This window comes from Pinibacter soli (assembly GCF_029961145.1).
Taxonomy (GTDB): Bacteria; Bacteroidota; Bacteroidia; order Chitinophagales; family Chitinophagaceae; genus Pinibacter; species Pinibacter soli.
Map to the genome: position 1 here is coordinate 749,730 of NZ_JASBRG010000001.1, position 57,671 is coordinate 807,400.

43 protein-coding genes and 2 tRNA genes (1 of these 45 only partly in view) are annotated in these 57,671 nt (G+C 41.7%); 13 read left to right on the top strand and 32 right to left on the bottom strand.

The window, feature by feature from the left end; translation table 11 throughout:
• Together msrB and QJ048_RS03020 are read left to right on the top strand one after the other, a co-directional pair.
• Positions 1–294 carry the 3' portion of a peptide-methionine (R)-S-oxide reductase MsrB gene (msrB, locus tag QJ048_RS03015; protein WP_345774526.1) on the top strand. 183 nt of this gene lie to the left of the window's left edge, so the window shows 294 of its 477 coding nt (coding positions 184–477); the start codon falls outside the window, past its left edge; the stop codon is at positions 292–294.
• 133 nt (positions 295–427) lie between these two features.
• Positions 428–1,750 (top strand): polysaccharide deacetylase family protein, encoded by a 1,323-nt coding sequence (locus tag QJ048_RS03020; RefSeq protein ID WP_282332851.1) that lies wholly within the window; start codon positions 428–430, stop codon positions 1,748–1,750.
• 98 nt (positions 1,751–1,848) lie between these two features.
• Here QJ048_RS03020 and purH read toward each other — a convergent pair whose 3' ends face one another.
• A complete protein-coding gene (purH, locus tag QJ048_RS03025; protein ID WP_282332852.1) occupies positions 1,849–3,360 on the bottom strand; it encodes a bifunctional phosphoribosylaminoimidazolecarboxamide formyltransferase/IMP cyclohydrolase in 1,512 nt (503 codons plus the stop codon).
• A gap of 264 nt (positions 3,361–3,624) precedes the next feature.
• Here purH and QJ048_RS03030 point away from each other — a divergent pair, with 264 nt between their 5' ends.
• Positions 3,625–4,209: an acetate uptake transporter gene (locus tag QJ048_RS03030; RefSeq protein ID WP_282332853.1), complete on the top strand. Its 585-nt coding sequence runs from the start codon at positions 3,625–3,627 to the stop codon at positions 4,207–4,209.
• Between the two features lie 296 nt (positions 4,210–4,505).
• On the opposite strand, the gene QJ048_RS03035 is transcribed toward QJ048_RS03030, so the two are convergent.
• The 14 genes from QJ048_RS03035 to QJ048_RS03100 all read right to left on the bottom strand — a co-directional run bounded on the left by QJ048_RS03035 (position 4,506) and on the right by QJ048_RS03100 (position 22,206).
• Positions 4,506–6,578 (bottom strand): ComEC/Rec2 family competence protein, encoded by a 2,073-nt coding sequence (locus QJ048_RS03035; protein WP_282332854.1) that lies wholly within the window; start codon positions 6,576–6,578, stop codon positions 4,506–4,508.
• 142 nt (positions 6,579–6,720) lie between these two features.
• Positions 6,721–7,047, bottom strand: a complete 327-nt coding sequence (locus QJ048_RS03040) for a hypothetical protein (protein ID WP_282332855.1) — start codon at positions 7,045–7,047, stop codon at positions 6,721–6,723.
• 7 nt (positions 7,048–7,054) lie between these two features.
• The gene (locus tag QJ048_RS03045) at positions 7,055–7,855 is read right to left on the bottom strand and encodes a TIGR02757 family protein (protein WP_282332856.1); all 801 of its coding nucleotides are present in this window, start codon (positions 7,853–7,855) and stop codon (positions 7,055–7,057) included.
• Between the two features lie 123 nt (positions 7,856–7,978).
• A complete protein-coding gene (locus QJ048_RS03050) occupies positions 7,979–9,214 on the bottom strand; it encodes a DEAD/DEAH box helicase (RefSeq protein WP_282332857.1) in 1,236 nt (411 codons plus the stop codon).
• A gap of 125 nt (positions 9,215–9,339) precedes the next feature.
• A complete protein-coding gene (locus tag QJ048_RS03055; protein WP_282332858.1) occupies positions 9,340–10,098 on the bottom strand; it encodes a murein L,D-transpeptidase catalytic domain family protein in 759 nt (252 codons plus the stop codon).
• A 104-nt stretch (positions 10,099–10,202) separates the two neighbouring features.
• Positions 10,203–11,231, bottom strand: coding sequence for an AI-2E family transporter (locus tag QJ048_RS03060; RefSeq protein WP_282332859.1), 1,029 nt, complete (start codon positions 11,229–11,231; stop codon positions 10,203–10,205).
• 60 nt (positions 11,232–11,291) lie between these two features.
• Positions 11,292–11,777: a nuclear transport factor 2 family protein gene (locus QJ048_RS03065; RefSeq protein WP_282332860.1), complete on the bottom strand. Its 486-nt coding sequence runs from the start codon at positions 11,775–11,777 to the stop codon at positions 11,292–11,294.
• Positions 11,778–11,800: 23 nt separating this feature from the next.
• Positions 11,801–12,484, bottom strand: a complete 684-nt coding sequence (locus tag QJ048_RS03070; RefSeq protein WP_282332861.1) for a uracil-DNA glycosylase family protein — start codon at positions 12,482–12,484, stop codon at positions 11,801–11,803.
• 399 nt (positions 12,485–12,883) lie between these two features.
• Positions 12,884–13,528: a response regulator transcription factor gene (locus QJ048_RS03075; protein WP_282332862.1), complete on the bottom strand. Its 645-nt coding sequence runs from the start codon at positions 13,526–13,528 to the stop codon at positions 12,884–12,886.
• A 7-nt stretch (positions 13,529–13,535) separates the two neighbouring features.
• Positions 13,536–15,386, bottom strand: coding sequence for a PAS domain-containing sensor histidine kinase (locus tag QJ048_RS03080; RefSeq protein ID WP_282332863.1), 1,851 nt, complete (start codon positions 15,384–15,386; stop codon positions 13,536–13,538).
• 142 nt (positions 15,387–15,528) lie between these two features.
• On the bottom strand, positions 15,529–16,896 hold the full coding sequence (locus tag QJ048_RS03085; protein WP_282332864.1) for a peptidylprolyl isomerase: 1,368 nt from the start codon (positions 16,894–16,896) through the stop codon (positions 15,529–15,531).
• 218 nt (positions 16,897–17,114) lie between these two features.
• Entirely contained in the window at positions 17,115–20,288 is a 3,174-nt protein-coding gene (gene infB / locus QJ048_RS03090; RefSeq protein WP_282332865.1) for a translation initiation factor IF-2, read from the bottom strand.
• A gap of 155 nt (positions 20,289–20,443) precedes the next feature.
• Positions 20,444–21,691, bottom strand: a complete 1,248-nt coding sequence (nusA, locus tag QJ048_RS03095; protein ID WP_282332866.1) for a transcription termination factor NusA — start codon at positions 21,689–21,691, stop codon at positions 20,444–20,446.
• A gap of 44 nt (positions 21,692–21,735) precedes the next feature.
• On the bottom strand, positions 21,736–22,206 hold the full coding sequence (locus QJ048_RS03100) for an LSm family protein (protein ID WP_217791387.1): 471 nt from the start codon (positions 22,204–22,206) through the stop codon (positions 21,736–21,738).
• Between the two features lie 247 nt (positions 22,207–22,453).
• Between QJ048_RS03100 and QJ048_RS03105 the strand changes: the two genes are divergently transcribed.
• Entirely contained in the window at positions 22,454–22,735 is a 282-nt protein-coding gene (locus QJ048_RS03105) for a DUF4834 family protein (protein ID WP_282332867.1), read from the top strand.
• Positions 22,736–22,886: 151 nt separating this feature from the next.
• Here the strand turns inward: QJ048_RS03105 and QJ048_RS03110 are convergent, their stop codons facing one another.
• The 10 genes from QJ048_RS03110 to QJ048_RS03155 form a co-directional block, all read right to left on the bottom strand.
• Complete coding sequence (locus tag QJ048_RS03110) at positions 22,887–23,507, bottom strand: HAD family hydrolase (protein ID WP_282332868.1); 621 nt, start codon at positions 23,505–23,507, stop codon at positions 22,887–22,889.
• A gap of 229 nt (positions 23,508–23,736) precedes the next feature.
• Positions 23,737–26,025 (bottom strand): beta-glucosidase BglX, encoded by a 2,289-nt coding sequence (gene bglX / locus QJ048_RS03115; RefSeq protein ID WP_282332869.1) that lies wholly within the window; start codon positions 26,023–26,025, stop codon positions 23,737–23,739.
• A 92-nt stretch (positions 26,026–26,117) separates the two neighbouring features.
• On the bottom strand, positions 26,118–26,777 hold the full coding sequence (locus tag QJ048_RS03120) for a GDSL-type esterase/lipase family protein (protein WP_282332870.1): 660 nt from the start codon (positions 26,775–26,777) through the stop codon (positions 26,118–26,120).
• 188 nt (positions 26,778–26,965) lie between these two features.
• Positions 26,966–28,339, bottom strand: coding sequence for a glucoamylase family protein (locus QJ048_RS03125; RefSeq protein ID WP_282332871.1), 1,374 nt, complete (start codon positions 28,337–28,339; stop codon positions 26,966–26,968).
• A 267-nt stretch (positions 28,340–28,606) separates the two neighbouring features.
• Positions 28,607–30,304: a glucoamylase family protein gene (locus QJ048_RS03130; RefSeq protein WP_282332872.1), complete on the bottom strand. Its 1,698-nt coding sequence runs from the start codon at positions 30,302–30,304 to the stop codon at positions 28,607–28,609.
• A 178-nt stretch (positions 30,305–30,482) separates the two neighbouring features.
• Positions 30,483–31,418, bottom strand: a complete 936-nt coding sequence (locus tag QJ048_RS03135; protein ID WP_282332873.1) for a LamG domain-containing protein — start codon at positions 31,416–31,418, stop codon at positions 30,483–30,485.
• Between the two features lie 36 nt (positions 31,419–31,454).
• A complete protein-coding gene (locus QJ048_RS03140) occupies positions 31,455–33,041 on the bottom strand; it encodes a RagB/SusD family nutrient uptake outer membrane protein (protein ID WP_282332874.1) in 1,587 nt (528 codons plus the stop codon).
• 23 nt (positions 33,042–33,064) lie between these two features.
• The gene (locus QJ048_RS03145) at positions 33,065–36,478 is read right to left on the bottom strand and encodes a TonB-dependent receptor (protein ID WP_282332875.1); all 3,414 of its coding nucleotides are present in this window, start codon (positions 36,476–36,478) and stop codon (positions 33,065–33,067) included.
• Positions 36,479–36,647: 169 nt separating this feature from the next.
• Complete coding sequence (locus QJ048_RS03150; protein ID WP_282332876.1) at positions 36,648–37,745, bottom strand: FecR family protein; 1,098 nt, start codon at positions 37,743–37,745, stop codon at positions 36,648–36,650.
• Positions 37,746–37,838: 93 nt separating this feature from the next.
• Positions 37,839–38,432, bottom strand: coding sequence for an RNA polymerase sigma-70 factor (locus QJ048_RS03155; RefSeq protein ID WP_282332877.1), 594 nt, complete (start codon positions 38,430–38,432; stop codon positions 37,839–37,841).
• Between the two features lie 278 nt (positions 38,433–38,710).
• Here QJ048_RS03155 and QJ048_RS03160 point away from each other — a divergent pair.
• From QJ048_RS03160 to QJ048_RS03190, 7 genes are all read left to right on the top strand, one after another.
• A tRNA-Ile gene (locus QJ048_RS03160) sits at positions 38,711–38,784 on the top strand.
• 125 nt (positions 38,785–38,909) lie between these two features.
• Entirely contained in the window at positions 38,910–39,662 is a 753-nt protein-coding gene (locus QJ048_RS03165; RefSeq protein ID WP_282332878.1) for an outer membrane beta-barrel protein, read from the top strand.
• A gap of 126 nt (positions 39,663–39,788) precedes the next feature.
• Positions 39,789–40,979, top strand: a complete 1,191-nt coding sequence (gene hflX, locus QJ048_RS03170; RefSeq protein WP_282332879.1) for a GTPase HflX — start codon at positions 39,789–39,791, stop codon at positions 40,977–40,979.
• Between the two features lie 209 nt (positions 40,980–41,188).
• The gene (locus QJ048_RS03175) at positions 41,189–41,539 is read left to right on the top strand and encodes a Rieske (2Fe-2S) protein (RefSeq protein WP_282332880.1); all 351 of its coding nucleotides are present in this window, start codon (positions 41,189–41,191) and stop codon (positions 41,537–41,539) included.
• Positions 41,540–41,617: 78 nt separating this feature from the next.
• Positions 41,618–41,691 (top strand) — tRNA-Asn (locus QJ048_RS03180).
• 169 nt (positions 41,692–41,860) lie between these two features.
• Positions 41,861–42,202 (top strand): HopJ type III effector protein, encoded by a 342-nt coding sequence (locus QJ048_RS03185; protein WP_282332881.1) that lies wholly within the window; start codon positions 41,861–41,863, stop codon positions 42,200–42,202.
• 155 nt (positions 42,203–42,357) lie between these two features.
• On the top strand, positions 42,358–43,368 hold the full coding sequence (locus QJ048_RS03190; protein ID WP_282332882.1) for a hypothetical protein: 1,011 nt from the start codon (positions 42,358–42,360) through the stop codon (positions 43,366–43,368).
• A gap of 174 nt (positions 43,369–43,542) precedes the next feature.
• Here the strand turns inward: QJ048_RS03190 and QJ048_RS03195 are convergent, their stop codons facing one another.
• From QJ048_RS03195 to QJ048_RS03215, 5 genes are all read right to left on the bottom strand, one after another.
• Positions 43,543–45,354: a hypothetical protein gene (locus tag QJ048_RS03195; protein WP_282332883.1), complete on the bottom strand. Its 1,812-nt coding sequence runs from the start codon at positions 45,352–45,354 to the stop codon at positions 43,543–43,545.
• Positions 45,355–45,703: 349 nt separating this feature from the next.
• Positions 45,704–46,726 (bottom strand): PorP/SprF family type IX secretion system membrane protein, encoded by a 1,023-nt coding sequence (locus QJ048_RS03200; protein WP_282332884.1) that lies wholly within the window; start codon positions 46,724–46,726, stop codon positions 45,704–45,706.
• A gap of 36 nt (positions 46,727–46,762) precedes the next feature.
• On the bottom strand, positions 46,763–46,900 hold the full coding sequence (locus tag QJ048_RS03205; RefSeq protein WP_282332885.1) for a hypothetical protein: 138 nt from the start codon (positions 46,898–46,900) through the stop codon (positions 46,763–46,765).
• Positions 46,901–46,975: 75 nt separating this feature from the next.
• Positions 46,976–49,771 (bottom strand): PKD domain-containing protein, encoded by a 2,796-nt coding sequence (locus QJ048_RS03210; RefSeq protein WP_282332886.1) that lies wholly within the window; start codon positions 49,769–49,771, stop codon positions 46,976–46,978.
• 268 nt (positions 49,772–50,039) lie between these two features.
• Positions 50,040–54,239, bottom strand: coding sequence for a PKD domain-containing protein (locus QJ048_RS03215; RefSeq protein WP_282332887.1), 4,200 nt, complete (start codon positions 54,237–54,239; stop codon positions 50,040–50,042).
• A gap of 576 nt (positions 54,240–54,815) precedes the next feature.
• Between QJ048_RS03215 and QJ048_RS03220 the strand changes: the two genes are divergently transcribed.
• Both QJ048_RS03220 and QJ048_RS03225 read left to right on the top strand, forming a co-directional pair.
• Positions 54,816–55,082, top strand: coding sequence for a hypothetical protein (locus tag QJ048_RS03220; RefSeq protein WP_282332888.1), 267 nt, complete (start codon positions 54,816–54,818; stop codon positions 55,080–55,082).
• Positions 55,083–55,295: 213 nt separating this feature from the next.
• The gene (locus QJ048_RS03225) at positions 55,296–56,648 is read left to right on the top strand and encodes a threonine/serine exporter family protein (RefSeq protein WP_282332889.1); all 1,353 of its coding nucleotides are present in this window, start codon (positions 55,296–55,298) and stop codon (positions 56,646–56,648) included.
• Positions 56,649–56,693: 45 nt separating this feature from the next.
• Here QJ048_RS03225 and QJ048_RS03230 read toward each other — a convergent pair whose 3' ends face one another.
• The gene (locus QJ048_RS03230; protein WP_282332890.1) at positions 56,694–57,101 is read right to left on the bottom strand and encodes an acyl-CoA thioesterase; all 408 of its coding nucleotides are present in this window, start codon (positions 57,099–57,101) and stop codon (positions 56,694–56,696) included.
• 14 nt (positions 57,102–57,115) lie between these two features.
• On the bottom strand, positions 57,116–57,538 hold the full coding sequence (locus QJ048_RS03235; protein WP_282332891.1) for a response regulator: 423 nt from the start codon (positions 57,536–57,538) through the stop codon (positions 57,116–57,118).
• Positions 57,539–57,671 lie beyond the last annotated feature (133 nt).

Here is a 57,671-nt window from a genome sequence, read left to right on the forward strand (position 1 = left end):
TGTGCCGTTTGCGGTAACCCGCTTTTTAAAAGTGATACGAAATTTGAAAGTGGTTGCGGCTGGCCAAGCTTCTATGAACCGATCAGCAAAACTTCCATTATTTATACACCGGACCATACGCATGGCATGGAAAGAACAGAAGTACAATGCGGCAGATGTAAATCACACCTTGGTCACGTGTTCGAAGATGGCCCTCCTCCAACAGGCTTACGCTATTGTATAAACGGAGTGGTGCTGGATTTTGAAAAAGCGAAAGATGCGGAGAAGAAGTACAATGAGAAGGGAGGCCAATAATTGAATAACTGAATAACTGAATGTCCGATTATCGTAGAGCAAAATCAAAAAAGAACATTCAGTTATTCAGTCATTCAGTTATTCTGTTATTAAAAAACTCGAAAATTTCCTTTCCGTTTGTTATTTTCGAAACATGTTGCTGTACACATCCAATACCACCCCGCGCCTTGAATATATTGTAAGCTTTATCAGTAGCGAGTTATTACGGCAACCGATACAAATTACAAACGACAGCAATTTTTTCGCTACGCAAAAAATTCCAAAAATCAATTATTCCGATAGTCGCATAAGCAGTGATGAGTATTACATTCGTCCGGTTAACTTGCTGTTTGAAAATGATATTTCTGCACAGGAAATTATTGTAGTACAAAACAATTATCATAAAGCTTTTTTCTGGCAGGCAGATAGTGATCATCCCTTTGATGTGCTGGCTGCTTCGTTCTACCTGCTAAGTCGATATGAAGAATATCTACCACACACGTTGGATGAGTACGGTAGATTTGCCCATACAAATTCACTTGCTTTTAAAGAAGGCTTTTTGAATCAACCCCTGGTTAATTATTGGTTGATCGATTTGAAAAAAGCTCTGCAGGAAAAATTTACAGACATTTCCTGGAAGCCGCAAAAGTTCAAATACATTCCCACTTACGATATTGATATCGCGTGGAAGTACAGAAACAAAGGGTTTATTCGAACAACCGGTGCGTTGCTTAAATCAATCCTTCGAGGCGATTGGAGCGAATTTCGCAACCGGGTGGCTGTGTTGCAGTACAAAAAAGACGACCCTTACGATTCATACGAATGGCTCGATGCACTGCATCTTTACTGCAAAGTAAGACCCTATTATTTTTTCCTTTTGGCAGACAGGCAGGTGGGTGTTGACAAAAACATAAATCCCTCAAAGAAAGCGCTGCAAAGCCTTATTCAATACCAATCAAAGAAAGGAACAGTTGGGATACATCCGTCATGGCAAAGCGGCGACAACAATAAATTATTAAAACAGGAAATCGGCTGGCTCGAATTCATTACAGATGATGCTGTGAAATATAGCCGTCAACATTACATACGATTTACGCTACCGAATACTTTCAGGAGATTGGTTGCTGCGGGAATTGAAAAAGATTTCTCCATGGGTTACGGCAGCATCAATGGATTCAGGGCATCTGTTGCTTCATCTTTTTATTGGTACGATCTAGAGAACGAACAGACAACAGATCTGCAACTGTTTCCCTTCTGTTACATGGAAGCGAATTGTTTGTATGAACAAAAACTTTCTCCAACTCAAGCCTTCGAGGAGTTAATGCAATATTACCGTGCAGTAAAAGACGCGAACGGTCTAATGATCACGATCTGGCACAACACTGCTTTCGGAACAGATCTTTTTTTCAGAGGATGGAAAGAAGTGCATGATGTCTTTATGCGGGATGTTGTGTATTGGGAAGTGATGATTGAATAAACTAAATGGACTGAATAACTGAGTGTTCCATAGTCGAAGTTCAAATCGAATATAAACCATTCAGTTATTCAGTCCATTCAGTTTATTCAATCACCTGCTTAGTGCCTAAAATGCCTCAATCCGGTCATCACCATCGCAAGGTTATGTTGCTTGCAATATTCAATAGAATCTTTATCGCGAATGGAACCGCCCGGTTGAATGAATGCTTCCATTCCTTCTTCGTGGCTCATTTGCACGCAATCATTGAATGGGAAAAATGCATCGCTTGCCAATACCGCGCCTTTCAAATCAAATTTAAATTGTTTCGCTTTTTCAATCGCATGACGCAAAGCATCAACACGGCTTGTTTGCCCGCAACCCTTACCGATCAATTGCTTGTTTTTAACCAAAGCGATTGCGTTGCTTTTAAGATGTTTACAAACAAGGTTAGCGAAAGTCAAATCACTCTTTTCAGCTTCAGAAGATGATCTGCCACCTACTTCTTCCCATTTCTCAAAATTACCTTCGTCCGTTTGCTGAACCAATACACCATTCAATAAAGATTTGTATTGCGTCTTTACATTCAAAGGCGCTTTGCTTTGCAAAAGGATTCTGTTCTTTTTAGATTTCAGTACTTCCAGTGCATCTTCATTGAATGCCGGAGCAATCAATACTTCAAAGAAAATTTCGTTGATCGCGTCTGCAGTTGCTTTGTCGATAGTGCCGTTGCAAACCAACACACCGCCAAAAGCGCTTTCAGGATCACCAGCCAAAGCCGCGTCCCATGCATCTTTCACAGAAGGTCTTTGCGCGATACCGCAAACATTTGTATGCTTAATGATCGCGAAAGTTGTATCAGTAAATTCTTTGATCAACTGAGCCGCAGCATCAACGTCTACCAGGTTGTTGTAAGAAAGTTCTTTACCGTTCAGCTGGTTGAAAAGCTCACCCAGCTTGCCGTAGAAAACACCTTGCTGATGCGGGTTCTCACCGTAACGCATAATTTTTGCTTCAGGAACTGATTCAAAAAAATAGTTGCCGTTTGCAGGAGTAAAATATTTAGAGATCGCTACATCATAGTGTGCGCATACTTCAAATGCTTTTGCAGCAAATGCTTTACGCTGATCGATTGTAGTTTCACCTTTTTGATCTGTCAAAATTTGGTTCAGCAAAGCGTAGTCTTGCTTAGAAGCAACTACCACCACATCACTAAAATTTTTCGCAGCGCCGCGGATCATGGATGGACCGCCGATATCAATTTTTTCAATGATTAATTTTTCTTCACTGGTAGAAGCTACTGTTTCCTCGAATGGATATAGGTCAACAATTACCAGATCCAATTCAGGAATTTCATATTGCTTCATTTCCTGTACATCCTGTTCGTTGCCTCTTCTTCCCAGGATTCCACCAAATACTTTCGGGTGAAGTGTTTTAACACGACCGCCCAAAATGGAAGGGTAAGAAGTAACGTCTTCAACCGGTACGCATTTGATGCCCAATTTTTCAATAAACTGTTGTGTTCCGCCTGTGCTGTAGATGGTAGCGCCAAGGTCGGAAAGTGTTTTAACAATTGGCTCCAGTCCGTCTTTATAAAAAACGGAGATCAATGCAGATTGAATTTTTTTGTTCATATTATTAGTACTAATTGACGGTTGTAAAGAATGTAACCGGATATGGGAATTTCCAATAAGAGGCGCAAATTTAGCAGATTTCACGCAAAGGCGCAAAGAGAAAACAAAGAGCGCATAGGGTTTCCTTCGTTTTTCCCCTTTGCGCCTTTGCGTGAAATTTCTCCACATTTATTAAAAATTATTTTACGATTGATCGTTTTATTTGAAAGAATAGTAAATTTAACCGATTGCATTTGTTCACTTTAACCCATATCTAAAAATTTTATGTCCACTGAAACGATTGTTGCCGTAAAAGACAATACGGCTAACCCTGCCCCCTTAGGTCTGCTCGGTTTTGGAATGACCACCGTTTTACTCAATATTCATAACGCCGGCTTTTTTGAATTGAACTCCATGATTATTGGCATGGGCATGTTCATGGGTGGATTTGCACAAATTGTTGCCGGAATCCAGGAATGGAAAAAGAACAACACTTTTGGTGCTACAGCGTTTACTTCATATGGCGTTTTCTGGCTCACACTGGTAACTCTTTGGCTGATCCCCAACACTTCTTTTGGAGCGGCATATAAATCAAGCGCCACTGGTGTGGGTTATTACCTGCTGATGTGGGGACTGTTTACATTGTTTATGTTTATCGGCACTTTAAGACTCAGCCGTGCATTACAGGTTGTTTTCGCGACATTAACTGTACTATTCTTTTTGCTCGCTATCAGCGATTTTACGGGAAATACAGCGATGAGAACCTTTGCGGGGTATGAAGGTATTTTCTGTGGCCTTAGTGCATTTTATACTGGGGTTGCCCAGGTTTTAAATGAAGTTTACGGCAGAACTGTTCTGCCTCTTGGTTAATAACTCTTTGTTCGACTAATTGCCTATTCGTTTCCCCATAGCAATATGGGGATTTTTTGTTTTTATGGCACACAGATGACACGGATTAGAAGGATTTTCACGGATTTTTTCTACTAACGTGTCACCCCGCTGAGGCTATATTGACCTTCGTCATGTTCTAATCAGCCCCAGCGGGGCGACACGTTAGTAGCATCATTAGGTATAGCGAACCGGATACGAGCCCCAGAGGGGCGACATGTTAAACATCGCGAAGCGAAATATTTAAACGCTTCACATAGCAGACATCAACTGTTGTCTCAGAGATTCACTATAAATGCACCGTTGTCTTTTACCGAGAAATATTTTTGATTAATCTGCTCGCACTCTTCTTTCCATTTTTCAATCTTCCAATCTGCATTTGAACCGTCGAATACAATCGTTTTGCAGTTAAACGCGTTTGTGATGTCGCTAATGTTTAGTTTAGGGTTATGAGAAACAATGATCACATCGGCATTTAATTTTTCTTCTGCTTTTTCATATCCCTTCGAATCATTCAAAATGACAATTCGCTTGCCTTCCCATACAATTACATTTTCTGTAGTTGTTGGTTCTGGTTTTATCCTTTGTAAAATGCGTGATGGTTTTAAGTGAAAGTTTTGTAGAAAAGCATCTTGCAACAATTCCTTATCTCCAATGAATTGATAGTTTCTCCCATTAATTATATCTATTGCCTGCTTTTGAGGGACGTTGTATACAATTAGTCTTTCTTGCTTTGAAGCTTCGTAAAATGAATACGTGCGCAGGCATACAAACAACAAAAGAGACAGCAAGCTAACATAGATATAACGTTTGTGATTTTTCAACAACCACAACGCGATTGACGCAATAAAAATGTACAACACTAAATTTTGCAAGATGCTAATCTGCAAGCTGCCCCACATGTTAAACGGGATGGCCTCAATACGTTCAACTATCGTATTCATCAACCACAAAAGCCAGGTCAGTATTTTGCCGAAAGCGATCGCGACAGGTGTTACAAAAGAAACAGCACACAAGACTATTTCTCCAATCAATATAATTGTAGAGATAGGCACGGCCAACAAATTCGTCATTAAGAAGAAAATAGGAAATTGATGAAAATAATAAATGCTTATTGGCGTGGTTAGGATTTGCGCGGCGATTGTTACTGCAGCTGCCTGCCATATTTTATCAAGCAATTTATTCTTGATGTCGATACAATTGTATACCGGCTTCATAAAAATAACAATACTTAAAAGTGCGGCATAGGATAATTGAAACCCCACATCCCACAACCAGAAGGGATTATAGCACAATAATAAAAATGCCGACGCGCTTAACGTGTTGTAGACTGATGATTGTTTTGAAATACTGTTTCCTATTACTATACAGGTAAACATTACTGCTGAGCGCAATACAGATGGTGATGCACCTGACATTATACTAAACGACCAAAGAAATAAAATGACAATAACCGGTTTCAATATTCTGTTGAACTTCCGTTTGTCATTCAAAGGTTTCAGCAAAAACAGCAGCAAAAAATAAATCACTCCCAAATGCAATCCAGAAATGGCTATGATGTGAACTACGCCAGTGTTGGAATACGATTGTACCAAAGTTTTGTCAAGATCTTCTTTATAGCCAATCAGCAATGCTTCGGCGAGTCCGAGTTCTTTTTTGCTGGTAATATATTTCTGCAGAATGCCAGTGATTGCATCGCTTGCATTGAAGAGCATTTTCTTTGCCGCATTAGTTTTCTTTTCTTTTAAAATCACATATTCATCCGGCTTCAGAAAAACCTGGTAATAAATGCGCTGAAAGGCGCAGTATTGTTCATAATTGAAACAAGCTGGGTTGCCGGAATTGCGAATGGGCTGCAAAGGCTTGTCAATAACAATCTGCGAGCCATATGTAAGCGCGGGTCTCACGCTGTCCTTTTGCAGATATACAATGATGTTACCGGTGGCAGATTTGCATGAGCTGTCATCGCCCATCATCTCCACACTAGCCTTTGCTTTGAAAGACTTTTCTTTTTCCGTCAACGGCTCCTCAAGTGTTACCAATAATTTTTGTGAAGCATAATTGTTCTTAACGCACCATGCATCGTTTGTTCCTGTGTTTTTATACAACAATATTCCACCTAAGCAAATCATTGTTGTATTTATTGCAACTCCGCTTATCCATGATTGTGTAAATTTTCGCTTGAGTGGTAGCGATAAAAAAACAACAAACACCAGGAATGCAATCGCAGCAATTACCAACCACGTGTTTAAAACAAATGCAAAATGATATTGCATTAGAAGTCCCGCAATAAAGGAAATAACCAACCGTAGAAATGGCGCTTGTTTCCAGAGATGAATTGTGTACTGCATAAGGCTTGACGATTTGTGCAGTATTTGGAGATAGGAAGTTTCAAAGATAACGCTTAATGCTAAACGCCAAATGCTTAAGGCTTAGCGCAGAATGCCGCATCTTGCGTTAGGCGTTAGGCATTAGGCGTTCAGTGTTGCCCCATCACCACCGCTCCTCTTCATCAATTTCATCATCGTTCTTTCTGAACTCTTGCCTCGTTTTTATTTTTTGCAATTCACGTTCTACGATCAATGTGGCTATGATTTTTCCGGCATCTTCTTCGTTATGCATTTTCAGCATGTACCGAAGTTTTGGTTCGCTTACATCTAACCGGTAAAGAATGCCGACTAACTTTTGAAAATCCTTTTGTATCAACTCATTTACCGGTACGGCAATCATGGCAATCATTTGATCGAACGAAACCGTTGACGGAATGGCTGCCGCAAATTCGTTCTGTAAATTATGAATGAGTTGTTTGTTGGTCTCCATTGATGCTTTAATATTTTTCAATTACGCCCAGGCCGAATAATGCAAAATCATATTTCACCGGATCATTCCTATCGAGCTTAGAGAGATACGCTGTCAATTCAACAGCGGCTTGCCAGTCTACTTGTTTTCTATCCAGCAAATTAAAACGTTTTGCAACACGGGCAACATGCACGTCCATCGGACAGATCAATTGCGAAGGTTTGATTTTTTTCCAAATACCAAAGTCAACTTTCTTGTTATCGTTTCGTACCATCCAGCGCAAATACATGTTTAGCCTTTTGCAAGCAGACTTTTTAAATGGTGCAGCAATATGTTTTCTTGTGCGCTCAGGAAATTCATCAAAGTCAAAAAAATAGTGATGAAACCCGTTGAGTGCATTTTCTATATTCTCATCGTCCGGCTGCATCCATTTTGAGAATGCTGTTTCCAATGATGTATTTTCTTTATAGTGATATTGTAAAAATTTGAGCGAGTGAAAAAGATCCGTTGCGTTGAATGTGCGGTGCACAAAATCGATGAAAGGAATCAGATCTGTTTCTTCAAATGAGGTCACAAACTGATGTGGTGCGTTATCCATCAGGTTGAACAACTTTGTGCAGGAATTGATGATTGTTTTTCTGTTGCCCCAGGCAAGTATGGAAGCGAAAAAACCTGCTATTTCTATGTCCTGTTTTTTAGAAAATTTATGCGGTATGCTGATGGGGTCATCCGGAATAAACGCGGGAGCGTTGTATTCTCCTACTTTTCTATTGAAGAAGTCAACCAGTTTTTTGTCGTCGGCTGATAATTGTTCTTTGCTGGATTTCAATTGGAGGTTTTTGAATCGGGCAATTTACATAAATGGGATCGAATACACTGATACAAAAAATGCCGCGAAGCGGCAATTATGTGTTAAAGGGCGAACGCAATTCGCCCCGACAATGTCAATACGTTAAACAAATTTTTTATTGCGATTCCCTGAAGGCTTCTGCTTGTAAAATTTTCTGTTACTGCCACCGCCACCGCTGTTTCTTATTGAAGGGTTATACACCGGAGCCTCCCCCAGTGCCTCCGGAACAGGTAATTTATCTACTGTTTTACCAATCAATTTTTCAATGCGTGCAAAACGGCCATGTTCCCTCTCACTGATCAGGGTGATCGCCACGCCCTCCGCTTCGGCCCTTGCCGTTCTTCCTATGCGGTGCACGTAGTCCTCGCCATCGTGCGGCACATCGTAGTTGATTACAAGGTCTATTGTATCAATATCAATACCTCTCGAAAGAATGTCTGTTGCTACCAAAACAGGAATTCGCCCACTATTGAATTTCAGCAATACGTCTTCACGGCTTGACTGCTCAAGATCGCTATGCATTTCGCCAATGGTAAGGCCACCTTGTCTTAATTCAGCCACCAATTTCTTTACACTTTGTTTGCTGCTGCAAAAAACAAGTGCACTTTTGAAGGTGGCGCTTTGTAAAACATTTTTCACCAATGGCAATTTCTGGTGCTCAAAAACAGAATATGCCTGCTGCTGTATTTTTTCCGGTGGTTTGGAAATGGAAATATTTACCTCTGAAGGGTTCTGTAAGATTTGCTTTGCCAGGGTTCTTATTTTCTCCGGCATTGTTGCAGAAAAAAGCAAGGTTTGTCTTTGGGCGGGGAGGAAAGAAGTTATTTTCCTGATGTCTTCCTGAAAGCCCATGTCAAGCATGCGGTCAGCCTCATCCAGAACAAGAAACTGTAACCCTTTTAGCGGCACATAACCCATGTTTAAGTGAGCGATCATCCGGCCGGGTGTACACACAACTATGTCTACTCCCATCCGCAGGGCCTGCTTTTCTATAATGAAGTTGTTTCCATCGTTACCGCCATAAATGGCAATGGAACTAATATTGGTAAAATAAGAAAGCCCCTCCAGGTGCTGCCCTATTTGTATGGCAAGTTCCCGCGTGGGAACAAGTACGAGAGCGCTTACCTGGCCGTCATTTCTATGTTGTAATAACTTGTTGATTACCGGCAAAAGAAACGCGGCCGTCTTACCGGTTCCCGTTTGGGCAGATGCAATAATGTCTTTACCTGATAAAATAAGAGGGATTACCTGTGCCTGAACAGGTGTAGCATTTTCGTAACCGGATGCCTGTATGCCTTCGAGCAGATCAGGATGAAGGTTTAATTCGTTAAAATTCAAAACAATTCTTTTTTTTAGTGTCGATTCCGTTCTTGTGCCAAACGCATTTATATAATGTACTATTCCAAATCACAATCCTTCTAACAAACAACTATTGCGAAGAATGGTTCAAATTTTAAACAGCATTAGCCTTTTAAAAGCTGAGACTTTGAAATGTAGGTTTTATTGGGGTAATAGATAAAAAGACAGCTTCCGTCTTTAATAGAATTAATAACTTCCGCAGATTCATTATCGGGTACAGCTGGACAGCCATAACTTCTTCCGGTAAACGGATTTTCTTCTATGAAAGAAGGCCCTACGTATTCTGAGCCATGAACAACGATGTTTCGCTTCAAAGCTCTGTCATTAAAACCTCTCTCTACGCCGTCGATTTTCAAAGATAAGCCATGTGAACCAGAGTAAGTCGATCTTGTTACATAAAAACCAAGACTGCTTTTATGGCTTTCGGGGCTATTAGAAAATGACTTTGCAAATTCGCCGCCGGTATTTCTGCCATGGGCAACATATGTATTGATAAGCAATTTCATGCCTACGAGGTCAATTATATACAGTCTTTTATTGCGGGACGACTGACTGAAATCGCAAATGGACAGTATGCCATCTTTTGCCAGCATGCCTTTTGCGCGAAGTTTTTGATAGCCTCTCCATGCAAATTTAAACGCCTGTTCACTCAAACCGGACGTTGCAAGTTGCAGAGAATCATATATTTGATCCGCCATCGCCATTGTGCTGCTTGAAATTGCAGCATAAGTAACAGGTGCAGCAGCTACGGCTGATTTTGTGTATTTACGGATTTTGCGTGTTTTAGCTGAAATCAACGCAGGAACAGTGAGCATCAATATTAGCCCGGCACACACTCTAAAGTTTCTTTTACTTTTACGCATATTGATCGGTTTTCCTCTTGGACTTTTATAACGCGCAAAATTCACGATTATTATATTAAGAAAGTGTTTATATAATCATAAAAACACATCAGCACTTTACATATCTAATTTTTAACCTCTTGAGAATCAACCAAATTGAATTCTATGCCATAAATTTTTATCAGTAAAAGGAACATGGAAATGAGCAGCGGACCGAAAATCAACCCAATAAACCCGAATAATGGCACTCCGATCAACACACCAAACACGGTTACTAGCGGGTGAACGTCACCTATTTTGCGCTGTAACCAGAAACGGAACACATTGTCGACCGTGCCAATAAAGCCGAAACCAAAGATCAACAGGGCTACTCCGCGCCAGGTTTCTCCGTTGGCAAAAAAGATTATTCCCAGCGGAACATAAGCCAATGCCGCCCCTAAAATCGGGATCATGGCTGTAAAACAGGTGATGCCGAACCACAAAAAAGGCTCTTTTACGCCTAAAATAAAATAACCGATTAACGCCACCGTACCCTGCAAAAGGGCTATCAACGGAATCCCAACCGCGTTGCTTATCACCATATTATGGATTTCTTTGCGCAGCAACTGAATATTGGCGGGTTTTAACGGAAAAAACTCATTAAACCATTTCTCCATCTTATCCCCGCTTACCAGCATAAAATAGAGAATGAAGTACATCATTATAATGGTGGTAAGCGTGCTGAAGGTGGCTCCCAATAATGCCGGTAACTCTTTCATTATCAGGTCGCTCAACTTTTGAATATTCTCATCATTGAGAATTTCATATCCGAGCCTTTTTTCGAGGTCGTTTATAAATGTTTTCAGGGATAGGGTTATTTCATCGGAGTGTTGTATTAAATAAATCACTTTCGACGAAAGCATGTTAACCATGAAGTAAATAGGTAACATGATAATGAGAAAAGACAACAACATCAATACAGCAGCTGCCAATCCTTTTTTCCAGCCTCTTTTACAAAGGCGAAACATCCATTTGCGTAGCAATACATAAAAAGTAAGTGCTCCCAGAAACGCCGGAATAAAACTTTGCAGTTCCCTGAAAAGTATCCAGCCCAAAACAACCAACACTCCAATAAAAAAAAACTGTTTTACTTTTTCAGGTGGTAATGTATTCATGCTGAACGAGTTTTAGGAAAGATAAGAAAGTTTGCGGCATCGCTTATACATGATCGATTTTTAATGCAAGCTTACCACACGCTTTATCAACCACTTGTTATTAACGTTTTGCCAAAAAATAATAAACTTAGATGGCTCCGACGTAGAGTTTTCGACGCCATTGTGGAACTTATGCAAACCCATTTCTACCGCGCCGTAGTTGTTGATTGCATACACTTTTATGCTTCCTTTTACCAGTTCACGGCTAACCCTGTTACCGCAAACGTACTTTTTGGTATCTGCCAGAATTTGTGCCTTATCTGTCATCAAGCCGCCTTTATCATGGTAAAACTCCATAGTGTCGCTATACATTGCCGCCTGCACATCGATATTGCAACTGTTGTAGGCATTGAAAAAAACACTGTCAAGATGCGCAATGGTATCAAACAGCGCTTGTGATTGCGGTTTGTATACGTAATTATAATGTGGCGATTTTTTTGGGGAGCTGCAGGAAATCGCAAAAATTATCATTGCAGCGATAGTCAAACAAGTTTTAAAGAAGCTCATAGAATTTCGTTTAGAATGAAAAACTAAGTTTCAAGCTCCGCGAGCGCATCCAGGTATTTCTGTACAAACTCCGTTTGGGTTTTTCGTTTGTACTGCATAATGAATCTTGGATGCGGCAGTTTTATTATTTCTTTGAAGAAATGATGTTCGTTATTTAGTTCATTGAAAAAAGCAAAGTTCTTTTCGCCAAGGCAAATACATTTGTTACGGTTTGTCTGCATCATTTTGATCTGCTTCTGCATATTATCAATTGCAAACGGTTTAATGGCTTCTTTCAGATCCACGTCATCATAATAGTTGAGGTTGACGCCATTTTTTACAAAGCCAAGTGGCGATACAGAAGCGAGATAAAATTTTTTATAAAATGCTGCGCACCCTCCATAAGCGTCTATTACTTCGTACACAAACTCGGCAGAAAGTTCGGTTTGCATTTTGAAAGAATTAGGAATCTGACAGTTTTCGGTCAGTTGTTTTGGCGCTGTAAAATTAATGCCTGTCACTCCGGCACCAAACCTGCCAGGGTTGATGCCTATGATAAAATGTCTTTTTTCGTTGTCATTAAAGTAGCGGGTAAAAAATATTTCGATTACCTTTTTTACCTCAGGTAATTGGTGAGGGAACAACACTTCTATGCTTTCGTGTAGCCCTAACGGTGATGATAGGTTGAAAAAGAAGTTTGTTATTTTGTTTACTCTACTAATTTGCAAGACTTTGGCTTGATTGTTGCGACCCGTGGTCGCGTGAAAAATCAGTATAAATATAGTAAACAAAAAACCGGTCATCGAAGACAACCGGCTATTTAGAGATATGCTGATTAAAATAAAAAACCCCCGTAGTCTTCATAGGCTTGGGGGGTGTTCCAACAGGATTACTGAAAAAGGATTTTTCGGATATGGACCTTGGATTTGGACTTTTAAAGGATAATGGATATGTTTTTCATAATCGTTGGATCTTTGGACTTTTATTATAATTAGGATTTCAAGATCGAAAGTGCTAGTTTATTCTAACTTTTGCAACTCATTCACAAACAAATTCACAGGTTTAATTGTATTATTCACACTCATATAAGTGTAAACCCTTACCATTTGTGCAATCGGTCGTAAACTTTAGTTCAGGTAATTCCCCGTATTGTTGATAAAATTCACCAACGCTGCAGTGTTTTTCAGACGCAGCTTTTTTAAAATATTGTGCCTGTGAACTTCAACTGTTTTTAAAGAAATGTCAAGTGTATCTGCAATTTCTTTCGAAGAATCTCCTTGTTTGATGAAGTTAATAATTTGAACCTCACGCTCGGTAAGTGAATGGATGTTTGGTTCTTCGTTTTTTTCATCAAGCATTTGATGAGAAATGATGTTCTTTATTTCATCGCAGATGTACTTATTGCCTTTATACACTTCTATAATCGCTTTGAACATTTCTTCTCTTGAAGAGTTTTTGGTTACATAACCGGTCGCGCCTACTTGCAGCATCTTCTTTGCATATGCCGGCTGTGAATGCATGGAAACCCCGATGATCTTTGAAGCCGGAGACAATTTTCTGATCTTTTCTGTTGCTTCAAATCCCGTGAATGGCATCATATTAATGTCCATCAAAACAATGTTCGGCCTTTTCAGCTTTGCCATTTCTACAGCACTTAGCGCATCGCCACATTCCGCCACCACTTCAAATCGAGTGTCGCTGTTCAGGATATAACTCCAGGTTTCTCTGATCAGTTTGTGGTCGTCCGCAATCAAAATAGTTAGTTTAGTCATAGGGATTTTAATTGTTTAGAGGTATAGTTACTATAAGAGTACATCCTTCACCGGGTGAAGAATCGATCTTTACCGTTCCGTTAAAAATTTCGGCGCGGCTGATAATGTTTGATAAGCCGACTCCTTTCTTAATATTTTCTTTGCTAAAACCTTTTCCATCGTCTGTAATCTGTAGCTGGAAATAATTTTCTTCCTTGGAGAAAACAACTGCAAGGTTTTTTGCTTCTGCATGACGCATCACATTGTTTACCTGTTCCTGTACAATGCGGAACAGCATCAACTGTTGGTTTTGCGGTATCTGTGCATCAAGGTCCTTTTCTGCGTTAAAAATTGCGTTGATCTTGCCAGACATTTTTATGTTTGAAACAAGGTCGTTGATGGATTCGGAAAGTCCCAAATCACCAATACTAGGCGGAACAAGTGATCGCGAAATATTTCTTATTTCATTGATCGCATGATGAATATGATCTGCGCTTCTTTTTATCAGCATCATTCGCTCCTGCCCATTCACCTTTGCCACTTCAAGAAAAAGTTTCGCAGTGGAAAGTATCTGGTTGATATTATCATGGAGCTCTTTTCCTATCTCGGCCCTTTCTTTTTCCTGTGCTCCTACTACTGCCTGCGCCACCAATTTTTGCTTGTCAAGCTCTTCTTTTATTATTTTTTTCTGTCTTCTTTTCTGATCCGTTATATCTTCCATGCTTCCTACCATCCGCATGGCCTTTTTATTTTCATCGAAAATGATGTATCCTTTATCAACTACAGAAACGAATTTTCCATCACTTCTCTTAAAACGGTACTCGCCTCTCCAAAGTTCCCTGGAGCCCGATTCTATAAATTCATCAATACTTTGGGTTACTCTATCTTTTTCCGAAGGATGGATATGTGATTCCCAAAAATCAAACCTGCTCTCAATATAACCTTGTGTATAACCAAACTGCGTGTAAAAGCCATCTCCCCAATACAAAACCTGGGTTTTAAAATCATAATCCCAGATCGCACTCTTGGTGGCTTTTGCAGCCAGTTTAAAACGCTGATTAGATCTTATGAGTTCCGCTTCTTTTTTGCGGACCTCTTTTTCGGCAATCTTTATAGCAGTTACATCGTTACTGATAACAATGATTGATTCTATGATCCCATTTTCGTCGTATTCAGGTGCGAGAACGGTGAGAAAATGAAATGTTTGATCAGGAGTGGGAATCGAAATGGTGATGGTTTCTGTAGTTCCTTGTTTAAAAACCTTATCGGCTGTTTCCAGGAAAAGAGGCAGATCTCTATTGTGTTTGTTTATGTCAATGACATTTTTTCCAATGAGATCTGTAACACTTTTCTTAAGGACCTTTTCAAATGTCTTATTAATGTAGGTGTAATCTAGATCGCGATTGATACGTTGAATGATGCTCGGCGCGTTATCCGCCAGCGTACGGAAGTCATGTTCTTTTTTTACCCCCGGCGTTAACGCTATGCAGGCGTCATTATTCTCACATGCAGCTTTAATGTCCTTGCAGTCAGTGATTGTCATCAACAAACAAGTCTGGTCATGATATGTTACATGCGAGACGACAAACGTAACGTCGATCAGAATGCCATTTTTTTTCCTATGTGTGCGTGTAACTTTTTCGCTTGAGTTGGCTGTAAAGATTTTGAACTCCTGGTAAAAGGAGGCAAAATTCAGATCAATATCGTAAAGTGATCGTTCCAGTAATTCTTCTTTGCTGAATTCGTAGCTGGAGATGGCTGCAGTGTTGGCCACAAGGATAGATAAATCGTCCATTGCCAATATAAGCATAGGCAATGGATTGCTGATAAACAGCTCATTAAGCATGTTAGCTCCTGATTTAGGCTCTGTTGTGGTCATGTTGGTTGCCAAATCTTTGGAATTTTTATTTTCACAAAAGATTTGGTTAATGGTTTGAAACCTATTATAACTACAAATATTAAAAAAAAGTGCCTTGAAATCTCAAGGCACTCAAATATTTATTTTTATTAAGTGTTTTTACTTATTTGTCTGCGGTTGCGTTCTGATACCACGGTTTCAACTCCGGGCAATTTTTGAATTCGTCATCCAGCATAATGTAGAAAGTAGGCAGTTTGCTATTGAACCATTTTTCCATGGCCTCGTCTTTCTTTTCTTCGATTGCCTTATCTGCCATTTTGTTGTAGTCATCTTTCAAATTGGCTCTATGTGGTTCTGTACGTGTTTTCAGGAAAATTAATCGTACAATTTTTTTACCTGTTTGATCTGTTGTAACGATCGGTTTAGAATACTCACCCGCTTTCAGGTTTTTAAGTTCAAGCACCACATCTTTATCTAACTGGTCGATGGTTAAGAAGGTGCTGTTATCCTGACCCAAATGCATACCTGCAGTGAATTTTGCGTTTTCGTCATCGGTATATCTTGATACCGCTTCACCGAAACCGATTTTACCGCCAACAAGTTGTGTACGAATTGAATCCAACAGTTTTACTGCATCGTTTAACTCATCATCGGTAATTTGAGGGATCTTCAGGATGTGACGAACAACAGCGTCATCTCCATTCCTGCTCACCATTTGAATGATATGATAACCAAACTTTGACTTGAAAACAGGAGAGATTTGGCCATCTTTCAAGCGGAAAGCCGCGTTCAGAAATGCCGGATCCCACTGTTTTTCATTACGGTTAATATTATACATACCGCCGGTGTTTTTACTTCCGGGATCATCAGTATACAAACTTGCCAGTGTTTCGAATTTCTTTTGACCAGCTTCTACTTGCTTCTTATAGTCGTTCAACTCTTCCATTGCATATTTCTCCAGATCGCGGTTTGCTTTTGGATATTTTACAATTTCACCTACTTCAACTTCTGTTTCGTAGAACGGTAGCTGGTCCTTCGGGATTTTATCGTAAAATGCTTTCACTTCAACCGGAGTAATCTTGATGGACTCTACGATCTTGTCGCGCATTTTCCTTGCTAATTCTTTCTCTTTAAAAGATTGGCGGAAATCATCTTTAATCTGATAAACAGTTCTACCGGCGATTTGCTCCAATGCTTCTTTTGAACCGTACTGCGCGATAAACTCGCGGATCTGGTTTTCAAGTTTTGCATCAATATCTTCATCAGAAACAACGATAGAGTCTTTTTCAGCCTGCAAAACCATTGCCTTTTGTGCAAGGATCTGCTGCATCAAAATACATTCTGCGTTGTCTGGCAATTGCTGCCCTCTTCTTTTAGCGTCGAGTATAGAGTTGGTAACATCGGATTGGAGAACGATCTTGTCACCAACGATCCCAACAATTTGGTCAGCAACAACTTTGTGGTTTTGTGCCTGCACGAAGCCTAAACCTCCAATGCATGCTAACCCTGTTATAAGAAAAGCTTTTTTCATTTGGTATTTGTTTTACTCATCGGTCTTTCGACGATATAGTAACTACTTCAAAAGTATCTATTGAAATATTTCGTAATGCTGTTATTCGCTCTTTTAACAAATGTTTATTGTAAAAAAGAAAAAGTCAAAACTCAAAAGTCAAATATGTTGCTTTCAAACAACCGAAGATTTCCTTCCTTTTTTGACTTTTAAATTTTGACTTTTGAATGTATAAGATCTTATAACGTACGTTTAACTTCTTCTACTTCTATTGCTACGATGGTATCGCCCACCTGGATATCAGCGAAGCCTTTAACTGTAAGACCGCACTCGGTATTGTTTGCAACCTCTTTCACGTCGTCTTTGTAACGTTTCAAGCTTCCAAGCTCTGCAAAACCACCTTCTTGTCTTGGATAGATCAATACACCATCGCGGAACAAGCGGATTTTGCTGTCGCGTTTGATTTTACCATCGGTAACCAAACAACCCGCAACTGTAGCTTTGTCAAACTTGTACACTTCACGTACTTCAACAGTGGCAACCTCTTTCTCCTGAATCTTCGGTTCAAGCATACCTTCCATCGCACTCTTAACTTCATCGATGATGTTATAGATGATAGAGTATGTTTTGATTTCCACACCTTCGTTTTCTGCCAGTCTGGATGCCTGAGTAGATGCACGAACGTTAAAGCCCACCACGATCGCATCGGAAGCTGTTGCCAGCAATACATCGCTTTCTGTGATCTGACCTACCGCTTTGTGTACCACTCTTACCGCAACTTCTTCTGTAGAAAGTTTTTGTAGTGAGTCACTCAACGCCTCTACTGAACCATCCACGTCACCTTTGATGATGAGGTTAAGTTCTTTAAAGTTACCAAGAGCCAAACGACGACCGATTTCATCCAGTGTAATATGTTTCTTGGTTCTGATGCCTTGTTCACGTAAGATTTGGGCTCTGCGTGTTGCTACTTCTTTTGCTTCGCTTTCATCATCAAACACTTTGAATTTTTCACCGGCTTGTGGCGCACCATTCAATCCTAAGATCAATACTGGTGTTGATGGTGGAGCAACGTCTTCGCGTTTGTTACGTTCGTTGAACATTGCTTTTACGCGACCATAGTTTTGGCCAGATACTACAAGATCACCTTGTCTTAAGGTACCGTTGTGTACCAGCACTGTGGCAACGTATCCACGGCCTTTATCCAAAGTTGCCTCGATGATCGTACCAGTAGCTTCCCTGTTTGGATTAGCCTTCAATTCAAGCAATTCTGCTTCAAGAAGAATTTTTTCCAACAGCTGGTCTACGTTCAGTCCTTTTTTGGCACTCAGTTCCTGGCTTTGGTATTTACCGCCCCATGATTCTACCAGCAAGTTCATACCCGCCAGTTGCTCATATATTTTTTGAGAGTTGGCTCCGTCTTTATCGATTTTGTTGATCGCAAAGATCATCGGTACACCTGCAGCTTGTGCGTGGCTGATGGCCTCTTTTGTCTGAGGCATCACCGCATCATCCGCAGCAATTACGATAACCGCGATATCGGTAGCTTTCGCACCACGGGCACGCATCGCTGTAAACGCTTCGTGACCTGGTGTATCAAGGAAAGTAATTTGTTTACCGTTTGGTAAATCTACCTGGTACGCACCAATGTGCTGTGTGATACCACCGGACTCACCCGCAACCACGTTTGCGCTACGGATGTAGTCAAGCAAAGAGGTTTTACCGTGGTCAACGTGACCCATGATGGTAACAATTGGAGAGCGGGGTTGCAGATCCTCCGGAGAGTCTACTACTTCTTCCTCTTCCATTTCAGCGGCATCGTCGATACCGATAAATTCAACGTCGTATCCGAATTCGCTTGCTACAAGCTCAATAACCTCTGCATCCAGACGCTGGTTGATGGACACCATCATACCAAGTCCCATACATTTTCCGATTACCTCTGCATAGCTCACATCCATCAAACTTGCCAATTCACTTACGCTGATAAATTCGGTAACCTGCAGTTTGTTATCCTGCATGTTTTCTGCACCGGACAGTTCAGCTTGTTCCTGGCGTTTTTCACGACGGTATTTTGCTTTCAGGCTCTTACCACGTCCACTTGAACCGGCAAGTTTTGCCTGAGTCTGACGGATTTTATCCTGAATTTCTTTCTGGTTGATTTCTTTATCTTCTCTTCTGATCGGAGGTCTGTTTTGGCCAGGACCACTTCTTTGTGGGTGCTGACCAGGACCGCCCGGACCTCTTCTGTCGTTTCCACGGAATCCACCGCCTTGACCACCCTGATGACCGCCTTGTCTGTTGCCTTGACCACCTTGTTGTTGGTTAGGTCCGCCAAACTGAGGTCTTGGTCTGTTAAACTGACCTTGACCTTGTCCACCCTGATGATGACCGCCACCATGCTGCTGACCCGGATGTCCACCTTGCTGTGGAGGTCTTTGCTGTGGCTGATCGCCTTTTTTGTCGATAGGAATACGTTTTCTTTTACGTTTCTCATCGCTGGGCTTAGGACGGGTATTGCTGTCTATTGGCAATTGAATTTTACCTAATACTTTAGGGCCTTCCAATTTTTCGGCTTTGATGTTTTCGATTACCGGTCCTTCTGATCCACCGTCATCTTCAACCACCGGTTTTTGTTCTGCAACCGGAGCTTTTTCCTGAACAGGTTCTTCAACCGGTGCAGGTTTTGCTTCTTCTTTTGCAGGTTTTACTTCAGGAGCTTTTTCTTCTACTTTCGGCTCTTCTTGTCGCGCTGTTACTTCCGGTTGTTTTACAACTTCCGGCTCAGCGACCTGTGGTTCAGCTTTAGCAACTACAGGTTCTGCTTCTTCGTCTTCTTTCTTTTTGACAACCTTTTTAGGCCTCGTAGAAGAGTCGATAGCAGACAGATCAATTTTTGCAAGAACCTTAGGTCCTTCAATTTCGGGAGCATTCACCTTCACTACATCAGGCTGCTCTTTTTTCTCCGGTTGCTGCTCGGCAACAACAGGTGCTGGTGCGGGCGCAGTCGGAGCCGGCTCGTGATGCTCTACAACTACAGGAGCAGGAGGAGCAACAACTGGTTCTATTATTTTTGGCTGCTCAACAGGCGGTTGTTCTGCAACGGGAGGTTGCGGAACTGCCGCTGGCACTACTTTCTTAACTTCTTTTTTGAATGCTATTTCTTCTTCTTCTTTCTTCCTCTTTGCATCAGTATTTCCTTTGGGAAGGTCAATCTGATCACTCTTAATTTTGGCAACCTTATCGCCCTGAAACTCTTGCTGGAGCGAACGATACATGTCTTCCGATAATTTGGAAGTGGGTTTTAAATCATCACGGTCAAATCCTTTTCCAGCCAAAAATTCCACAAGGGTTTCTTTACCGATGTTAAACTCTTTAGCCGCCGCCATCAATCTTGGTGTTAATGTTTCTGCCATTCGTATTTTTTATTGTCCATTGCCGCACTTTCTGGCTGACAATTTGTAAAGTTCGTTTTTTTGTTGTAGAATATTGATTAAATATTTCCCCGGAACTAATGCAGAAGGAATCTAAGAATGCAAAGAAACAGAAGTTTTAATAAATCTTCATATGATTATTCTTTTTCAAATTCAGATTCCAAAACTTTCTTCACTTCTTCAATAGTTTCTTTTTCCAGGTCGGTTCTTCTTTCAAGTTCCTCTACTGTAAGATCCAAAACGCTACGTGCGGTATCACAGCCTATGCGTTTCAGCTCATCAATGATCCATGTTTCAATTTCATCGGAGAACTCGCTCAGATCGATATCAAACTCTTCTACCTCACCCTCGTTATCTCTGTACACGTCAATTGACAAACCTGTCAACTCCTGTGCCAGCTTGATGTTCACACCTTTACGACCGATTGCCAGAGAAACCTGGTCTGGTTTTAAATAAACATTCGCCTGATTCTTGTCCTGGTCAATTTCCATGTTAGTTATCTTGGCCGGCGTTAATGAACGCTGTACCAGCAACTGCAGGTTACTTGTCCAGTTGATTACGTCTATGTTTTCATTCTTTAATTCTCTTACGATACCGTGGATACGGCTACCCTTCATACCAACGCAGGCTCCTACAGGGTCAATTCTGTCATCATAGCTTTCTACAGCTACTTTTGCACGCTCGCCTGGTTCGCGTACGATTTTCTTAATAACAATCAGGCCATCAAAAATTTCGGGAACTTCTATTTCCAGCAATTTAGCCAAAAATGATGGGCTAGTGCGGGAAAGTATGATTACCGGAGTGTTATTTTTAAGGTCTACTCTTTTTACTACTGCGCGGATGTTTTCGCCCTTTTTGAAATAATCCTGCGGTATTTGTTCGCTCTTTGGAAGGATCAGCTCACTGCCATCTTCATCCAAAAGCAAGATTTCTTTTTTCCAAACCTGGTAAACTTCTGCGCTGATAATTTCGCCTACTCTGTCGTTGTATTTTTTTACCAGTGCGTTTTTCTTAAGATCACCGATACGGCTTGCAAGTGTTTGTTTAGCGGCCAGGATAGCACGACGACCGAAGTCCAATATTTCCACTTCTTCGTAAAGCTCTTCTCCCACTTCATAGTCAGGAGATATTTTCAAGGCATAACTATGTGAAACTTCTTCGTTAGGATCATTCACATCATCATCTTCCATGATCATCCTGCGGCGTACAATTTCAAGGTCACCTTTGTCAGCGTTTACAATTACGTCAAAGTTCTCATCGCTGCCATATTTTTTACGAAGCAGGGTCTTGAATACGTCTTCAACAACTTTCATCATCGTAGGACGGTCAATGCTCTCTGCATCTTTAAAATCCTGGAACGCTTCAATTAAATTTATACTTGCCATAGCTTTGAAAATTTAAGTTTCCTAATGGTCAGTCCATTAGCGATTTAAAAAACTACTTGAATTTTTGTTGTTTTAATGTTGTTAAATGCAAGAGCATGAATTACCTGCTCTTTTTTCTTGTTTTTTCCTTTGGTTTCTTCCAAAAGCAGATCGTTCTCATTCACTGCCAGCAACTTACCTTCCAGTTTTGTTCCGTCGTTAAAAGTAACTTCCACCTGTCTGCCAATGTTCTTTTGATACTGGCGACGCAATTTCAATGGTTCATCAAGGCCGGGTGAAGATACTTCCAGGGAAAAATCGCCTTCGGGAAAAAGCGCTGCCTCTTCAATGAGTTTGTACAATTTACGATTGAAGAACACACATCTTTCTATTGAAATGCCCGCATCCGCATCCAGAAATACCTTTATATTATTGGTTGGTTTGATGCGAACTTCCACTAAAAAAACGCTTGGATCCTCTTGTAACAGTCCTTCCATCATCTGCGTGATGGGATTTAATTTTTCTTCGTTTGCCATACTGTAAAGAAGAAGGGAACGGTGTCCGTTCCCTTCATTTGATTCTTTTTCCGAATGCAAATGTAAGTAGGGAGAGTGTTAATTCCAAATAATATATAAATGCTGAAGGCCAAACGCTTAATGCATAACGCAAACTGCCCTGAACATTAAGCGTTAGGCGTTTAGCATTGGGCGTTTTAGCCTTTTGACATTACTTTTACATAATCGTTAACAGGCGAAATTTGAGAGAACCTTACCTTTACACATTATGATTATCGAATTTATATTTTGGGCAATCGGCCTATACATACTATACAAACTGGTTTTTGATTTCATCATTCCTGTAGCACGTACTACTCAGACTGTACGCAAACAATTCAGAACGATGCAGGAACAAATGAACGGCCAGGGAGGCGGTTTTAATGAGTATTACAATCAGACGAGCTCAAGTCAGGCTTCAGAAAACCATTCTGGATTTTCCGTAAGCGAGCGCCATACAAAACCAAGTGGCAATAAGGAGGACTATATTGATTTTGAGGAGGTGAAGTAAAGTTTTGAGTGGTGAGTATTGAGTATGAGTGTTTGCTGATATGCAGTTGGTCATTCGCTCACTAACAACTTTTTGCTTCGATTCTTATTAAAAACTTCGGTTCATAATTTTTGAGTACTAAGTTTAGGAACCCATACTCAGAACTCACAACTCATAACCCTTTTTTCTTTACCAGCTCAATTACATTTTCGGGCGCCTGCAAATGCCAACCATCAATACCTGCTTGTTTTGCCGCTTCTACATTTGGCAATGTATCGTCTATAAAAACACTTTCTTCTGCCACGATTCCTGCATCAATGAGAATGTATTCAAATGCTGATACGTTGGGCTTTCTCTGGCCAATTATGTGAGAGTAATAGGCTTTTTCAAAAAGTGAATCAAATTGATGAGCAAACTCTTTTACAAATGTTTCCTGGAAGGAATCGTAGTGAATAGCATTTGTATTGCTGAATAAAAATAATCTGTATTTCTTCTTTAACTCCTGCAGCAGTTCAATTCTTTCTTTTGGAAAATCGAGTAACATGGCATTCCATGCTCCGGCAATTGCTTCGTTGGTTACGCGCAATCCTGTTGTGGCCCTGAATTCATCGTAGAAAACTTCACTTGGCACATCTCCTGTTTCTAGCGTTTTGAATAAAGGATTAGCATGTGTTTGAGTAAAATAATCGTTGAAGTTGGCTACTCCCAAGTCCTGGAATGCCTTTGCTGTTTTGCCAAAATCAAGATTCAATAACACTCCGCCAAGATCGAAGATGATGTTTTTGATTGCCATGCCATGTTGTTTGCGGGCAAAGATATGGCACACAGATGACACGGATTAGGGGGATTTACACGGATTTTTTGTTTGCACGCAGATGACGCTGATTTAGCAGATGTACACTGATCATTGTGTATAAAAAAAAGAATAACTGAATGATAGAAACTGACTGGTTTGCCAAAACATAAACCCTCAGTCATTCAGTTATTCAATTATTAAATCAGCGTCATCTGCGTGCTCACGCCTACTGCACCAGCTTAAAGCTTGCGTCTTTCACGTCGCGGCTGTTTGTGCCTATGAATACTTTGAAGTCGCCGGGCTCTGCAACGCGTTTTAAATCGGAGTTATAGAATTTAAGATCTTCAACACTGATGGTGAAATCTACTTTTTTAGATTCACCGGCTTTCAATGTTACTTGCTGATAGCCTTTCAATTCTTTAACCGGTCTTGTTATTGTTCCTACCAGATCGCGGATGTACAACTGCACGGTTTCTGTTCCATCAAATTTTCCACTATTGGTTACCGTTACAGAGGCTGTTATTTTCTGGTCTTGCTTCATGGCAGGCGAACTGAGAGTTACGTTGCTGTAAGTAAACGAAGTATAGCTCAACCCGTATCCAAAAGGATACAACGGATCGTTTGACACATCAAGATAATTCGATCTGAATTTTCCTGTACCCACTCCACTATACGGACGACCGGTGTTTTTGTGATTATAGTAGATTGGAATTTGTCCAACGTTTCTAGGGAAGCTCATTGTTAATTTACCGGAAGGATTATAGTTGCCAAACAATACATCTGCAATGGCATTGCCGGCCTCTGTTCCGGAGAACCATGCGTCAAGAATTGCATCAGCATTTTGATCTTCCCAGGTTAATGTCATTGGCCTTCCGTTCAAAAGAACAATCACAATTGGCTTACCTGTTTTCTTTAATTCTTCCAATAATCTTTTCTGACTTTTTTGTAATCCGATGTCAGACATACTGGATGCCTCTCCGGTCATATCCGCGGCCTCGCCGAGCACCGTTACGACTACATCTGCTTTATTTGCCGTTGCTATTGCTTCGTCGATCATCTGCTGGAGTGAACGAGCGTCGATTTCTATTTCTTTTCCAAATGCATTTACTTTTTTTGCAAACATGGTGTCGTCTGAAATATTACAACCTCTTGCATACAGAATATTGGCGTCGTTTCCTGCGACATTTTTCAAGCCTTGCAAAACAGGAATGCTTTTTTCAGGATCGCCGGATACGCTCCAGGTGCCGAGCATGTTTCGTTTGTTATCTGCCAGCGGCCCGATTAACGCAATGGTTTTACCTTTTTGCAATGGCAAAACATTATTGTTGTTTTTTAACAATACCATTGATTTTGTTGCAAACTCACGAGCCGCAGCACGGTTCGCGTCTGTAAGGATCGCAGAATTGAATCTTTGCTCATTGCAATAACGGTAGGGATCATCGAAGAGACCAAGTTTGTATTTTGCCTCCAGCACTCTCTTACACGCCTCGTTGATCTGTGCTATTGTTACTTTTCCTTCTTTCAAAGATTTTTGAAGAGTGGTTAGAAAACCTTCTCCCACCATATCCATATCGATTCCCGCTTTCAGCGCCTCCGCAGATACGCGTTGCAGGTCGCCTAAACCATGATCGATCATTTCATTGATAGCAGTGTAATCTGTAACTACAAAACCTTTGAAGCCCCACTGTTTGCGCAGCAAATCCGTCATCAGCCATTTGTTTGCCGTAGCGGGCACGCCATCAACTTCGTTGAAGGACGACATCACGCTGCTAACGCCGGCATCTACAGCAGCTTTGTAAGGAGGTAAATAATATTCATACATTTTGATGCGGCTCATGTCGGTTGTATTGTAATCACGACCTGCTTCCGCGGCACCGTATAATGCAAAGTGCTTTACACAAGCCATCACTTTTGTTGGATCTGAATAGCCGTTGCCCTGATAGCCTTTTACCATTGCTGTGGCAACTTTGCAACCGAGATAAGTATCTTCACCAGAACCCTCGGATACGCGCCCCCAACGCGGATCACGGGCGATGTCCACCATTGGGGAATAGACCCAGCTTAAGCCATCGGCTGTTGCTTCGGATGCAGCAATGCTTGCACTTTTTTCAATCATGTCCATGTTCCATGAACATGACAAACCGAGAGGTATGGGAAAAATGGTCCTGTGACCATGAATAACATCAAGGCCAAATATTAATGGAATATGAAGCCTCGAATTGTTGACGGCTATTTCCTGTGCTTTTCTGATCTTATCGGGACCAGTGATTCCAAACAATGATCCCACTTGTCCGTTGCGGATCTTATTGTCAACATCTTTACTGACAACAGAGCCGGTTACCGTTCCGCCGGGTGTTACAAGATTTAGCTGGCCAATCTTTTCTTCCACGGTCATCTTTTGCATGAGACTGTTTACGAATGCGTTCATCTTTGCATCCTGCGTATTTGTTTTTGTCTGGCCCTGTGAAACGTGCATTGCAATCGAACAGGCACCAATCATCAAAAGTTTCTTCATCTTGTCTGTTATTTATTTGTACAGACGGATAATTATCCGTCTCCGATAATAGGCGTATTAACATCATTGCAAAGACGGATTATCATCCGTCTCTACTTTTTCAAAACCGGTTGTATTTCTTTCTGCCAAATGGCATAACCTTTTGCATTCATGTGCAACTGATCTTCTATAAAAATGTTGCTCATAATACTGCCATCAGCGTTGAGCATTTTATGGTAAACATCAACGAACGCAGTATTTTTTTGTTTGCTCAAAAACGATTTTATCTCCTCATTTACTTCCTGCATTTTGGGCATTAGCTTTTTCCTGCTGGGGCTCGGTTTGATAGAAACATACACAATTGAAGTATTTGGCAATTTTGCACGAAGTATCTGAAATAAGCTTTTGAACCTGTTTGCTACTGTTGCAGCAGTGATGGTATCAGAAGAGGCAAGATCATTGTCGCCGCAATACACGACCACTTGTTTTGGATGATATGGAAAAACGATATCGTTTACATATCCGGTTACTTCGGGCAATGTGCTACCGCCAAAACCGCGATTGATAATTTTGTAATCAGGAAAATAATTTTGAACGTCGTGCCATTTTGTAAAGGAAGAACTGCCGATAAACAAAATGGCCTGTTGTGGCGGAGGATTAATACTGTCTTGTTTCTTAAATACCTGTATGTCGTTCCAGAAAGCTTTTTGTTGTGCAAACAAACCTATAGTGCAAAACAATAATGTTGTAATGAGAACTGCGATTTTTTTCATCGTGCTGTCTTTTGGTAGTTCGCTAAGTTATCGAAATTGATATTTGGGTGTGCTGGATTTGCGCGTTGACGTTGAATTGACGTAGGGAAATTGGCACACAGATGACACGGATTAAACTGATTTACACGGATTTTTTGAGAGCGAATGCCATTCACCACACATCATTTTCAACTTTCAACTTTCAATTTTCAATTCGTTTTCGGACTTTCAATGCCCAGCTTCTTCAACCCTCTTTGTATTTCGGGGCAGCTCATGAACAGGTTCCACAGCAATCCGGACCTGTAGTTTTCTATCATCACAATTATAGGGCCCTGATCAATGGCGAGGTGCGATGTTGCGTACCAACTTTCACTTTCGTTAAAGGCATCTACAAAACCGTATTCGCTCCATATTTTATCGCCGAGGTCGTAGTAAAAATGTTTTAGTGCCTGCATGGAATATTCCGGTGTGTAGGGAAATGCGGAAAGAGCCGCAGTTGGCGCAATGGTGCCGTGATCATTGGTTGGCGAACTTGCATCGTAACCATTGTATGTGTCGCTGGCAGTTAACCCCCAGCAGTTTGCTCCGTAACCTTTGAAACTATTTGGGTTGCGCACACAATGTTCATGATTGATCAATGTGTGATTTCTATTTTGCTCCCAATAGTCTGCGTATTTATCTTTCAATCCGCGTGGATCAAGACCAACAAATGAATAGTGTGAGAAGAACAACGGGCCACCGTAATCAAAACCAAGCGGCAATTTTATGCCGTAAAATTCTTTACCATTTTTAAAGAAATCGCTTTGCGCCCATCCGCGATGGTACACGGCAGATGATACAGGATAGCGGTCTGCTGATGCAGCCAATACATACACAACCATGCATTCATTAAATCCCCGCAAAGGGAAATTCATTACCCATCCATTGTTTGGACTCCAGTGCCAATACAGCACTTCCTGTCCCTCGCGGGTGAACCAGCTCCATTCTATTTCGCCCCACATCCAGTTGATGCGGTCGCGAATCTCGCGTTCCATTTGATTGTCTTTATCGAAATATTGTCTTGCGCATAAAAGCCCCTCAAAAAGAAACGAGGTTTCTACCAGATCTGCACCGTCATCCTTTCTCCCGAAACGTATGGTTTTACCTGTTGCGCCATCCAGCCAGTGTGGGAACGCTCCATGATAAGCATCTGCTTTCCATAAAAATTTTACGATCTTGTTCATGCGTTCTGCAGCTTGCTCCCGAGTGATCCATCCGCGACTTGCACCAACAATAATTGACATAATACCAAAACCGCTTCCACCGGTTGTCACCACTTCATCGCCATAATCGAATGAGCGATTGCTCCGCTCTCTCGCAAGACCGCTTACCGGATGTCCAAAATCCCAGAAGTAACGAAAGGTCTGCTTCTGCACAAGATCAAGCAATGCAGAGTCTGATAAATTCTTCGGTCGTTTTGTCGGATCAAAAACTCCGGATGTATTTTCCTTTTGTTTCTTCTGGGCAAAAGTGGCGGTGCAACTAAATGCGATCAGCAAAAGACTTAGGCAAACCGCATGTCTCATAATATTTCTTTGTGTCATAATACAGATATGATGTGAGCACTCTAATTCCTATTTCCTAATTCCTAATTCAATGCCGTTTAGTTAAGGTGTTTGAAAAAACAAAAGCCTCTCTCTTGTCATCCCGAGGAACGAGGGATCTGAGCCTAACACCAATGAACACTATGCGTAAACAATCACGCAGATCCCTCCTTCGTCGGGATGACAAGCAGTCTTTCTTTTCTAGGCATAGCAACCAAGTAATTGAAAAGTTGCTTAACTAAACGACATTGAATTTCTATTTTCTAATTATAAACGGGGGCTTTGAAAGCCCAATGATATCATTCCTGTTTTTATTTCCGGGCAACTCATGAACAGGTTCCACAACAATCCGGTTCTATAGTTTTCAATCATCACAACCTGCGGTCCCTGGTCTATTGCCAGAAAAGAATCTGCAAACCATGCATCTTCTAAATTGAACGCATCCACAAAGCCGTAGTCCTTCCACAACTTGTCACCGAGTGTATAATAGAAAAATTTGATTGCTGCCATGGATTGATTTGGCGCATAAGGTAATGAAGAAACGGCTGCTGTTGGCGAAATCGTTCCGTTATCATTGGTTGGGCTATGTGCAAGATAGCCTTGCCTTCCGTCGTCGCTTGCCGTTAATCCCCAACACTGACTGCTGTAACCAAAATAGTTGGCAGCATTGGAGATGCAATATTGATTATTGATCAGCGTGTGATTGATAGTTTGTGTTTGATAGTTAGCATAAGCATCGGTGAGGCCGTTTGGATTGATTCCTAAAAAAGAATAGTGTGCAAAAAACAAGGGGCCGCCCCAATCAGGGCCTAACGGCAATTGATACCCCAAAAATGTTTTGCCATTTCTCATATTACCGTTTTGCGCCCAGCCATTGTCGTATACAACTTTAGGAACAGTGTGGGTGGGCGAAGAGGCTGCCAGAACATAGGTCATCAAAGCCTCGTTCCAACCGGAAACTCTCAAACCAATGTCCCAATTATAATTTGGGCTCCAATGCCAGTATAGTACATTTTCCGGACCACTGCCCACATCTTTTCTGAACCAGCTCCAGTCTACCGCCTTCCACAAACTATCGATGTCTTTTCTAAGCTGCGTTTCTGTGGTGGAAGATTGATTATAGTATTGTCGTGCAGTCAGCAAGCCTTGCATTAAGAAAGATGTTTCTACTAAATCGGCGCCATTATCCTTGTCGCTGAACGGTTGCACTTTGCCGGTAGCTCCGTTGAGCCAGTGTGGAAATGCCCCGTGGAAACTGTCTGCTGTTTTAAGAAACGAAACAATTTTTTGGGTTTGGGAAACGGCGTCCGTTCTAGAAACAAAACTTCTATTGGCTGCAGCAATGGTTGCCATTACGCCAAATCCCGTTCCTCCTGTTGTCACCACATCGCCGGATGTATTTCTCTCTCGTGCCATTCCACTTACCGGATGAGCAAAATCCCAGAAGTATTTAAAGGTTTGTTTTTGTACAACATCGAGTAGTGCGCTATCTGAAATGCGGGGAAACTTATCTGTGCTGTCAATAGCAGTAAGAATATTCACGTTGGCTTCTGCATCAAGCTTTGTACCTTTTTGCGAAGTAAGATTAGTGTTCACAGTAAGTTTGTACAAAGAAATATTTTGCAAAGCATTTTTCACCTTCACTTCTACAATATTGCTATCGGTTGGCGTTGGGTTATTGAATGTTAACGGAACTGTTGCACCGTTTTTATCACGAATAAAAATGTTGGTAGCGGTAGTTGTCATGTCTACCGGCGCACTGAAAACAAGCATTATAGGCGGTGTTGTTTTCACATTTTTACATTTAAATCCATTGGAGGCGTGCTGGCCGTCAACGGTTATGTTATTAAGATGAAAAACCTCCGGCACTGGTGGTTCGGGAGGCGGCGTTGAATCATTGTTTTTTGAGCAACAGAGTAAGACGTACAACATTATCAATAAGCCGGTATAAGCTTTAGCTGACATAATGTGAATAAGGTTTGTTCAGTAAGGTAAGATGAACCTCTTTTTAGATTACTGTTAATAAAAGCCTTCGACATATTGGCGTTTCTGATTTAGCAGAAACAACCAATATGTCTTGACTCTTTTTTCTCATGTGTGTAAAATACGAGGGCAAGCTTTGCTGTTACACAAAGCAAGATCTTTATAAACCTAATTTTTCAAGTTTGAATAGTGCGGTTACTTCTTTTGCCGTAAGCGCTCTGTTAAAAATCCTAAATTCATCTATGGCACCTAAGAAACTATTTGCCCATGATTGGGCTCCTGCGCCATCAGTCAGTGATGGATAGGTTTGAAAATGCCATGTTCCTACCACCATTTTCGTTGCATTCTTAAATTTGAGTGGCCCATATGCTGCATTAGGATTGATTGCCGGATCGTCGCCATGTAATGTGGGCGTTGTTGATGGCTGGTTGCCTGCAGAGTTTATAACTTGCAACTGGTTATTGGCATAAATCCTCAAGGCAGAAGTCGCTCCGTCATAAGTTACAGCAATGTGCACCCATTTACCTATCCCATTTGCAATTTTAGTATCGGTAAACTGACCTTTCCAGGCCGCCGCATTGTCGTTGTTCATGTGTACTTTAAAAAACAGGGTGGTGTTGTCTGCTCCGTAGTTTTCCTGGTATATGTCAAGGTTGCCCCAGAAATCATCCGTTCTGTTGATAGCGAAAATTCCGCGTGCCTGATTGTTTGTAGGTCCTGCTTTTAACCACATTGAAATGGTGTAAGATTTCAGTCCCAGAATTGCAGATCCAGGACTCCCGTATACTGCATAAGCGCCATCTTTACCTTGATAGGCTTGCCCAAATCCGGACCTTCCTGTGGCATATCCTATAGCAGTGTCTTTTGTAGATGTAATATTTGCGATGCTGTCTTTCAGCACACCTTCGAAGCTCCATTTTGCTATGATAGCATCTTTGGCAACATCGTTGGATACATTATAGTCTCCAATTGGCGGTGGTGGAGATGGTTTGAAATCATCGCCGTAATCAACTTTTGTACAAGCTGCGAGAAGTATTAATGCAAACAACATAGTTGCTATCGCAGTTGATGAAAATATTTTGAATATGCTTTTCATGGTAATTCTTTTTTTAAAATGCACGAATAAAAACTGTTAGTTGTATCCCTGGTTCTGTTTCAATTTTCCACCGCTCAGGTCAATCTGATTTTGAGGAATGGGGAACACTTCATTTTTATTGGCCGTAAATCCTAACGGACCAAACACCTGCACGCCGCGTCCCTGGCGCACCACATCGAAGAATCTGTCGCATTCCATTGCAAGTTCTACACGGCGTTCTTTCCAAATGTTATTGATGGTTGCAGGAACAGATGCAAGCCCTGCTCTGTGCCTGATGGAATCCAGTGCCACTTGTGCATCTGCAGTTTTGCCTGTTTGCACTGCGGCCTCTGCATATATCAACAAGACATCTGCAAAACGCATCAGCCTAATGTTTTTAGGTTTATCATCTTTGTCGGTTGGGCCGTTACATGCGACCGTTTCAGCTACTGGACTGTGATATGCTTTGTAATTGTATCTGTCGTTTTGAACAGAATCCTTTGTTGGAATTCTGAACCCGTCAAAAAGTACTGTTCCTGCATTTGTCCCCCCGGTTGGTTGTACGAAAATGATGGTTGCGGTTTTGCGTGTATCATTTGCCTCATACGCATTTGCCAGATCGGCGGAAGGAGTATTTAAACCGAATCCAAGATCTCCGGTATAGGTGAAAGTAGGAAACTTATTTTCCCAACCACCGCTACCTCCGGCCCTCGGCCCCTGTCCGTTGCTGTATAGTTTGCTAATGGCATCGCAGGCATTGTTCTTCGCGGCCTGCACCTCAAACATAGATTCGCTGTTATTATTTCCGCCTACTCCATGATCTGGTTTTTCTCTCCAAACCGCTGCATAGTAAGGATATGGCACAAGTGAAAACTTACCGGAGTTCATGATATCCTTTGTAAGATCATATGCTTTTTGATAGTCTTTTTTATAGAGATAAACTTTGGCAAGATAGGCTTCCGCTGTGCCTTTGTTTACGCGACCCTCTGTTGCGCCTGGGCCTCCGCGAAGAGGAAGATGGTCAACGGCAAATTGAAGATCGGCAATGATTGCTGCGTAAACGCTGTCTACAGATTTCTTCACAACAAACTCATCGTTGTTTTGGTCGGCAATTGTTGGAGCCCTTAATATTAAAGGAACGCCGCCAAACAATCTTACAAGGTTAAAGTAGAAATAACCACGCAGAAATCTTGTTTCACCAATCAATCTGTTTTTTATTGTTTCATCAAAAGTAGCAGTGTTCAACACGGACAGCGCCTGATTAGTACGGGCGATTGCAGTATAGTGCCCGTTCCACAAATTATTGAGATAGGCAACGTTTGCATCTACTGTAAAGTTGTCCATCTTGCCTGCAGTTTCCTGCTGGTCAGATGGAGAGCTTCCTTTGTCAGCGTCATCCGATGCAATGTCTACGGTAAGATTCATTTCGAGGCCCACAGTTGTACTTCCGAAACCGCCAAAGTATAACGCATTGTATGCGCCCAACACAAGGTTGGATGCTGCGTTTGGATCTTTACTAACTTCTTCTTTTGTTTGCTGACCCTGCGCAGGCACGTCCAGGAAGTTTTTGTTGCAGCCGGCGATGATGCAGGCAACACTTGCAACGGCTATTATAAAAAGGAGAAAAATATTTTTAGTCTTCATGACAATAAGTTTTAAGTGATCAGTTAAAAACCAAGATTGAGGCCAAATACCCAGGTACGTATTGTTGGATATGTGTTTACATCCACACCTGCATTTGTGATACCGAGATTCGATTGATTTGTTGCGCTCAACGGATCGCCTTTTAATGAACTTGCCTGGGCTGTTACAGAAGAAAACTCAGGTGTAAATCCTTTATACTTTGTGAATGTTGCCAGGTTTTGTGCGGCAACATATACGCGAAGTTTTGTGATTTTTGCTTGTTCCAATGACTTTGCAGGCAAAGTGTATCCTATTGTAAGGTTATTGATTCTAAAGAAGCTGCCATTCTCAACAAAGTAAGTAGAGGCAGGCATTTGAGTGATTGATGCACGTGGTTCAGCGTTTGTTTTATTGGTAACGGTCCATCTGTTTGTTACAACATCTGATTCCATATTTTCCAACTGGTTCGCATTATCTCTTAATGCTTTTTTAGCATTGTAGATCTTTCCTCCGGAAGTTCCGTAAGTTCCTATGCTTAGATCAAAGCTTTTATATGTTACTCCACCATTGATACCATAAATTATCTTAGGTTGATAGGAACCTACCAGCACTCTGTCAGCTGCAGAAATGGTACCGTCGCCGTTAGTGTCCTGGTATTTAAAATCACCGGGCACTGCATTGGGTTGAATTACTTTACCATCCTTGTTTTTGTATCCGTCAATTTCTGCCTGGCTCTGGAACACACCCATTACCTGCAACACATTGTAACTGGCAATTGGCTGGCCGCTTGGTGACAGTGTCACAAATCCCTGGCCGGCTATATCTCCATCTGACAATGCCTGACCACCTGAAAGACCGGCCACTTCGTTGTGGTTAAATGCAACGTTGGCGTTTATGTTATAGCTCCATTCTTTACCGGCTTTGTCGGCCCAGTTCAAGCCAAGTTCTATACCCTTATTTAGTATCGAAGCGGCGTTGGTAAGAATCTTGTTGTCTTGATCACCCAGCGCGCCGTTTGGAACTATGTTGATCAACGCGTCGTTAACTTTTTTGTGGTATAGATCGATAGTACCTGTTAAGCGTTTATCAAGTACGGAGAAGTCTACGCCCAAATCAATTTCTTCTGTTTCTTCCCATTTTAAATTTGGGTCGACGACGTTGGTGAATGCTATGCCATTACCAAGGTACCCATACTGAAGATTAGATGTAGCGAGGTCAAGGAAGGCAGCAGATGGAATATTATCATTACCTACTTTACCCCAGCTCGCTCTCAACTTTAAGTAATCAAATGTTTTTTGATCCTTCATGAAGTCTTCTGAAGAAATATTCCAACCCACACCTACTGAAGGAAAATATCCCCATCTGTTGTAGGAAGGGAAACGGGAACTACCATCTGCACGCAATGTAGCCGTAATGAGATATTTGTCTTTGTAATCGTAATTCAATCTTCCGATATATGAGTTGCGTGACCATTTATCTCCCGAACCATTGTTCTTTTGTGTGCTGTCCAAACCTGTATTAAGATACCACTGACTTTGTTGTGCAGGCACGCCCTGTCTGTAACCATACAAGCGATTGAAGTTGAATTTTTCAGCTGTTGTACCTACCATCAGTCTAAAGTTGTGATCACCAAACTTTTTGGCTGCGGTTAGGGTATTGTCCCATATCCATCTGTTGGCATCGTTCTTTGTCATGGCGAGTGTGCTCACTGCCTGTTCCTGATTACCTCCTGTTTGGATGAAGATGGTACTGTCGGCATTGTATTGATATTTGTATTGTGTATTCTTATAGAAGTCAAGATCCACTCCAAGGTTTGAATTAAATGTCAACCACTTTGTGATCTTGTATTCCAGTGTAGCAGCACCCTGGAAGCGGCTGTCATTTCCCCGGTTATAATTTTTGTCTATATCAAGCACAGGGTTACCCACGTTTTGGAAAGCAGATGTATTACCGTACTTTCCATTTACCATTGGCGGGATAAGCGGTGTAGCTCTGTAAGCGTTACCAGAAGCAGAGCTAAGATCAACGTCGTCCAGCACACCATTGCTGAAAGAAATAAGTGTTGTTAATCTTAATTTATTGCTGATCTTGTATTCATTATTTGAACGCAGTGTAAATCTCTTGAAGTTGTTATTTTTTACAATGCCGTTGTCAATTAAATAACCTGCACTTAAGAAATAGTTAATCTTATCGCTACCTCCGGAGATGGATAAGTTATTATTTTGTTGCAGTGCCTGGCGCAAGATAGCATCGTACCAGTCTGTGTTGTAGCCATTTTTCAATAATGTGGTATCAACAAGATCATCTGTACTTCCATAATATCTGCTGGCTTCATTAATGTAACCTGTGTACTGTTTTGAACCAGCCATGTTTACCAGGTGTGCGGCTTCTTTTACACCTACAGTACCATCGTAGCTGATCTGCATTTTTCCTGAGCGGCCTTTTTTAGTTGTAATGATGATCACACCGTTTGCGGCACGCACACCATATATAGCGGTTGAAGATGCGTCTTTCAAAACATCCATCGTAACGATGTCTGCGTTGTTGATATTAGTAATATCATCTGTAATAACACCATCAACAACATACAACGGATTGGCTCCCGCCAACATAGAACCCGTACCTCTTATACGCACTGCGGGATTTGAATTTGGCGCACCAGAACTAATGATCTGCACGCCGGCTGCTTTACCTTGCAATGCCTGTGTTGCGGTTAACACCGGCTGACTTGCAAGATCAGCTCCTTTGATGCTGGCAACAGCACCGGTGAGGTCTCTTCTTCTTGCTGTACCATATCCAACTACTACCACCTGGTCAAGTTCGCGGTTAGATGGTTGCAGGACCACATTCAAAACTACTTTGCCCGCTACAGGTACTTCCAATGTTTCAAAACCAACAGAGCTGAACACGAGTACATCTGTTTCCAATACATTGTTAAGTGAAAAATTTCCGTTTACATCCGTGGCCGTTCCGGTTGCTTTGCCTTTTACCTGGACAGAAACGCCGAGCAAAGGCGAACCTCCCTGTGAAGAGGTTACCGTTCCCGTTACTCTTATGTTAGGCGCTGGAACATCTGCAGCCACTTCTGCGCCGGAGCCTTCTTTAAGTACGATAAGATTGTTGTCGAGTATTTTGTAATCAATATGTGTATTGGCAAATATTTTGTGCAACACTGATTTGACGTCTTCGTTTGCGGCTACAATACTTACAGCCGGCGTATTTGCAACGACAGTTTCATTGTAGAGAAATCTGAAACTGCTCTTTTTTTCAATTGTGCTAAGCACTTTTTTTAAGGAAACTGACTGCAGGTCGAGCGATACTTTTTCCTGCGAAAAGCCTCCTGCGGAAACGTGCAGGCAGGCAAATATCATTATTGCAATCGTTAATTTCATAACACGGGTAATCTTGGAATAGGCGCATTTTTCCCAAAAAACGTTTGGGTGTTGTTTTTTTTTCATTACTTTCCATTTGAAAGGTTAAGTCAATAGCAATCCGCATCAACGAGGTTTGCTTTTTCGTCGCTGAAAATGTCTGAGCCTTTTGGCGGGGAATGCTGCAACATTTCCCGTTTTTTATGCTTAGTGTTCTAAGAAGAATTTTGGAGGGTTTTCATATAGCATGTTTAATTTATGGCGTTATAACAATCGAGCTGTTATCATTTATGGTATAATGAAATACAGTAGTGATCTTCATGGCATCCAAAGCCTGGGTAATAGTTTCATGCGTAAACGTACCGGAGAAACGCATTTTTTTTAAGGGTTCATTCTTAAGCTCTATCGAAATCCCATACCACCTTTGCATTTGCCTTACTATCTCCTCAAAATCTGTGTCGCTGAATACCAGTTTGTTGTCAACCCATGAAGTTTCCACAATGGTACTGTCATCATCCAAACGTGTGACATTTTCTACGGCTACAAGGGGAGTTGCTTTATTAGAGTTATTGTGTTTGTGGAGAGTGTCCTGATTATTTACAATTAATTTTTCATTAGGTTGTAAAATAATTTTTTCAGACGGTCTGTTGCGAATTGAAATTTCAACCTTCCCTTTTATGAGGCTGGTTTCTGTTGTTTGTTCTCCCGGATAGGATTTCACATTAAAAGATGTGCCAAGCACCCTGATATCTATTCTTTCTGTATGAATAATAAAGGGTTTGTCGGCACTTTTCACTACATCAAAGAAAGCTTCGCCGGAAAGATCTACCTCTCTTAGCTCAACATCATACTCTTTATTATAAGTGAGTTTGCTACCGGCATTTAACCACACAGTGGTACCTTCCGGTAAAACCAGCTTTGACTTTGATCCTATTTTGGTAGACACCTCGCTAAGGTTAGACGCTGCTAATGAACCAAGATTTTTATCTGAATTGTGTTTGCGTGGCTTGAATATCAACCCAACAGCAATGATCACTGTAGCTGCGACAGAAATTGGAAGCCATAGTTTTCTTGTGAAAATGCGTTTCGGAGATTCAGCTTCTTCAGGCTCTTCTCCCGTAAAGTTGTCCAATTCAATACCCGCTGCATTCATTTTCTGCAAATGATATTCAAATGCCAGGTCACTGTTGTAAGCCTCTTTCGGTTGCAGGTTCCATAAGTCCTGCATGTTTTGCATGGCATATTGCCACTCGGGATTGTTGCGCATGAGCAACTCCAATTCATTCAACTCATCCGATGTTGCTTCATCGGATAACTTCTTCGCTATAAGTTCCCAAAATCTTTCTTGTGACATGAATGGTGGTGCCTTTTGTACTAGGACAGAAGGTTCGATGTTTTACCCCTAAAAGATCTCAAAGTTTTTTTGCTTAACGCGAAACACCCACGCTTACTTTCCCAAGTAAGATGATACTGAAGCATTAATATCAAAATGAATACTTTGTGCCACTCTGCGAAGTGCGATGGACATTTGCGCCTCAACTGTCTTTAAGGAGATACCCAGCAGCTCAGCCACTTCTTTGTAACGAAGTCCATCTTCTTTTACCAGTTTAAAAATCTGGCGGCATTTGGGTGGTAAGTGAAGGATGGCCATTTGCACCCGGCGCATCATTTCTGCAGTGATCATTAATTGTTCCGGATCAAAATAAATGCTTTTCATTTCCACCAAAATTTCATCGGAAAAGAAAACGTTTTCTTTTGATTTTTGAGAGAGATAATTGAGTGACTGATTTTTGACGCTTATATATAAGTATAGAACGATGTTGTCAATATTTAACAATGAGGTTCTTTTGTTCCAAATCTTAATAAAAACATCTGAAGTGATTTCTTCGGCAATTTCGTGTGACTTAATAACTGAGTAGGCAAACTGACGGAGACGGCTTTGAAACATGCAGAAAAACTGCTTGTATGCCTGCTGATCGTTATGAACGGCAATTCTTTCTACCAACTCTCGTATGTGCAGCCTGTCGTTGTTCATAAGCATTACAAAACTATGAAGTTTATATGTAATTAATAATTAACAATTAATAATTAATAGAGAACCCCTCTAAACCTTTGATCTATCTGCAATACTAGCGTGTTTGACTTTAGGTTGGCTAAAATAAAGATGTGCTCTCCAATGGCTGCAACCCTATTAATTTTTAATTATTAATTACCAACTGCGTGGTAGCCTTCCCGTGGAGATTTCTAAAAAAGCAAACTATTTCTTGGATGGGTTTGTTTTTTTTATATTTTTGCCGCTCATTTAGAGCGCCGCTCTGAGGGCCTATAGCTCAGTCGGTTAGAGCACCTGACTCATAATCAGGTGGTCCCTGGTTCGAGCCCAGGTGGGCCCACAAAGGTTTCAGAATTAAAAAACTGGAACCTTTTTTAGTTATAGACCGTTTTTTAAACTTTTTAACAATCAGCGTTTACGCTTTCATTCGCAAAAAAAAATACATTTGCCTACTTTAATACTAATATGAAAAAATTTGTACTGGCAGCTTTGGCTTTTACCCTTGTAAACATTGCAACTGCGCAAACCGGAACACCATCGACGACGACGAGCAAGACTCCTACAAAAAAAGACTGGAGCAAAGTGAACCTTGGCAATCGTGCTAATGATCACTTTATGATACAATTCGGTTATGACGGATGGGCCGCCGCTCCGGATAGTATCAACACAAAAGGTTTTAGCCGCCATTTCAATATGTACTTCATGTATGACATGCCTTTTAAAACAGATCCTCGCTTTAGCATTGGCGCAGGGTTGGGTGTAGGAAGCAGCAATATCTTTTTTAACAAACAGGAAGTTGCCATTACAGCGCTTACTTCTCAATTGCCTTTCCCTGATAAATCTCAGACGGACCATTTCAAAAAATTCAAACTTTCTACCAACTATATTGAGGTGCCTTTGGAACTGCGTTTTGTAAGCAATCCGGAGAACACAAACAAAAGCTTCAAAGCAGCTGCGGGTATCAAAGTTGGCTTCCTTGTAAATGCACACACGAAGGGTAAGACCCTGCAAAACTCTGACGGACAAACGATTAATAACTATACTGAGAAAGAAGCTTCCAAAAGATATTTCAATACTACCAAAATCGCTGCGACTGCAAGACTTGGCTATGGTTTCCTTGGTATTCACTTCGACTACCAGATCACCAGCACGGTTAAAGATGGTATGGGACCTGCGATCAACCCTTACTCAATTGGTTTAGTAGTAAGCGGTTTGTAGGCTTCGGCAAGCTCATCCGAACAGACTAAGCGATATTGGATTTAAAACATAATTTGAAAAGCGAACGGTGCAAATACGCCGTTCGCTTTTTATTTTTCTATTTTTGCCCATTAATTTTTTATAAGAGTGATTGATAAGAAAAACATTGTTCAGCAGGAAGAAAGAGCTGTTCTGGTTGGATTGGTTTACAAAGAACAAACAGAATTCCAGGTGCAGGAATACCTGGACGAACTGGCTTTTCTGGCTGAAACGGCCGGAGCCATTGCAGTTAAGCGATTTACACAAAAGCTGGCACATCCCGATAGCCGCACTTTTGTAGGCAAGGGAAAACTGGAAGAAATAAAGGACTATATCACGAGCAGAGGCGTTACGCTTGCCATTTTCGACGATGAGCTTACCGGTTCGCAGATCACAAATATTGAAAAAGAACTGAAGGTTAAGACGATTGACCGCTCAGATCTTATTCTCGACATTTTTGCGCGCCGTGCGAAAACAGCACAGGCGAAAACGCAGGTGGAACTGGCGCAATATCAATATTTGTTGCCTCGCCTTAAAGGTATGTGGAGTCACCTTGAGCGGCAAGGTGGTGGTATTGGTACACGTGGTCCCGGTGAAACGGAAATTGAAACGGACCGTCGTATCGTTAAAGACAAAATCACCTTGCTGAAAAAGCGTCTGTCAGAAATTGACAAACAGTCTTTCACGCAAAGAAAAGAGCGTGGGGAATTTATACGCGTGGCACTGGTGGGTTATACCAACGTAGGTAAATCTACCATTATGAATCTTTTAAGCAAGAGTGAAGTTTTCGCAGAAAACAAATTGTTTGCAACACTTGACACAACGACGCGGAAAGTAGTTTTTGAAACAACTCCTTTTTTGTTGAGTGATACGGTAGGGTTCATTCGCAAGTTGCCACACCACCTCGTTGAGAGTTTTAAAAGTACGTTGGATGAGGTACGCGAAGCAGATATTTTAATGCATGTGGTAGACATTTCGCATCCACAATATGAAGATCAATTGGCTGTTGTAAATAAAACATTGCAGGAACTGAAAGCTTACGACAAACCGGTGATTACCGTTTTCAACAAAATGGACCAGTACGAAAAAAACACGTTTGACGAATGGCTGGAAGATGATGTTAAGGAGCAACTTTTAGTGGAACTAAAAGAGCGCTGGGAAAATGATACACAAGGCAATTGTGTATTTGTGTCTGCTATTGAAAGAAAAAATATTGATGGCTTGCGCAACACGATCCTTACAAAAGTGAAGGAGCTGTATCGAATAAGATACCCGTATAAGACGGAATATTTGTATTGATCTCTAAACCACAGAGTGAAGGAGTTTTTTTCACAGAGGAAAGGAGGAGCTGTATTGTGGCCCTATCATTCATTTGATGCGGCAACACCGTCAAAGTTTCTTTTTTTATTCTTTCAATAGAGAAAAAATCATTTCCAACGGGAAGTCCTCCTTTCCTCTGTGAAAAAAACCTCTGCTATCTCCGTGGTTAAATCTCTAGCAAAAAAAACATGGCAAATTACAAGTGGCACAAAATAGCTGACACTGTTGAAGAAATACATTTTGGTGAAAATAATATTGCTGTTACTGAAGCCGATGGCAAAACAATTTGCGTTGCAAAATATAAAGATGAATTATTTGCCTTTGCATACAAGTGTCCGCATGCTAGCGGCATAATGGCGGATGGTTTTATAGATGCTTTGGGAAATGTTGTTTGTCCATTGCATCGCTACAAGTTTTGCATAACAAACGGACGTAATGTGAGCGGCGAGGGTTATTATTTAAAGCATTGGCCAGTACGCATTGAAGATGAAAAAGTGTACGTGGGCTTTGAAGAAAAGAGCTTTTTGAAGTGGCTGTAAAAAACTTTTAAAAAAATCTTGTCGAATTATTTGTTGGAAAGCAGAAATCCCTATTTTTGCAACCCCAACACGGGAAATTCCTCCTTAGCTCAGTTGGTTAGAGCATCTGACTGTTAATCAGAGGGTCGTTGGTTCAAGTCCAACAGGGGGAGCAGAAAAGCCTACAGAATGTATATTTTGTAGGCTTTTTTCATGGGCAAGATTTTAAAAGTCAAAATTAAAAAGTCAAAAAATTGAGCGCATGAACAACCTTTTGACTTTTAAATTTTGACTTTTTGTTTACTCGATTTACAAATTAATCTAACCACATAACATCATAGCATGCAAGAGCAATTAACCACCCTGATTAAAAACTTAAAAGACAATAAAGTTTCATTCAAAGAAGTGCTTGAGTTTATAGAAACTAATTATCAGCACACACCGACTGCTTTCAAAAATGGAGATGTGCAAAATGAAGCAACGCAAAATCAAGGCAGTGCCAAAGTGTTTGCATTTGCTCAACTACATGAGCTTAGCAAAGAAGATACGCTTTACCTATTTGCAGAACACTATCAATCTGTTTTAAATAATTTGAACGGCACTGATCATCAAAACATAAGGCAGTTTATGCTGAATGGTTGGGATGGAGTGAAGCTTGATGGAGTTTGTTTGGTAGCCAAGTAATGCGGAAGGGTACTACAAATGAGCTAGCCACCTATCTTTCTTTTCAGCGGAATTCATTATTTTACCAACTCATTTGTGTCAAATGAACAATGGCAAAAGGTCATCATGTATCCAGTCTAAACCATTATCATCTTATTCCTAAAAAACACAAAAGTATGTCTTATCACTTAGGTCCGAAAACCACATTGCGAACCTTATTCTTCGCTTTGGCGCTGTTTTTATTCGGTTGTCAAAAGGAAGTGAGCGAGGAACATCTTGACCAGGGCGGCACTGGCAATTCCACCGCTGTGTTCAGTCTTGTTCCTACCAGCAATAACTGCTCCGACGCTGTTGTATCGGGCACATTTGTAGCCGGCACCGCTTTGACGGCCACATCAATGATCACCGTTACAGTAAATGTTACAACCATAGGCGGCTGGCAATTTTCTACCAACACCGTTAATGGTTACTCTTTCAGAGGAACAGGAACCTTTACCCAAACCGGCAATCAAAGCATTCAGTTACTTGCAACAGGCACTCCGGCGGCGGCAGGCAACAATAACTTTAATCTCAACACTGGTTCTTCTATATGCACGGTTGCCGTTACCGTTAACGCAGCGGGTTCTGGCGGCGGTGGCAATGTAGGCAACGCAACGCTTTATTATAAAGCAACAATAGATGGTGTTGCTTATTCAGAAAAGGTTACAGATACTAACAGCTTCATTGCAGGGTCAGGTTTGTCCGGCTCTGATGATGTGATATTTGGTGGCGGAATCGCATTTGATGACGGTAACGGCGTTCCTAAACCGCCCACTGCAACTTCTCTTGATGTTGATATTGGGGTGCTTCATAATTATTATAATTGTACAGACGCTTACTTCAGGGCATTCTTCACTATTGGAGATCATGCATATGCGAAGCCTAATCCGATGACTGATGCAGACAAAGAAGGTGTGGTCGTGGTTTGGGGCGATGCATCTGGCGGTTACTGGAGCAGCCAGGCAGGCACGGGTAGTCAAACAGGAAGCACTTTCAAAATCATTAGTGTGGAAGATGCGAGAGATATTACCGGCACACTGTATCTGAAAATAAAAATGCAGTTTAGCTGCAAGATCTACAACGTAAACACCGGAGCGGCTAAGACTTTAACCAACGGAGAAATGGTGGCCTACTTCGGAAAGATATAATAGGTTCAAATGTTTTCTCCAACAAAAAGGAGCTGCATCAACTAATGCAGCTCCTTTTTTAATAGGTGAAAACTCACCATTTTCCGAATATATAATTGTTTGTCTCTTCTCCGATTTTTCTATTCTGAAAACAACAACTCAGTTATAACAATAAATAAGATTGTATACAAGATTTTATACAACAGCAGCTTCAGGTGCTACGATATCAATCGCTGCTAGTGCATGCTTATAATTTTCAAGTTGAGTCAATACGCTTTTTTTGATCCCTGAAAAATAGGTAGAGCCCGAAAACAGATTTTCATAATAGGCAATTCCTGCTTCGACGTTGACTTTATAGGCCTTCCATTTTTTGATCTGTAATTCAGTAACGCTCTTTAATGACGATGCCATTTCTTTTTGCAAATTATCAATGTACATTTTGAGCTCTTTCAAAAACATGTGCGGTCTATCTGTATCAGGCAAAACATTCTCATTGCCGTAAATATGTTTTGTCATGGAACTCAAAGAAACTTCTTTATCGAAATAGGCAAGATTGGGACCGGGACAAATAACTACGCCTTGTTGCTGACCTTTTACCGGAACATCATTTTCCATATATGCTGAATTAGCAAGGCCCACGCAAAGACAGGATTTATCTGTAATGGCAGTTTTTCTCTCTTCATATTCCTTCGCAGAAATATCTCCGCTCAAAACATTCAACTCTGCTAATTTTATGTCCTGGTATTTTTTTGATGCGGTGCAAATACCTTGGCTATCGTATTCTTTGCTGAGTGCTAAATGTTTTTTGGGACACGAGCTGCCTGCGATCTGCGCATCTATACGGACTTGTTTCCAATACTCATTGCTTATGCCTCTTACAGTGTTGAACGGCACACCAAGCGGAGAAATATTACTGAGGTAAAAATCTTCTTCTTTTGCTTTTGCCATTAATTTCCTAGTTGATGCATCTACCGTTGTAGCTTCAGGCACCAGCAAAAAAGGTGATCCCCAGCCAACAGAATCCAATTGATAATGATCCAGTAAAAAGCTATGTTCTTCTGCTGTACCTACGCCGCCTTGTGCAGTAATCTTTATGCTCAAAGGCGTTGCTGGAATGGTAATATTTTTATCGTTCCATGCTTTTACAATTAAGTCGTGCATGGTTTGTATCAAGTGGGATTTCTTTTCTTTGAATTCTTCCAACACCGGACCCATTAAAAAGCCATCTGTTGCAAAAGCATGTCCACCGCAGTTAAGCCCCGATTCAATACGAAACTCAGAAACCCAAATTCCTTTTTTTGCTAAAAAGCTACCCTGAACCATTGCCGATCTGTAGTCACTTACTTTGATGATGATCTTCTTTTTTAACTGTCCGTTTGCATCTGGGAAGAAATCTGTGAAATTTTCTATGTAGCTGTACAAGCGAGGATTCATGCCCGCAGAAAGCACCACCGATGAATTGAGTGTGCTGTTGGCAAACCCACGCAATGCGGCATGCGCATCATTGTACATGATGGGCAACTGCTCGTCTTTTTCAAAGTTGTCCTTATCCAGCTTTGTCATGATGTTGACATCAATCTTACCGGGATAAAGATTTTCTTCGATATAATTTTTAATGCTTTCGGCGCCATCATCTATAAAGCGCTGAATATTTTTTTTAAACTCCGAAGCATTGGGCAATGTCGCAATGTATTTTTCCAACTCCACTTTGCTGCTAGTTATCTCAGCTTTGAACGCATTGAACTTGCTCGTCACAATCACATCCATCATGTTGAGATACGCGGTGATTCTGCTTGCCCTGTAATCTTTTATCTTCTTCGTGATCTCATTGTAAGGCAGCGTGAATTTCTGGCTATAGAAAGCACGCATTTTTTCGATCAACTCATCATCCACTATAGACACCACAGATGAAATACCAAGCGCCGCCACTTTGATGGGACTATCAATGGTAAACGCCAAACCCATTACTGGAATGTGAAATGTGTGCATCTGATTTTTATCAGTCATAACTATAAGATTAGAAAGTTCAATATTTGAATGGCAACCATCGAATAGGGCGCGAATTAACGAGTAAGTGCGGAAAAGTTTTATGAGCAAGGTCATAGGAAAGCGAGAGGTGGGGAAAGTGGAGAAGATTTTACACGCCCTTTAACTACTATTCGGGCAGCCACTAACATATTGCGAAAATTTTTAACAACTTCAATTTGGAGCAAGGGCGCAGAAACGCAACGCTCATAGCTACGCTTCTATCTGCGCCAGCTTAGGGATGCAGCTGAAGTTAGCGAATCGCATGTCGTTCTACTGCGGAACATCCCGAACAGCTTCTAATTTGAAATCCTTTTTATCAGATTATCTTCTACCACACATTCTTCGGACAACTATCATCATACTTGTTGCCCAGCAAGAAGCCGATTATAATCTCATGTGAGCCCTTACTTACTGTGTTCAGACCGGATGTGGTATGGTCATATGAATAACCTACGTTGAAAAAGTTAGAGACATTGACACCTACCATTCCCGCATAACCATCACCGTTTCTGTAGCTGGCGCCGATCCATGCTTTGTCAAGGTATTGCAGTTTTGCATTTACATCAAACTGCACGGGGGAAGGTTTTACATATTTCACCATTACGGAAGGGATCAGGTTGAAATTTTCGCCAATGAGAAAACGATAGCCAGCTGTCGCGAAAATGTGCGGCACTGATTTACCTGTTTCTTTTCTAACTACATTATCAGAAAATGTAAGGTCTTGCGGAATGATTTGCTGTGCAGATAAGCCCACAAAATATTCGCCTGAATACAAATATAAACCTGCGCTGAAATCAGGCTTAATGTTATTGATATTGCCCCCGTTTGCCACGGCAGGATCTATTTGCGTATTACCGAAATCAAGCATTGATGTGTTCAATCTTGTATTAACAATACCCGCGGCAAAACCCGCAGCCAGGCTTGTTCTCGGACTGATACCTATATGATAGGCGTAAGTAGCCATTGCAGAAAAACGGTTGATGGGACCTGCTTTATCGTTCACTACCTGCAAGCCAACACCGTGATGCGGTTCGGCGGCGGTATAATCCTGCCAATACGCAGTTCCCCTTGGGTTCTCACCCGGCACTTCAAATGAAGTGGCAGTGGTCCTGTAATCTTTTTTGTTGATCGGTCCTTGTATGGTAAAATAGGTTGTCACCGGTGCGCCGTCGACACCAACCCACTGGCGCCTGTGACTTATTTTCACATCTGTATAATTTTCAATTCCCGTCAGTGCAGGATTGATGATATATTGGTTCAGGATATACTGCGTATACTGAGGTTTTTGCTGGGCAGTTGCGTTCAGCGAGGCCGCTATCCCAATTACACAAAATGTCAAAAGCTTCTTCATCACTACAGTCTTGTTTTTATTTTGAAAGTCTTGTTTTTACCAAGGGTTGCTTGCTTTTATTTCGGCAAGCGGGTCAAGCGCAGGTTTTGATTCATCAAGCACCACAGCGTTATTGACCTCATAATACACCTTTTCCCCGAAAACCGGATAGTTTGTTACAGATATTTTTGCCATAAATGCCGTTTACGGGTTAGTGCTCGTTATTGGGTTGTTTACCGTCATTTTTCCACGTTCTAACAACTAACAACTTCACCTCAATATTGTGACCGACCCCGTTACCGGAGCAAACCCATTGTTTAACGTAATGACATAGTAGTACGTTCCTACCGGAAGCGGACCGCCATTTACTTTTCCATCCCATGGAATGCCATACCCTTCGGATCTGTATACCAATTGTCCGTACCTGTTGTACACCTGTACCGTTGCTTTTTCATAATCTGTGAGGTTGGCTATTTGCCAGTAGTCGTTAATGCCGTCGCCGTTAGGGCTGAATGCATTCGGCACTTTTACCGGCCTCAAAATTTTCACTGTAAGTTCATCTGTGGCTGTGCAACCGCTTTCGCCTGCGGTTGCTGTTAACACAAATGTTTGATCATGTATCGCTGTGTATGTTGGTGTAAGAATAGATGGGTTGTCCAGCAATGATGCCGGGCTCCAGCGAAAGTTGACATCTGTACTGTTGTTTGCCGTTGCTTTAAAGGTTATTTTTTCTCCTGCTGCCACGGCAAATGACGGACCGGCGTCAATCGCCGGCTTCGCATTTACCAATACATTTTTCTGTGCCGGATCAGAAACGCAGCCTGCAGCATCTGTTACTGTAAGGCTAACGTTGTAGGCACCCGGCGCTGCAAATAGCTTTACAGGGTTTTGTTCTGTAGAAACGCTTCCATCTGCAAAATTCCAGTGCCAGCTTTTTAGGGTGCGGCTGTTGCCAACGCTTTGATCCGTGAAAATATTTTCTGTTCCCTCGCACACTATTGCCGGGTTAACTGAGAAAGCAGCTGTGGGCTTGCTGTCGAAATTGTTGAAAGTTTTTACAGTGTCTGCAGCGCATCCAACAGAATCAATGGCCAGTAATTCTGCCGAGTGATTACCTGTCGTGAAAATGTGGTCAACAGTTTTTCCCGAAGCAGTTGTGTTGTCGGAAAAAGTCCACTCCCACCTTTTAATATTTTCTTTTGTAGAAAAAACATCCTCCCCTGTGAAACGGATGTTTTCTGATGCGGTGCAGTTGTTGAACACTACATTGAAATTGGTTGAATAACCGGGCTTTACTAATACCTGATACGTTATTATTTCTGTTTGATCACAGGTGGGCACATTGGCTCCCGAAGCATACAACGGAACATCGAATGTGCCCGGTCTGGCAAATGTGTAGTAACCGGGCAGCGTGTACTTAAAATATTGGACGCCATTTACAGTAGTTGTTGCTACAGGCTCCGGCGCATTGATCACTAAATCATTTGCCGGAGAAATAACTCCTGACAATTGGCTGAAGCGCCAACTTAACTGATCGGGTTTGTATCGCATTAATACAGATAATTCAACGGGTGTCTTCACGCAAGTATATGCGTTCGGCTCGTCGGTTGAGCTGTATTTGTTTTTGAAAGAAGATAGTCCACTCTTGTTGCCGAACATTGTTCCCGCGTTGTAACCATATGATTCAGAACCGCCTAGCCCATAAGTAATACCAGTAAATGCAGAATCACTCTCTACTATGCATTGCGCCTGCGCTGCGTTCCATCTTTTTATCACAACACTATAGCCCGGGTAATTCGGATGGTCATACAAATCATCATAGCCGCCGTTTGCGCCATCTATTTTTAATGTAGGCAAACCACCGTTTGGTATAATGAGGGAAAGGTAATTGACATTAATATTTTGCTTGTTGTTTCTGAGAAAATTGATGTGGGCAATTGACTGTTCGAGCGGGCTTATATAGATCATTTCCGGGTCGCCGTCTCCGGTGTAACCGCAGGCATTTATCGAAGGAAGATATTGCGCCAGCATTACCGGCTGATCTGCCTGGATATAATCTGCGGTATTACTTTGATATTCGTAGTAGTTGCCATTAATGCCAAATAGACGTTGTCCATTTTTTGTTACAACCGTAGCGGGATCTTTTACTATTATTCTAAACACATTGAGGTTGTGCTGTTTTGGAGCATTGTCCACGCAGCTTGGCGCCGTAAGATATTGTTTGCCCCATGCATTATAGGGAAACAATTGCTGCATCAAATTATCACCTGTTCCATTAAATCCTGTGCAGGCAATTTGCGTTTGACTGCTTCCCGAAAAAACGCCAATTGGATGACATGGCTCTACACCGCTGCTAATAGAAGTTACACTTGTGCCGGTAAGATCAAGGCTCGCTTCATTATCTTTTGCGGCGCCGAGAATTTGATAGACCTGTCCTTTTTGCAGATCTACTTCAAAAGGCACGTTTGCCACATGGCCGTTGCGTGTTGCTACAGAAGGCACAATGTGAATACGAGTATTGTTTTCTTTTGCTATCACATACATCCACGAAAAGCAGTCTTTGCTCGCACCATAAGTAGCGGAAAAAAATTGCCGGGTGTTCAGCGACATATAGGAGTTGCCCCATGCTTCCACAGGTATCAACATAGATGCACCTGAATTGTCTTTTGAAAAGATGTGTGCATAAGCGACTATCGGGGTGGTGCTTTCAATGTGAATCCCTTTCGTAAACAATCCTTCGGAGCCGCTGCCACCAAAGCCCGGAGGCGCTGTGTACAATCTTGCATCAATAGGAGAAGAAGGCGTTGAGAAAACGCCTTTCGGAATCAGATCGCTTGCCACAATACTTTTTACGGGAACGGTATACGTTTTCGTGTACGCTGTACCGTTAATAGAAACGGTAACAATGGCATCTTGTTCCGCACTGAAATAGAGAATCATTTCCTGCGAATTGTCTTTGCCTGGTTCCATAAGCTGGTTGTGCCCGTAACCTACCCAAAACTCCTTTCCTTTGTTGGAAAGAGTTTGAGTAAAAGCCCACCCATTATGTAACAGCACAAAAGCCATTATTACTATTTTTACTCTAATATGCATGTGCCGGACAAGCCGGAATTAAGAATTAAGAATTAGGAATTAAGAATGCCTTTGTTCAGCATTGCAAACAATTCACTTAATTCCTGTTTGTCGAAAAACAACTTCTTTCCTAATTGAAAATTGAAAGTTGAAAATGAGCAACAGTTATTAGTTTATAGTTGTTGGTCGTTAGGCTTCAACTTCGAATAATTGTTATTAAGGTCTGATAACCATCAACTAATTTTCAACTTTCAATTTTCAACTATCTTATAATCGTCACCGAACCCGTCATTGCCGGTTCGCCTTGCTTTACATTGATCACATAGTAGTAAGTTCCCACCGGCAGCGAGGCTCCGTTCATTCTTCCATCCCATGGTACTGTGTAGCCATGAGAAGAATATACTTTCTGTCCGTACCTGTTAAACACATTCACTGTGCAATCCACGTAATCGGCGAGGTTCTTAATGTTCCATGTGTCGTTGATGCCATCACCATTTGGAGAAAATACATTCGGCACTTTTACGGGCCTCAGGATTTTCACCAGCATTTCATCTGTTGCTGTACACACGCCATCTTTATCTGTTGCCGTCAACACAAATATTTGATCTTGTATCACGTAGTATGATGGGTTCAGAATGTTGGGATTGTTCAGCAAAGAAGCAGGTGCCCAACTATAGCTTAACTGGCTCGCGTTTTGAGCTGTCGCCTTTAATATGACAGATGTATTTTCTTCTGCCGCAAGATCCGGACCTGCATTGATCACAGGTTTAATGCGCACTGTCACGTTATCATCAGCTGTGCCGCCAGTTGCACTACAACCGTTTTTATCTGTTACCGTTAATGACACGGCGTAGGTGCCAAACTTGTTGTACAGCTTGCCTGGGTTTTGCACGGACGAGTTAGTTCCATCACCAAAGCTCCAGTTCCACCCCGCGATAGCTGCACCTGCAGAAGTGCTCTTATCGCTGAATTGCACAGTTACTCCTTCACAAGGGCCTTTGTCGGAAATATCAAACGCTACAACCGGCTTTGGCTTGAAAACGTTGGTCGTTAATTGCTGGCTCGCATTTGCAAAACAACCGAATGCAGAAGTTGTCTTCAGTGTTACGGTGTATGCTTGTTGCGCCGCATACACGTGCGTTGGGCTTTGGGCAACAGAGTTACCGCCATCACCAAACTGCCAGTCATACGTCAATGTGCCCGGCTCTGTGTTGGTGCTTTTGTTAGTGAACACAGCATCACCACCCGGCATACAGATGGCCGTTGGCAAATCAAACGCTGCGGTTGGCAGTACATGCACGTTAACCGGTTTTGTAGACACAGGGCTTACACAACCATCTTTGCTCGTAACTTTTAAAGTAACGGAATATGATTTTGCGGTCGCAAATGTTTTATCAAAAGGATTACCGTTTGTATAAGTTACATCAGGGTTGCCATCACCAAAGTTCCATGTCCATGATTGGATGGCAGCAGCTGGGTCTGCAGCTGTATTGATAGTTGACTGATCAGTAAAAGTGGATTTATCTCCAAAGCAAACATCGGCCAATGTTGTAAATGCAGCCTGTGGCACCGGTCTTACGAAGATAGCATTCGTGGCAGAATCTGTACAGCCATTGTCAGAACCATAGATGTACCAGACGTCATGCTTACCTGCAGTTGTTGAAGATGGCGTAAAGTTGCCAGATGCATCTGTTGCATCTCCTTTATAATAACCCTTACCTGTTACTCCATTGGTAACAGTTGCGAATGCAACAGACACTGTTCCTTTCGTATTCAGGCAAACAGCCGGCGGCACAATCGGGTCGAACCTGATAATTGGCTTTGGCTGGAAGCTGGCGTCCCATGAAGTATCGCTCACACAACCTTTTGCAGAAGTTGCGCTGAATAACAATTTATACACTGCAGGGTTCGCATATATATGTGATGCGTTTGCCGTGGTTGCGGTATTTGGGTTGGCAGGCGTTGAAGCCGCATCGCCAAAATTCCACAGGTATGCGGAGATTGCCTGGTTATCACTTGTAGTTACATTGCCCGTAAAATTGATGAGGCCGTCATCAGGTCTGCAGCCTTTTGGATACGCAACGTTTAGTTTTGGTTTACCATAAATAGTGATCACTTTGGTGGCTGTATCGCTCATGCAGTTATCGGTGATCTTAGCCACGTGCTTGATGGTTACCGTGCCGGCATTTTTGTAAGCGTGTGATGTTGCGTTGCCATTTGTTGTTAATGTAGAATCAACGCCATCACCGTAGCTCCAGTAATATGATTGAGCGGTAACAGCCGTATTCTCGCTGATGCTTAACTGTGTTTGCTCGCAACTAACAGCGGATACTGTAAAATCAGGAACTGCGGGCTTGCCCCCAATTACAAATGTTTTGGTGGTGTCTGCAGCACATCCCACATTATCTATAGCCAATAGTTCTGCGCTGTTTTTTCCGGCATTGAATGTGAGCGATTGTGTTTTTCCTGTACCTGTTAATGGCGTCGTGCCGTTCAGGAAGTTCCATTGCCATGTCTGTATGGTGGTGCCGTCAGTAAATTTATCTTTGGCTGTAAAGTTCACCAGTTTGCTATTGGCGCACTTGTCGTCAAACACAATGTCGAAATCCGTTTGCAACGCACCTTTCACCGTCACTTCATAAAAAATCGGCTCTGTGTTATCGCAGGCTTCTACACCCGGCGCCGAGGCAAATACAGGAAGATCGTAAGTGCCTGGTTTTGTAAATTTATATATACCAGGCAATTTATACCTGTAGTAAGGAACGCCCCAAACCATTACCACGCCTGAATCCTGCGGCGACAAAATAACTGTATCTTTTGCAGGCGTCATTACACCAGACATCGAACTCAGGTTCCAAAGTATTTTACTTGGTTTGTAACGGATCAAAACCGACAGTTCTACAGGTGTATTGGCACAGGTAACTGAACTTGTAGAATCCGGCATTTTGCCATACTGGTTCTTTACAAAAGGCAAACCGCTGAGGTTATTGATATACGTTCCAACATTATAAGCGTAGCTTTGGTAACTGGCAAGTCCGTAGGTAATCGCGTTAAACGCCGAATCACTCTGCACAGTACATTGGCGCGGCGGCCTGGGATCATCATTTGACTTTGTATCCCAGCATCTCACAACCACCGAATAACCCGGAAGATTTGGGTTGGGATAAATATTGGTATTTGAAGGCGGAGGCGCTGCACCATCAATCAACAAGGAAGAAAGACCGGCTGTAGGAATATTGAGCGTGAGGAAGTTTGTATCAATTTTATCTTTTTCACTGCGTAAAAAATTTGCCTTTTTAATGCCTTGCTCTATAGGGCTCAAAAATATTATTTCGGGATCGCCTTTTCCCACATACCCACATGCATCCTGCGAAGGGAATATTTGCAAAACTTGCACCGGTCCATCCGCTTCTATATAATCGGAAGTGTTGCTAACATATTCATAATAGTTGCTTTTTAATCCCGTCATGGGAACACCGTTTCTCTTAACAATAATAGAAGGGTCCTTCACGGTAACTCTGAAAATATTGAGATTGTGCACACGAAAATTTGAAGTTCTGCTCGAAGGCGTAGTAATATATCGTCTGCCCCATGACTCCACTGGAAACATTTGCTGCATCATGGCGTCTTCGGCGAGTGTGGTTGTGTTGCATAGATTAACATATGCACCGCTGCTGCCGACGAACGTAGCAATCGGGTAGCAGACGCCATTACTGTTAGCAATCGAATTAACCGTTGTTCCATTAAAATCATTGGAGATATTCGGGTCGTCTACGCCAGCCAATATCTGGTAGATCTGTCCCTTGTTCAGGGTAACATCTATCGGCACATTTGCCGGAAGGCCGGTCCTGGTATTATGTGAAGGTGTGATCCTGACTTTTGTGTTATCATAATTGGCGACGACAAAAATCCACCCGTAGCGCTCGTAGGCGCTAAAGTTATTTACCTTTTGATCTGCGCTGGTTATTTTGTAGGAGTACCCCCAGGAATTAACGGGTATCAACATTGTCGCTGTCGCTGCTGCTTCATTAGGCGCGAAGGCATAGGCAACGATGGGCACATCACTTACAATATGAATACCTTTTTTAGTAAAAAGCCCTTCTGAGCTGGTCCCGCCCCATAGGACGGGTCTTGTGTACAACATCGCGTCATAAGGCTGGCCCGGAACATCCCTTGCGCCAATAGGCATCTCCTCTGTTGTAAGAACAGAATTAGCCGGCACATTGTATGTCTTCGAGTAGGCGGTACCATCAATACTAACCGTAACATTTGCTGGTTGATTGTCTGTGCTGATAATGATTGTAAAACGGGGCGTGTCAGATGGAAACCAGGATGAGCGCTCCATGCTACCCGTATGACCCATGCCAGTCCAGAACTCGGTTCCTTTGTTAGTTATATTCTGGGCACTGGATATAGCTTGTAAGCCAAGTACAAAAAGCACTATGTAAATAATACGTTTCATTGTCAATTCTCTCGAGTGTTAGTTTTTGCTCAATTGGCTCAGGGCTTAGGGGTTGTTTGTGTCTACCCGTTATTTGACTGTAACAAGTTGACCAGTTTGGTTGTTTTAAGAGCCTTCTTTTTTGAGCCGGGTCTCCTGCAGCAAAAGACTGTTAAAATAAGCATTTGCTTTACAGAAAACCATAGTGAATAATTATTACGATGCTACGTTTAGTTTTTGGTTTTGCCGAGCCCATCTGTGCTTAAATAACGCTTGCTTTTTCTGTTCTTTACTTTGCTTTAAACCTTCGATTTTCTCTGCCTTGTAAAGATATTCGAGTGAAATTCTTGTACGTTAGGCTAAAATGCTTAAATATTTAATTGAGTAGAAACACCTAGATTCTGTATCCAATTTTTTATAAGATTAAAAGCGGCAGGATTTACTCTAAAACCTTACCTATTTACTCGCAATATTAAAGGTTGGTTAAGGGTATCTATAAACAGTGTTAAATAGCGTTGTTTTCCCCAGCAAATTGGCATGGAGGGCATGCTTATTGAAAACATGTTCATGAATATTTAATCAAATAAAAAAATAGCCATGAAAAAGAACAGACAAAAAACATTTCAATTTGATATAGCAACAGTAAACGAAAACCCTGTACACGTAGTTGTGACTCCTTACATAGCGGTAGACAAGCAAAGATTTCGCGTAAGCTATAATGGAGGTCCGGTTCACATATTTGGTGTAGATGACGTCTCTCATGAAGTGATGTATATGGATGGAGCCGCCTCATCGATTGCTCCGGAAATTAAAAGTGCTATTGAAGAAGAACTACAGGAATATGTTTTACAATTAGCCGCCTAGTTATATATCCATTTTTAAAAATGCCGGTGGGTTTTGATCCAACGGCATTATTTTTCCTGATAGTCAGTAAACATTTTCGTCAGCCTAATGATATCCCCGATCAAATAAAGGTAAATTGATCAAATTCAAATAAACTGTTATTTGTCATTGTTAAACCCACAACTATTGCCAACTTTGTAAAAATACTTTAACGCGAAAAATGCAGTTACATCCATGCCGATACATGAGTTAATTGAGAAACAAAAACGCGAACAATCTTTAGCCAGAAAGCTGGACCTGTTGTTACGAACAGGACAAATGCTTCTACAAAGTGGTGCAGACAGCAACCGCATTGACCGAAATCTGCGAAGGGTGGTATTATTTCTGGGGATAGATGAAGACAAATTTCATCTTCATATTACCTACACTACACTCATGTTAAATATAAATGAAGGGGAAAAATCAATCACCAAGTTCCGCAAATGCTTCGGGCACGGTGTTAATATGACCACGGTCTCTGCTGTGTCAAGGTTAACATGGCATGCAATGGAAAATCAATATTCACTTGACCAGTTTGAAAAAGAACTTGATCGCATTGCCAATATCGGGCACCACTATGCGGAATGGCTGATCATTTTGTCTGTCGGGTTAGCATGCGGAGGATTTGGTTTGTTGTTTGGAAGCGACTGGCCAGCGGTTTTTATTTCGACTATAGCGGCATCAGCTGCTCTTTTTGTACGGCGGCGGTTGCATAAAAGAGTTAGCAACGTTTATGTTGTTATTGCCGCAAGTGCGTTTGTAGCAACGCTCATCAGTTGCATCGCCGCAACCTTTCACTTCAGCCAAACGCCGGAACGGCCTGTGTTCGCATCGGTGCTTTTTCTTATTCCTGGCGTTCCCTTGATCAATTCGCTGGATGACATGATAGATGGTTTTACTATTGTAGGTTTTACCCGTGGCCTGGTTGCACTGCTATCTATTGTTGCCCTTGCATTTGGAATGACGGCAGCCTTTAAACTCTTGAATACGCCAGCCTATAAAGCTGCCTTTATTGCGCCCAATATATGGCTCAGCGCTTTGGGAGGCGCTGTTGCTGCGGCGGGGTTTGCCATACTTTTTAATGTTCCCGTACGCACACTGGCATTATGCATGGCAGGCGGCGCAATAGCGGCGATCACCAAGAACCTGTTAATGGCTGCCGAGGTTAGTTTGCCCCTGACCACATTCTGCGCCTCAGCGGCTGCTGGCATTTGGACGATCTATTGGGTACACAAAGTGCACACTCCGGGATATGTCATTTCTATTCCTTCTGTAATACCATTGGTTCCGGGAGTACTCGCCTATAAAGCGATGATGGGTCTTTTTGCCTTTACAGCCTTCGCTCAAAACACTGCCGACACCAGCAAGATTGAACCATTTATTCAATTATTCGAACCGGGCATAAAAGCTATATTAAGCGTTTTAGGAATTTCTTTGGGCGTTGCAATACCCAATATTATTGATAGAGTTTATTCTTCGAAAAAGAAACGGAGAATTGAAGAGGCTTTCAGGGAGAAATTGAAATCCATGAATGATCAACCTGATTAAATGATTTTCTTACCTGATGTAAATGCCGGCTGCAAACAATCGGCATTATTTTTTAAATAATACTGCAAGCATTTTCTCATCTATTCTTTTGGGCCGCATGTTCTGTGCACTTAAAAGGCACCACGTCGTTTTTGCTTTTGCAAATATTTTTCCCGTGGCCGAACAAATGTCAACGTATCGCACCGATTTCGCTGCCGCTGATTCACCCACCCAGGTTTTTGCAACCACGGTATCAGTGAGAAGTGCAGGACTCAAATAATCAACTTCATGTCTCACTACCACCCACGCATTTTCTCGCTTTGTTTCTTCATCTGCAAGGTAATTCCAATGCGCCGCCGCGGCTTCCTGCACCCATCTTACATATACGATATTGTTTACGTGTCCAAGCTCATCGATATCACTTGCTTCAATGGTGATCTCATGTTCGTACAATCCGCCAATCGGTTCCTGCATAATCTTCCCTTTTGCTAAAGATAATCAGGAAAATGTTCTTCCAATATTTCCCGCAAAATTTCTGTCGTTAATGGCTTGTTCCTGAACGCTGCCACACTTTCAATTTGCATGGCACGCAATCGATCTTCCGGGTTAAAAGATGTTGTAAGCATCACTACGATCGCTTTACTTTTTTGTTCTTGAGACAATTTCTCATATTCGGCCAGGAATTCCCAGCCATCCATTGCCGGCATGTTTATATCCAGAAAAATCAATTCCGGAGTACATTGGTCGCTGCTATTATTTGTTGCTGTCTTAACGTATTCAAGTGCCAGTTTAGCATTTGGAATAACATGGATTCTCTCCGAACAATTCATTTCTTCCACTACCATTTTATTCGAAAAGCCGGTCGGTTCATCGTCATCAATCAGCATCACACATTTGAGCTTTGTTTTCATCAATTTCTTTTCATTTTAATTGCAATGAGATAATCCTATTCCCAACCCATCATATTCAGAACGGTTATGCAAACGCTGGAAAATAATAATTATTTTTTCCTGTTCCAAAAACCTACGCCAGTCAACGACATAA

Bases quoted from the DNA above. Each gene is read 5' to 3' on its own strand.
- QJ048_RS03075 (WP_282332862.1), bottom strand. From the start codon at position 13,528: ATGACTAAACTAACTATTTTGATTGCGGACGACCACAAACTGATCAGA.
- QJ048_RS03210 (WP_282332886.1), bottom strand. From the start codon at position 49,771: ATGGCTTTTGTGCTGTTACATAATGGGTGGGCTTTTACTCAAACTCTT.
- QJ048_RS03035 (WP_282332854.1), bottom strand. From the start codon at position 6,578: ATGCAGTACACAATTCATCTCTGGAAACAAGCGCCATTTCTACGGTTG.
- QJ048_RS03105 (WP_282332867.1), top strand. From the start codon at position 22,454: ATGATTATCGAATTTATATTTTGGGCAATCGGCCTATACATACTATAC.
- QJ048_RS03125 (WP_282332871.1), bottom strand. From the start codon at position 28,339: ATGACACAAAGAAATATTATGAGACATGCGGTTTGCCTAAGTCTTTTG.
- QJ048_RS03020 (WP_282332851.1), top strand. From the start codon at position 428: ATGTTGCTGTACACATCCAATACCACCCCGCGCCTTGAATATATTGTA.
- QJ048_RS03200 (WP_282332884.1), bottom strand. From the start codon at position 46,726: ATGAAGAAGCTTTTGACATTTTGTGTAATTGGGATAGCGGCCTCGCTG.
- QJ048_RS03080 (WP_282332863.1), bottom strand. From the start codon at position 15,386: ATGACCACAACAGAGCCTAAATCAGGAGCTAACATGCTTAATGAGCTG.
- QJ048_RS03195 (WP_282332883.1), bottom strand. From the start codon at position 45,354: ATGACTGATAAAAATCAGATGCACACATTTCACATTCCAGTAATGGGT.
- QJ048_RS03110 (WP_282332868.1), bottom strand. From the start codon at position 23,507: ATGGCAATCAAAAACATCATCTTCGATCTTGGCGGAGTGTTATTGAAT.
- QJ048_RS03165 (WP_282332878.1), top strand. From the start codon at position 38,910: ATGAAAAAATTTGTACTGGCAGCTTTGGCTTTTACCCTTGTAAACATT.
- QJ048_RS03225 (WP_282332889.1), top strand. From the start codon at position 55,296: ATGCCGATACATGAGTTAATTGAGAAACAAAAACGCGAACAATCTTTA.
- bglX (WP_282332869.1), bottom strand. From the start codon at position 26,025: ATGAAGAAACTTTTGATGATTGGTGCCTGTTCGATTGCAATGCACGTT.
- QJ048_RS03140 (WP_282332874.1), bottom strand. From the start codon at position 33,041: ATGAAGACTAAAAATATTTTTCTCCTTTTTATAATAGCCGTTGCAAGT.
- QJ048_RS03135 (WP_282332873.1), bottom strand. From the start codon at position 31,418: ATGAAAAGCATATTCAAAATATTTTCATCAACTGCGATAGCAACTATG.
- QJ048_RS03030 (WP_282332853.1), top strand. From the start codon at position 3,625: ATGTCCACTGAAACGATTGTTGCCGTAAAAGACAATACGGCTAACCCT.
- QJ048_RS03150 (WP_282332876.1), bottom strand. From the start codon at position 37,745: ATGTCACAAGAAAGATTTTGGGAACTTATAGCGAAGAAGTTATCCGAT.
- QJ048_RS03130 (WP_282332872.1), bottom strand. From the start codon at position 30,304: ATGTCAGCTAAAGCTTATACCGGCTTATTGATAATGTTGTACGTCTTA.
- QJ048_RS03215 (WP_282332887.1), bottom strand. From the start codon at position 54,239: ATGAAACGTATTATTTACATAGTGCTTTTTGTACTTGGCTTACAAGCT.
- QJ048_RS03205 (WP_282332885.1), bottom strand. From the start codon at position 46,900: ATGGCAAAAATATCTGTAACAAACTATCCGGTTTTCGGGGAAAAGGTG.
- QJ048_RS03055 (WP_282332858.1), bottom strand. From the start codon at position 10,098: ATGCGTAAAAGTAAAAGAAACTTTAGAGTGTGTGCCGGGCTAATATTG.
- QJ048_RS03185 (WP_282332881.1), top strand. From the start codon at position 41,861: ATGCAAGAGCAATTAACCACCCTGATTAAAAACTTAAAAGACAATAAA.
- QJ048_RS03085 (WP_282332864.1), bottom strand. From the start codon at position 16,896: ATGAAAAAAGCTTTTCTTATAACAGGGTTAGCATGCATTGGAGGTTTA.
- QJ048_RS03220 (WP_282332888.1), top strand. From the start codon at position 54,816: ATGAAAAAGAACAGACAAAAAACATTTCAATTTGATATAGCAACAGTA.
- QJ048_RS03145 (WP_282332875.1), bottom strand. From the start codon at position 36,478: ATGAAAAAAAAACAACACCCAAACGTTTTTTGGGAAAAATGCGCCTAT.
- nusA (WP_282332866.1), bottom strand. From the start codon at position 21,691: ATGGCAAGTATAAATTTAATTGAAGCGTTCCAGGATTTTAAAGATGCA.
- QJ048_RS03040 (WP_282332855.1), bottom strand. From the start codon at position 7,047: ATGGAGACCAACAAACAACTCATTCATAATTTACAGAACGAATTTGCG.
- QJ048_RS03190 (WP_282332882.1), top strand. From the start codon at position 42,358: ATGTCTTATCACTTAGGTCCGAAAACCACATTGCGAACCTTATTCTTC.
- QJ048_RS03235 (WP_282332891.1), bottom strand. From the start codon at position 57,538: ATGAAAACAAAGCTCAAATGTGTGATGCTGATTGATGACGATGAACCG.
- QJ048_RS03120 (WP_282332870.1), bottom strand. From the start codon at position 26,777: ATGAAAAAAATCGCAGTTCTCATTACAACATTATTGTTTTGCACTATA.
- QJ048_RS03100 (WP_217791387.1), bottom strand. From the start codon at position 22,206: ATGGCAAACGAAGAAAAATTAAATCCCATCACGCAGATGATGGAAGGA.
- purH (WP_282332852.1), bottom strand. From the start codon at position 3,360: ATGAACAAAAAAATTCAATCTGCATTGATCTCCGTTTTTTATAAAGAC.
- QJ048_RS03175 (WP_282332880.1), top strand. From the start codon at position 41,189: ATGGCAAATTACAAGTGGCACAAAATAGCTGACACTGTTGAAGAAATA.
- QJ048_RS03230 (WP_282332890.1), bottom strand. From the start codon at position 57,101: ATGCAGGAACCGATTGGCGGATTGTACGAACATGAGATCACCATTGAA.
- QJ048_RS03065 (WP_282332860.1), bottom strand. From the start codon at position 11,777: ATGAGCTTCTTTAAAACTTGTTTGACTATCGCTGCAATGATAATTTTT.
- QJ048_RS03060 (WP_282332859.1), bottom strand. From the start codon at position 11,231: ATGAATACATTACCACCTGAAAAAGTAAAACAGTTTTTTTTTATTGGA.
- QJ048_RS03155 (WP_282332877.1), bottom strand. From the start codon at position 38,432: ATGCTTATGAACAACGACAGGCTGCACATACGAGAGTTGGTAGAAAGA.
- infB (WP_282332865.1), bottom strand. From the start codon at position 20,288: ATGGCAGAAACATTAACACCAAGATTGATGGCGGCGGCTAAAGAGTTT.